The 57,671-nt window shown below is 72.8% G+C and carries 40 protein-coding genes (2 of these 40 cut by a window edge); 22 read left to right on the plus strand and 18 right to left on the minus strand.

All coding sequences use genetic code 11. The features are described 5' to 3' along the window. Together IF19_RS0101690 and IF19_RS0101695 are read right to left on the minus strand one after the other, a co-directional pair. On the minus strand, positions 1–670 hold the 5' portion of the coding sequence (locus IF19_RS0101690; protein ID WP_030114810.1) for an aminoglycoside phosphotransferase family protein. 233 nt of this gene lie to the left of the window's left edge; only the first 670 of its 903 coding nucleotides appear in the window; it begins with the start codon at positions 668–670; the stop codon falls past the left edge of the window. Between the two features lie 73 nt (positions 671–743). Continuing rightward, positions 744–1,187: a VOC family protein gene (locus tag IF19_RS0101695; protein WP_030114809.1), complete on the minus strand. Its 444-nt coding sequence runs from the start codon at positions 1,185–1,187 to the stop codon at positions 744–746. Between the two features lie 238 nt (positions 1,188–1,425). Between IF19_RS0101695 and IF19_RS0101700 the strand changes: the two genes are divergently transcribed. Together IF19_RS0101700 and IF19_RS0101705 are read left to right on the plus strand one after the other, a co-directional pair. Beyond that, positions 1,426–1,845 (plus strand): RidA family protein, encoded by a 420-nt coding sequence (locus tag IF19_RS0101700; protein WP_030114808.1) that lies wholly within the window; start codon positions 1,426–1,428, stop codon positions 1,843–1,845. Positions 1,846–2,041: 196 nt separating this feature from the next. Beyond that, positions 2,042–3,571 carry a helix-turn-helix domain-containing protein gene (locus IF19_RS0101705; RefSeq protein ID WP_030114807.1) on the plus strand — a complete coding sequence of 510 codons (1,530 nt, stop codon included), beginning with the start codon at positions 2,042–2,044 and terminating at the stop codon, positions 3,569–3,571. Between the two features lie 482 nt (positions 3,572–4,053). On the opposite strand, the gene IF19_RS0101710 is transcribed toward IF19_RS0101705, so the two are convergent. Next, positions 4,054–4,635, minus strand: a complete 582-nt coding sequence (locus IF19_RS0101710; protein WP_030114806.1) for an SUKH-4 family immunity protein — start codon at positions 4,633–4,635, stop codon at positions 4,054–4,056. Positions 4,636–5,324: 689 nt separating this feature from the next. Then, on the minus strand, positions 5,325–6,638 hold the full coding sequence (locus IF19_RS0101720; protein ID WP_030276136.1) for a hypothetical protein: 1,314 nt from the start codon (positions 6,636–6,638) through the stop codon (positions 5,325–5,327). Between the two features lie 587 nt (positions 6,639–7,225). On the opposite strand from IF19_RS0101720, the gene IF19_RS0101725 reads away from it, so the two are divergent. The 6 genes from IF19_RS0101725 (at position 7,226) to IF19_RS1000000138635 (ending at position 13,736) form a co-directional block, all read left to right on the plus strand. Further along, a complete protein-coding gene (locus tag IF19_RS0101725; RefSeq protein ID WP_030114803.1) occupies positions 7,226–7,465 on the plus strand; it encodes an acyl carrier protein in 240 nt (79 codons plus the stop codon). 39 nt (positions 7,466–7,504) lie between these two features. Continuing rightward, complete coding sequence (locus IF19_RS0101730) at positions 7,505–8,476, plus strand: chlorinating enzyme (RefSeq protein WP_030187252.1); 972 nt, start codon at positions 7,505–7,507, stop codon at positions 8,474–8,476. 286 nt (positions 8,477–8,762) lie between these two features. Then, positions 8,763–9,488, plus strand: a complete 726-nt coding sequence (locus IF19_RS1000000135320) for a thioesterase II family protein (RefSeq protein ID WP_050490823.1) — start codon at positions 8,763–8,765, stop codon at positions 9,486–9,488. A gap of 19 nt (positions 9,489–9,507) precedes the next feature. Further along, positions 9,508–11,055, plus strand: coding sequence for an amino acid adenylation domain-containing protein (locus tag IF19_RS0101740; protein WP_050493739.1), 1,548 nt, complete (start codon positions 9,508–9,510; stop codon positions 11,053–11,055). A 57-nt stretch (positions 11,056–11,112) separates the two neighbouring features. Continuing rightward, positions 11,113–12,468, plus strand: coding sequence for a cation:proton antiporter (locus IF19_RS0101745; protein WP_030114799.1), 1,356 nt, complete (start codon positions 11,113–11,115; stop codon positions 12,466–12,468). Beyond that, on the plus strand, positions 12,465–13,736 hold the full coding sequence (locus IF19_RS1000000138635) for a helix-turn-helix transcriptional regulator (protein ID WP_030276134.1): 1,272 nt from the start codon (positions 12,465–12,467) through the stop codon (positions 13,734–13,736). The genes IF19_RS0101745 and IF19_RS1000000138635 overlap by 4 nt, the downstream gene beginning before the upstream one ends. Here the strand turns inward: IF19_RS1000000138635 and IF19_RS0101755 are convergent. From IF19_RS0101755 to IF19_RS0101795, 9 genes are all read right to left on the minus strand, one after another. Beyond that, positions 13,671–15,098, minus strand: a complete 1,428-nt coding sequence (locus IF19_RS0101755) for an amidase (protein WP_030276133.1) — start codon at positions 15,096–15,098, stop codon at positions 13,671–13,673. The genes IF19_RS1000000138635 and IF19_RS0101755 overlap by 66 nt on opposite strands. A gap of 32 nt (positions 15,099–15,130) precedes the next feature. After that, positions 15,131–16,477: a phthiocerol/phthiodiolone dimycocerosyl transferase family protein gene (locus IF19_RS0101760; protein WP_030114793.1), complete on the minus strand. Its 1,347-nt coding sequence runs from the start codon at positions 16,475–16,477 to the stop codon at positions 15,131–15,133. 12 nt (positions 16,478–16,489) lie between these two features. Beyond that, a complete protein-coding gene (locus IF19_RS0101765; RefSeq protein ID WP_030114792.1) occupies positions 16,490–16,885 on the minus strand; it encodes a hypothetical protein in 396 nt (131 codons plus the stop codon). 44 nt (positions 16,886–16,929) lie between these two features. After that, positions 16,930–18,138 (minus strand): acyl-CoA dehydrogenase family protein, encoded by a 1,209-nt coding sequence (locus tag IF19_RS0101770; RefSeq protein ID WP_030114791.1) that lies wholly within the window; start codon positions 18,136–18,138, stop codon positions 16,930–16,932. A 13-nt stretch (positions 18,139–18,151) separates the two neighbouring features. Further along, the gene (locus IF19_RS0101775) at positions 18,152–18,676 is read right to left on the minus strand and encodes a flavin reductase family protein (protein WP_030114790.1); all 525 of its coding nucleotides are present in this window, start codon (positions 18,674–18,676) and stop codon (positions 18,152–18,154) included. A 348-nt stretch (positions 18,677–19,024) separates the two neighbouring features. Further along, complete coding sequence (locus IF19_RS0101780) at positions 19,025–19,948, minus strand: SDR family oxidoreductase (RefSeq protein ID WP_030114789.1); 924 nt, start codon at positions 19,946–19,948, stop codon at positions 19,025–19,027. Then, positions 19,945–21,141: an FAD-dependent monooxygenase gene (locus IF19_RS0101785; RefSeq protein ID WP_030114788.1), complete on the minus strand. Its 1,197-nt coding sequence runs from the start codon at positions 21,139–21,141 to the stop codon at positions 19,945–19,947. The genes IF19_RS0101780 and IF19_RS0101785 overlap by 4 nt, the downstream gene beginning before the upstream one ends. Before the next feature lies 1 nt (position 21,142). Next, the gene (locus IF19_RS0101790; RefSeq protein ID WP_267882440.1) at positions 21,143–28,396 is read right to left on the minus strand and encodes a non-ribosomal peptide synthetase; all 7,254 of its coding nucleotides are present in this window, start codon (positions 28,394–28,396) and stop codon (positions 21,143–21,145) included. 316 nt (positions 28,397–28,712) lie between these two features. Next, positions 28,713–31,547, minus strand: coding sequence for an AfsR/SARP family transcriptional regulator (locus IF19_RS0101795; protein WP_030276131.1), 2,835 nt, complete (start codon positions 31,545–31,547; stop codon positions 28,713–28,715). 100 nt (positions 31,548–31,647) lie between these two features. On the opposite strand from IF19_RS0101795, the gene IF19_RS0101800 reads away from it, so the two are divergent. Then, positions 31,648–33,201, plus strand: a complete 1,554-nt coding sequence (locus tag IF19_RS0101800) for an MFS transporter (RefSeq protein ID WP_030289832.1) — start codon at positions 31,648–31,650, stop codon at positions 33,199–33,201. Positions 33,202–33,279: 78 nt separating this feature from the next. Here the strand turns inward: IF19_RS0101800 and IF19_RS0101805 are convergent, their stop codons facing one another. Next, the gene (locus IF19_RS0101805; RefSeq protein WP_030114782.1) at positions 33,280–34,143 is read right to left on the minus strand and encodes a LysR family transcriptional regulator; all 864 of its coding nucleotides are present in this window, start codon (positions 34,141–34,143) and stop codon (positions 33,280–33,282) included. A gap of 1,560 nt (positions 34,144–35,703) precedes the next feature. Here IF19_RS0101805 and IF19_RS0101810 point away from each other — a divergent pair. The 6 genes from IF19_RS0101810 (at position 35,704) to IF19_RS0101835 (ending at position 43,549) form a co-directional block, all read left to right on the plus strand. Continuing rightward, the gene (locus tag IF19_RS0101810) at positions 35,704–38,127 is read left to right on the plus strand and encodes a sensor histidine kinase (RefSeq protein ID WP_030276128.1); all 2,424 of its coding nucleotides are present in this window, start codon (positions 35,704–35,706) and stop codon (positions 38,125–38,127) included. After that, complete coding sequence (locus IF19_RS0101815) at positions 38,124–38,528, plus strand: roadblock/LC7 domain-containing protein (RefSeq protein WP_030114779.1); 405 nt, start codon at positions 38,124–38,126, stop codon at positions 38,526–38,528. The genes IF19_RS0101810 and IF19_RS0101815 overlap by 4 nt, the downstream gene beginning before the upstream one ends. Positions 38,529–38,631: 103 nt before the next feature. Beyond that, complete coding sequence (locus IF19_RS0101820; protein WP_030276126.1) at positions 38,632–39,843, plus strand: ABC transporter substrate-binding protein; 1,212 nt, start codon at positions 38,632–38,634, stop codon at positions 39,841–39,843. A gap of 1 nt (position 39,844) precedes the next feature. Beyond that, positions 39,845–41,938: a branched-chain amino acid ABC transporter permease gene (locus tag IF19_RS0101825; protein ID WP_078580401.1), complete on the plus strand. Its 2,094-nt coding sequence runs from the start codon at positions 39,845–39,847 to the stop codon at positions 41,936–41,938. After that, entirely contained in the window at positions 41,935–42,795 is an 861-nt protein-coding gene (locus IF19_RS01000000134480; protein ID WP_050493740.1) for an ABC transporter ATP-binding protein, read from the plus strand. Before IF19_RS0101825 ends, IF19_RS01000000134480 begins: the two co-directional genes overlap by 4 nt. 10 nt (positions 42,796–42,805) lie before the next feature. Next, a complete protein-coding gene (locus IF19_RS0101835; RefSeq protein ID WP_030114771.1) occupies positions 42,806–43,549 on the plus strand; it encodes an ABC transporter ATP-binding protein in 744 nt (247 codons plus the stop codon). Positions 43,550–43,629: 80 nt separating this feature from the next. Here the strand turns inward: IF19_RS0101835 and IF19_RS0101840 are convergent, their stop codons facing one another. Together IF19_RS0101840 and IF19_RS0101845 are read right to left on the minus strand one after the other, a co-directional pair. Further along, complete coding sequence (locus IF19_RS0101840; protein ID WP_030114770.1) at positions 43,630–44,847, minus strand: FAD-dependent monooxygenase; 1,218 nt, start codon at positions 44,845–44,847, stop codon at positions 43,630–43,632. A gap of 210 nt (positions 44,848–45,057) precedes the next feature. Next, a complete protein-coding gene (locus IF19_RS0101845) occupies positions 45,058–45,378 on the minus strand; it encodes a hypothetical protein (RefSeq protein ID WP_030114769.1) in 321 nt (106 codons plus the stop codon). A 218-nt stretch (positions 45,379–45,596) separates the two neighbouring features. Here IF19_RS0101845 and IF19_RS0101850 point away from each other — a divergent pair, with 218 nt between their 5' ends. Further along, positions 45,597–46,226: an alpha-ketoglutarate-dependent dioxygenase AlkB gene (locus IF19_RS0101850; RefSeq protein WP_030114768.1), complete on the plus strand. Its 630-nt coding sequence runs from the start codon at positions 45,597–45,599 to the stop codon at positions 46,224–46,226. Between the two features lie 40 nt (positions 46,227–46,266). Here the strand turns inward: IF19_RS0101850 and IF19_RS0101855 are convergent, their stop codons facing one another. Beyond that, complete coding sequence (locus IF19_RS0101855) at positions 46,267–47,190, minus strand: NADP-dependent oxidoreductase (RefSeq protein WP_030114767.1); 924 nt, start codon at positions 47,188–47,190, stop codon at positions 46,267–46,269. 242 nt (positions 47,191–47,432) lie between these two features. On the opposite strand from IF19_RS0101855, the gene IF19_RS0101860 reads away from it, so the two are divergent. The 4 genes from IF19_RS0101860 to IF19_RS0101875 all read left to right on the plus strand — a co-directional run bounded on the left by IF19_RS0101860 (position 47,433) and on the right by IF19_RS0101875 (position 54,035). Beyond that, positions 47,433–48,716, plus strand: coding sequence for a helix-turn-helix transcriptional regulator (locus tag IF19_RS0101860; protein WP_030114766.1), 1,284 nt, complete (start codon positions 47,433–47,435; stop codon positions 48,714–48,716). Between the two features lie 455 nt (positions 48,717–49,171). After that, positions 49,172–49,708 (plus strand): hypothetical protein, encoded by a 537-nt coding sequence (locus IF19_RS0101865; protein WP_030187205.1) that lies wholly within the window; start codon positions 49,172–49,174, stop codon positions 49,706–49,708. A gap of 162 nt (positions 49,709–49,870) precedes the next feature. After that, entirely contained in the window at positions 49,871–52,114 is a 2,244-nt protein-coding gene (locus IF19_RS0101870; RefSeq protein ID WP_030114763.1) for a hypothetical protein, read from the plus strand. A 376-nt stretch (positions 52,115–52,490) separates the two neighbouring features. After that, complete coding sequence (locus IF19_RS0101875; protein WP_170757217.1) at positions 52,491–54,035, plus strand: exopolysaccharide biosynthesis polyprenyl glycosylphosphotransferase; 1,545 nt, start codon at positions 52,491–52,493, stop codon at positions 54,033–54,035. A gap of 71 nt (positions 54,036–54,106) precedes the next feature. Here the strand turns inward: IF19_RS0101875 and IF19_RS0101880 are convergent, their stop codons facing one another. After that, positions 54,107–55,090: a GDP-L-fucose synthase family protein gene (locus IF19_RS0101880; protein WP_030276120.1), complete on the minus strand. Its 984-nt coding sequence runs from the start codon at positions 55,088–55,090 to the stop codon at positions 54,107–54,109. A gap of 115 nt (positions 55,091–55,205) precedes the next feature. Between IF19_RS0101880 and gmd the strand changes: the two genes are divergently transcribed. Both gmd and IF19_RS0101895 read left to right on the plus strand, forming a co-directional pair. Next, complete coding sequence (gmd, locus tag IF19_RS0101885) at positions 55,206–56,219, plus strand: GDP-mannose 4,6-dehydratase (RefSeq protein WP_030114760.1); 1,014 nt, start codon at positions 55,206–55,208, stop codon at positions 56,217–56,219. A gap of 358 nt (positions 56,220–56,577) precedes the next feature. Continuing rightward, positions 56,578–57,671, plus strand: partial view of a LamG domain-containing protein gene (locus IF19_RS0101895; RefSeq protein WP_030114758.1) — the start only. The gene runs 1,165 nt beyond the window's last position; the window shows 1,094 of its 2,259 coding nt (coding positions 1–1,094); it begins with the start codon at positions 56,578–56,580; its stop codon lies off the right edge, out of view.

Here is a 57,671-nt window from a genome sequence, read left to right on the forward strand (position 1 = left end):
GGTCCCAGGCCGGATCGCCGGCGGAGAGGTCGCCGAAGTCGATGACGCCCGCCAGCGTCCCGTCCGCGACCACGACGTTCGCCGGGTGGAGGTCGCCGTGCACCCAGACCGGCGGCCCGCCCCACGCGGGGGCCGCGACCGCGTCGTCCCAGACGGCCCGGATCCCGTCCGCGACGTCGGCCGGGGCGACGGCGTCGAAGAAGTGGTCGAAGCCCTCCGTGTACCGGGCGGGGTGACCGCCCCGGTCAACGGCGACCGGCGCCTCGGCGGGCGCCTCCTCGTGCAGGGCCCGCAGGAACGCGGCCAACGTGTCGGCCGCGTGGTCGCCACGGCTGATCGAGGAGCGGTCCAGCGGCTCGCCGGGGACCCAGGTCATCACCGTCCAGCGCTCGGGGAAGCGTGCGGACGGCTCGCCGGTCCGCACCGGGAGCGGCACGGGAAGCGGCAGCCGGGGGGCCAGCACGGGCAGCCACCGGCACTCCTTGCGTTGCAGCTCCGGGGCGCGTTCCGAACGCGGCATCCGTACGGCCAACTCGTCCCCGAGCCGCCACTGCCGGTTGTCCCAGCCTCCCGGGACCTCCCGGACCGTCAGCTCCCCGAACTCCGGATGCTGTTCCCGGATCAGCTCGCGGACGAGGGCCGCCGTGATCCCGGTCGTGGAGTCGTTCATACCCGGGCACAGTACGCGCCGGACCGGGCGGGGCGAAGGGCGGACCACCGCACCGGCACCGGGCGCGGCCGCGTCAGTCGAGGCAGAACTCGTTGCCCTCGATGTCGCGCATCACGATGCAGGACTCGTTCTGCTCGTCGGCGAGCAGAACGCGCTCGCACTCCGCGCCGAGCGGGATCAACCGGTCCCGTTCCGCCTCCAGGGCCGCCAGGCGCTCGGCGCCGACGAGCCCGGTGCCGACCCGGACGCAGAGGTGGACGCGGTTCTTGACGACCTTGCCCTCGGGGACCCGCTGGAAGTACATCCGGGGCCCCACGCCGTTCGGGTCCTGGCAGACGAACCCGGAGTCCCGCTTCTCGGGCGGCCGCGACTGCTCGTACGCGTCCCAGGTGTCGAACCCCTGGGGCGGAGGAGGGACGACGTAACCCAGCACCTCGCACCAGAAGCGCGCGACACGCTGCGGGGAAGCGCAGTCGAAGGTGATCTGTACCTGCCTGATCGAAGCAGTGGAAGCCATCCGGACACCTTAAGGCGGGGCCGCTCGTCGGGCCCGCGATATTTTTCACCGGGCGCTCCCCGGCACCTCGCGCCCTGGGCAAAAGGAGGAGCGGGGCTCGGAACGCGCTGACAGGATGTGGCCCGGGGCAGCGCACGCGCGCCCCGCGCCGGACCGCCGCGGCGTCGGACAGACCGCCTCGCACCCCGGCCCTCCGTCCACCGGCACCCCGCCCCGCACCCAGGAGACGACCCCTATCGTGAGCCGCAAGAGCGCCGTTTCGCTGATCCGCTCCCGCACCCTCTCCGACGTGGCCGAGTACGCCTACGCGGCCACGGCGCCCGCCGGGGCCCGGCTGATCTTCCTGGCCGGCTCGTGCCCGCTCGACGAGCACGGCGAGACCGTCGCCGTCGGGGACTACGCGGGCCAGGCGGCACAGGCCGTGGACAATCTGCGGACCGCGCTGGCCGACGCGGGCGCGTCGGTGGAGGACGTCATCAGCACACGCGTCCTGGTGGCGTCGGCCCGTCAGGAAGACCTCGTGGCCGCCTGGACGGTGGTCCGCGACGCCTTCGGCGCGCACGACGTCCCCAGCACCCTGATGGGCGTGACCGTGCTCGGCTACGCCGACCAGCTCGTCGAGATCGAAGCGGTGGCCGCGGTCGTCGACAATCCCTGAGTCCCGTACGAGACACCGGGCTCGTCCCCCGTACGGATGCGCCGGCCGCGCCCCGCGCGTTCGTACGGGGGACGATCGGAAGACCCGGTGTGCGGCGGACCGGTGAGCCCCTGTCACCGGGGGCGTCGTCCGCCCCGTCACTCGAATGGCACACCCCCACAGCGGGCTCATCTCATATCTGAGATAGCCTGCCGTTATGTCAGACGACTACCTCGCACGCATCGGCAAGCTCATCCGTGACGCCCGTCAGCATCGGGGCTGGACACAGACGCAGCTCGCCGAGGCGCTCGGCACCAGTCAGAGCGCCGTCAACCGCATCGAGCGCGGCAATCAGAACATCAGCCTTGAGATGATCGCCCGCATCGGTGAAGCCCTCGACAGCGAGATCGTGTCGCTCGGTTACGCCGGGCCCATGCATCTGCGGGTCGTCGGCGGCCGCCGGCTTTCCGGGGCCATCGACGTGAAGACGAGCAAGAACGCCTGCGTCGCGCTGCTGTGCGCCTCGCTGCTCAACAAGGGACGCACCGTCCTGCGCCGGGCGGCCCGGATCGAGGAGGTGTTCCGGCTCCTGGAGGTGCTGAACTCCATCGGCGTGCGCACCCGCTGGATCAACGACGGCGTGGACCTGGAGATCGTGCCGCCCGCCCAGCTGGACCTGGCGGCGATCGACGCCGACGCCGCGCGCCGCACCCGCTCGATCATCATGTTCCTGGGCCCGCTGCTGCACCGCACCGAGCAGTTCGCCCTCCCGTACGCGGGCGGCTGCGACCTCGGTACGCGCACGATCGAGCCGCACATGATCGCGCTGCGCCGGTTCGGCCTGGAGATCGCCGCCACGGAGGGGCTGTACCACGCGCAGGTCGACCGCTCCGTCGGGCCGGACCGGCCCATCGTGCTGACCGAGCGCGGCGACACGGTGACCGAGAACGCCCTGCTGGCCGCCGCCCGCCACGACGGAACCACGGTCATCCGCAACGCCTCCTCCAACTACATGGTCCAAGACCTGTGCTTCTTCCTGGAGGCGCTGGGCGTGCGGGTCGACGGGGTCGGCTCGACGACGCTCACCGTGCACGGGGTCCCCCAGATCGACGTGGACGTGGACTACTCGCCCTCCGAGGACCCGGTCGAGGCGATGAGCCTGCTGGCAGCCGCGGTGGTGACCGAGTCCGAACTCACCATCCGCCGGGTGCCGATCGAGTTCCTGGAGATCGAACTCGCGGTGCTGGAGGAGATGGGCCTCGACTGCGACCGCACTCCGGAGTACGCCGCCGACAACGCGCGCACCCGGCTGGTGGACCTGACCGTGCGGCCCTCCAAGCTGGAGGCCCCGATCGACAAGATCCACCCGATGCCGTTCCCCGGCCTCAACATCGACAACGTGCCGTTCTTCGCGGCCATTGCCGCCTCCGCGCACGGCCAGACCCTGATTCACGACTGGGTCTACGACAACCGCGCCATCTACCTGACCGACCTCAACCGCCTCGGCGGCCGCCTCCAACTCCTCGACCCGCACCGGGTCCTGGTGGAGGGCCCGACCCGCTGGCGCGCGGCCGAGATGATGTGCCCGCCCGCCCTGCGACCGGCCGTGGTGGTACTGCTGGCGATGATGGCGGCCGAGGGAACCTCGGTCCTCCGCAACGTCTACGTGATCAACCGGGGTTACGAGGAACTGGCCGAGCGCCTGAACTCGGTGGGCGCGCAGATCGAGATCTTCCGGGACATTTGAGGGGCGAGGCGTCGTGCCCCTCGGCAGCAAGGGGCACGACACCTCAATTTGTCACCTGACCTGCGAATGCCTACCTTCACGACCCTCCGCTGATCATTGTTGTCTTTCAGTTCCTTGTGCAATGCATATGCAAGATGATCTTGAATAGATGACGGCACGCCAGGTTTTCCCGAGTGCCCGTCAGTCTTTACGGAGGGTTGTCGCCGACGCGGCCTCGCAACGTCCAATGTCGTTCGTGTCACGCCGACCACGTCTGGTCGACCATCGGCACCACGTCGACGTCCCGGCAAGCTGCAGCGGGCTCGGTCAGAGGGTCTTTTTTCGAGAGACGCGGGCACCGCCGTCTCACAACATTTCATGGAGAGGGTCGCCTCACCATCGGCAAGCGCGGGACTGTGGAGCAGCGCCCTGGCGGCAGGGCGAGACCTTGAGCCACCATCACGAGTTCAAGTTCAGTAATCGCACGGCAAAAACGAGGGCGGTCAGGTGTAGATCCCGCCTTCGAGGTTGTCGAACGTTTCAACCCATTCGCTGTACTCATGAGCGAACGGCAGCGGGTCCACGAGGCAGATCGCGTCGCGAATGGCGTCGACTTCCCGCTTGCGGCGAGCATATTCCACGTCGTCATCGTCATCGCCGCGGGTGTAGCTTTCGACGTAAGCAACGAACGATCCGACAATCTTGACCAAAGAGGAAATATCAGCATGAACGGGAATCGCTTCCATTGAGGCGTCGGTGTACTGGTAGACGATTCCCGTGGCAGGGTTGATGACTACGGCATTGATGGGAAAGTTCCCGATCTTGACCAGCGCCTCAACCCCCTCGGGGAACTTCCAGCCCTGCGCTTCCTGAGCGGCGCGGCGCCAAATGTATCCATCGTCGAACTCCGCCGGGAGACCGAGGGAGATTTCGTAATCCTCGACAGACGGAATTCCGACCTCAGTAAAAAAATAAAACGTCTCCGCAGTGAAGCCGTAAAGCTCTGCGGTACCGGTTGGCAGACGATTAACGTTGCCCTCACCGACGGCATCCACCAGCACACCGTGGTCGATATCAAACAGCATACTCCAGCCCGCTTCCGTTTCCTCGCGGTTTCCCTTTACGCCCCGTCCGACTCGGCCACGATCGCACCTAGACCGTTTTTACTGTGCCAGTCTTCGTAGTCACCCTAGGAGTATCTGGCCAACTGTGCAGCGTAGGCCAGATCGCTTCTTTGATTATTCGCAGTCCGTTTTGACTGGATAGCTGACGAACGCGAGAAGCAGAGTGAGAACGCCGACCATGCCGAGCGTGGTCAGGCTGAGCCTCATGATCTGCAAGAAGGAGTCGTCCCATCGGAACGCCAGCGCGATGAGCAACCAAGCCGTGGTGTTGGAGCAGCAGGCAGGTCACAACACATCGCCCTATGCGCTCCCGTACCCGCCGGGCCCCCGGAACAGGGGGCCGTTCCATCTCCTGCATCAGCGCCGCTTCACGTATCGCCCGTCGAAGGAGAACAGCGTGGCCTCTCTCGCGTCCGCAGGCTCCAGGGCACTGGCCGTTCCAGCCGCCCGACGCGTGGACCAGCAGGTGACGGTGCGTGTCCGCCCTGGACGACCACCCTCCTGAGCACTCGGATCGAGGCAGCCTTCGATCAATGCTGCGCTTTCAGTGCTCTGCGCGGAAACCCGCGACGGCCCCGGTTCGGCTGCCCGCCGCTGCTGATCGGCGTTTCGGAGCGACAACGGCCTGCGCGTCGAACACACCGATCGGTCTACGCCGGCGAAGCGGGAAACACGACCACCGAGCCGTCCTTGTCGCGGGCGATCTCGATCGCCATGTCTGCCGCACGGCTATTGACGGTGACGCCACGGCCAAGTTGGTGAATCCGATGCGTCGCGCTCATGAGGCGATCGACTTCACCGGGCGTGAAGACGGGCGCCCGCAAGCCGCTCGGACGTGCCAGCTCCAGTATCGAGAGGCGTACCAGGACACCGGCGATACTCGACTCCATCTCATCGAGGCTCTGCTGATCGCGCCTGAGTTCGCGGGTGAAGTTCTCGAACGGGTTGCCGTCATTGCTCTGTGCGTGTTCGACGGCCTGGAGGACAATCACGCGCCGCTTCAGCGCGATGGCCAGAGAAGCGAGTTCGAGGTGGGTGCGGAACGTACCGCCATGTTCATCGACGCCGGGAAACACCTTGGTCAGCCTGCCGAGCTCGACGGCCTCGCCATCGCGGAGTCCGTCGAGCGCGCCCTGCCACCGGGCGCAGCGGCCTCCGGCCTTGCTCAGCGCAGTGTCGATGGCGTGCACGGCTGAGTCGAGTCCCAAGGAGACACCGAGCTTGCCCTGGTCGAGCAGGATGGCTGTTGCTTTGTCGATGGCGCCACGGCAGCCGTCGAGTGTGCTGCGCTCGTCGTCGAGCTTCTCCGCCTGAAGTCGCTCAAGCAGTTCCGTGATGTGTTCGATGGCCTGTTGGCGTCTGCTGTCGGCGTGCGCGCTCACTCCCACCGCCACGGCCATGAGCACGAGCGGAGCGGCCACGGCGAGCGCAGTGCCACCGGCTGCCGCGACACCGGCGGTCGCGCCGGCCCCGCCGACCGTGCCCGCCGCTGCCGCGCCTCCGACCGGTACGAAGCTCGCTTTGGAGACGATCCTGCCCGCCGAATTCACGAACTCACCGTAGAAGCCGCCGTCCGCCGCCTTCGACACCATCGGGCGGACGATGCCCTGGCCGAGTTGGGCGGCGACCTTGGCCGGGACCACCATGCGATACAGATTCTCGCCGGAAGCGGTAGCTCTGGCCGCCGTGAGGGAACTTCGCGTCGATTCCGCGATGAACTGCGACAGGTGCCGCGCCAGGGGACTCGCTGCGTCGAGCGGGATGCCGTGGCCTCGGTCGATCTTGCCGGGCAGCGGATGTGCCTCAAGCGTGACGATCGGCTCGTCGGCCAGAGCGGCCAGCGCTCCGCGCAGTTCAGCCAGGCGTTCCGCTGTCATCGACTCGCCCCCGGCCAGTCGCGGCACGCGGACGTCAGCGGTCGCGAGCGTCCACACCGGGACGGTCGTCCTACGGTCGTCAGTCATCATCTCCCCCTTGTTCCCGGCAGATCCTACGTCCGGCATCGAAGGCGACGGCCCCGGTCCGCGAATCAGCCCGTGCGTGCCCGCGCGGACACGGACGTGGTCGCGTTGCGCCCTCCTCGGGATGGCGGGCGCGTCCGATGTCGGGAGCCGTCACCGTCGCCGGTCGACCACGTCGTTCGCCGCGGCCTCGACGGCGGCGGCGGGGAACCGGGCGGGGCCACCGGCACGGCGGGGACGCCGCGCCGGACCCGCTGCGGGCGGTGAGCCGCCCCCGGACGGTGCGTTTCAGCCGTTGTGGCTCGGCAAACCCGGATGGCGGAAAATTCATGTTCCGGAAACCCGCACCGTGTTCCCGGCCTATTTCCCTGGCGTATGTTCGCGCGGCATACCCCCCAAGTATCCGGCATTACCGTGCTCGCTCCGGCGGCCATAGAGTGTGGCGTGCGGCAAGCCATGCGCATTTGTGTGGCCTGTGCGAATTGTTCGGGGACCCTCCGGCTCGCGGATTCATCCTGCCCGGGCCGGACCCCCGTACGGACCGCTACGAGAGGAGCACGGCGGCAATGCCCGTTTCCATTCCTGAGGGCGTGCACGAGATTCAGAAGATCATCATCGACTGGGTGGGCGAATTCGTCGAGAACCCCGAGGTGTCCCCCGAGGACAACTTCCTGGACCTCGGCGGCCACTCGCTCCTCGCCATGAACCTGAACACGCTCGTCCAGCAGCGCTTCGGACACGAACTGGACGTGAGGGTCCTGTTCGAGGAGTCGCTCGGGAGCGCGATCGCGGAGCTGCAGGACCGCGTGGTCCGACAGCCTGCCAGGTAATTCGTTCATCCAGCATTCGGACCAGAGACTGGAGTAGCCGTGAATGACCGCACCGCTGATTTCCGACTGAGCGCCGAAGAACTCGCCACATTCGAGGAACAGGGCTTCATCGGCCCCATCAAGGTGTATGAGCCCGAGGAGATGGAAAAGCGCTGGAATCAGATACGCCGCGCCATTCCGGACCGCTCGCGGGCGATCTACCCGGAAGACGCGCTGGGCGCGGTGACCAACCTCTCCAACTACGACCGGCACCTCGACATCGATCTGCTCAGCGAGCACATCATGCAGCAGGCGATCGTCGAGCGGGTGTCCTCCATCCTCGGCCCGGACCTGTTGTGCTGGCGCACCGAGTTCTTCCCGAAGTACCAGGGCGACGAGGGCACCGACTGGCACCAGGCGTCGACGTTCGCCCACTCCAGCGGGCGCCCCCAGATCCGGTGGCCCGCGCAGAACAACGCGCCCGCGTTCGGCGGCACGATCACCGCGTGGACGGCGTTCACCCACTCCACCCGCGAGAACGGCTGCCTCCAGCTCATGCCGGGGACGCACCGGGTGATGAACTACGACGAGTCCCTCGGCATGTCCTACAACCCGGACACGATCAACAAGCGGGAGAAGGACAACGTCCGGCGGGGCTTCTTCGGCTACGACTACCGCGAGCTCCAGAAGGACCCCGACTGGCGGCCCGACGAGTCCAAGGCGTTCTCCCTCGTCATGCAGCCCGGTGAGTGCGTGATCTTCTGGTCGACCCTGATGCACGGCTCGCTGCCGCACACCGGCAGCAAGAAGGACTACCGCATGGGGTTCGCGACCCGGTACGTGCCGACCCAGGTCGAGGTCTACCCGGACCTCGGCGACGTCTCCGAGTACGGCGGCACCATCCCGCTGGACAACTACGCCTCGGTGCTCGTGGCCGGCAAGGACGAGTACGGCCACAACACGCTCACCGATCAGAACCGCCGGGGACACAGGTTCAGCCCGTGGGACTTCCGCGAGGCGTACAGCGGCTGACGGCCGGGCCGCGCCGCCGCCGGCGGCCGTCCGGGAGAAGGCGGTCCGCGGGCCGGTCCCGCAGCACGTGACCGGCGGTGTCCGGACGGGGCGGGGGCGGTCCGCCGCCCCCGCCCCGGCACGCACTCCCCGGGCACGCGCTCTCCCACCCACGCACTCCCCCGGCACGCGCTCTCCCACCCGCGCGCTACCCCCGGCCCCGCGCACGCGCGACCGGCCCGGCCCCGCCCTCCCGCCCCTTCCGGTCGCCCTGTTCCACCCCCCACCGTTCAGGAAGGCGCACCCGATGACCGTGCTCGCCCTGTTCCACCACGCCGGAGGCTCGGCGGCCGTGTTCCGCCGGCTGGTCCGGCTGCTGCCCGACCACATCCGGCCCGTACCGGTCGAGTTGCCCGGCCGGGGCCGGCGGTGGCGGGAACCCGCCCCGCACACCGCGGAGGAGGCGGTCCGGGATCTGGCGGACCTCCTCACCGCGGAGGTGGACCCCGACGAGGAGCTGTCCATCCTCGGCCACAGCATGGGCGCCTACCTCGGGCTCGGCGTGGCCGCGGCCCTGGAACGGCGCGGCGGACCGCGCTGCCAGACGCTCTTCGCCTCCGCCAACCTCGCCCCGCAGCTCGGCTCTCCGCTGTTCGCCGACGGCACCTCCGCCGTCTCCGACGAGGAGGTGCTGGCCCGCGCCGCCCAGTTCGACGCGCTGGACGAACGGCTGCTCGGCCACCCGCACATCGCCGCGCGCGCCGTGGCCCTGCTGCGGAGCGACTTCGACGTCTGCGACTCCTTCGTCCGCACCATGTCCCGCACCGTGACCGAGAGCCGCATCGTCGTCTGCCGCGGGGAGCAGGACGCCTTCGGCGACGAGCACACGGACCCGTGGCAGTGGCGGAGCGTCCAGCCGCTCACCACCCTGACCTTCCCCGGCGGCCACCTCTACCTGGAGGAGGCCGGGGCCGAACCGCTCGCGACGGCGATCGCTTCGGTCATGAGCGAACCGGCGCAGTCCCGCACCTGATCCGGCCTGGGAGCCCCCGATGAACGAGGCAGTGAGTTCCGACCGCACCACCCCCCTCCCCCTCGCCCACGAGCTGTTCGAGGCGCAGCGCAGGTCCCACCCCGACCGGCTCGCCGTGCTGTGGGGCGAACGATCTCTCGAATACGAGGAGTTGGGGCGCGAGGCCGACCGGCTCGCCCACGCGCTGCGGCTCGCGGGCGTCGCCGGGGAGCCCGTGGGGGTCTTCTTCGCACGGGGCCTCTCCGTCGCCGTCGCGGTCCTCGGCGTGCTCAAGGCCGGCTGCGCCTACGTGCCGCTCGATCCCGCCTACCCCGACGAACGGCTCGCCGCCATGGTGGGCGACAGCGGCACGCGGCTCCTGCTGACCGAGAAGGCGCTGCTGGACCGCGTACCGCTGCCGGACGGCACGCGCGCCCTCCTCCTGGACGACGCCCTGTCCTCCGTCGAGGACGCGCCGCCATCGCCGGCGCCGCGGATCGGCCCCGACACCCTCGCGTACGTCATCTACACGTCCGGGTCCAGCGGGGTGCCCAAGGGCGTGGCCATGCCCCACGGTCCGCTGGCCAATCTGATCGACTGGCAGTGCGCGCACTCGGCCTGCGGGGGCGGCGACCGGACCCTGCAGTTCTCCGCGCTCAGCTTCGACGTGTCCTTCCAGGAGATGTTCAGCACCTGGGCGTCCGGCGGGACCCTGGTGGTGGCCGACGACACGACCCGCCGGAGCTGGCAGGCCCTGATCGACCTGCTGAACACCGCCTCGGTGCGACGCATGTTCCTGCCGTTCGTCGCGCTCCAGGCGATCGCCGCGCACGCCCGCTCGGTCGACGTCTGGCCGCTGGCCCTCCGCGAGGTCGTGACCGCCGGCGAACAGCTCCAGGTGACCCCCGCGGTACGCGCCCTGTTCCGGCGTCTGGACGGGGCTGTGCTGGTCAACCAGTACGGCCCCTCCGAGACGCACGTGGTCACCTCGCTCGAACTCCGGGGCGACCCCGACGCGTGGCCCGACCAGCCCAGCATCGGCCGGCCCATCACCGGCGCCAAGGCGTACGTCGTCGACGAGCGGCTGCGCCCGCTGCGGCCCGGCACCCCGGGGGAACTGTGCGTCGGCGGCCCGGTGCTCGCCCGGGGCTACCTGGGAATGCCCGAGGCGACCGCCGCCCGGTTCCGGACCGTACCCGGGCTGGGAGGCGGCGGGAGGATCTACCGCACGGGCGACCTGGTCGAACTCCGGCCCGACGGCACGCTGCAGTTCCTCGGGCGGCTGGACGACCAGGTGAAGATCCGGGGCCACCGGGTGGAGACCGGGGAGGTCGAGGCGCACCTGCGGGCGCTGCCGGAGATCGCCGACGCGGCGGTCGTCGTACGGGAGGGGCCCGGCGGCGACAAGCAGCTGGTGGCGTTCTGCGTCCCGGCACGCGGCGCCGAGGTGGTGGCCTCCGGGGTCCGGCGGAGCCTGTCCGTACGGCTGCCCGGCCACATGGTCCCCTCCTCGGTCCGCTCGCTGCCCGCGCTGCCGCTTACCTCCAGCGGAAAGGTCGATCGCAGGACGCTGGCGCGGGGCCTCTGACCGTCATCCGTTCCCCCTCTGTTCGAGAAGGAATTCGAGAAGGAAGAGGACACAAGCATGTCGACGCACGGTCCGGCCCTCAGCGCCGGGGAGAGCGCCGGTGTCACCGGAATCGTCCTGGTGGGCGTCGCCCTGGTGCTGCTCGCCGCTTTCCTGTTCTCCGCCGCGGCGCAACGGGTCCGGCAGCCCGCGGTGATGGGTGAGATCGTCGCCGGGATAGCTCTGGGGCCGAGCCTGCTCGGTCTGCTGCCCGGTGACCTGCCCGGTCTGCTGTTCCCCCCGGCCGCCCGGCCGTATCTGGAGGTGCTCGCCCAACTGGGCCTGGTGCTCTTCATGTTCGGGGTCGGCTACCAGCTGAGCCTGTCGCACGTGAAGGGCGTCGGGCGGCATATCGCCCTGGTCTCGTTCAGTTCGGTGGCGCTGCCGTTCGTCATGGGCGCGGCGCTCGCCGTCCTGCTCTACCCGTGGCTCGACAAGTCCCAGCTGAAGACGGACGGAATGCTCGGCCCGGCGCTGTTCCTCGGCGCCGCGATGTCCATCACGGCCTTCCCCGTGCTCGCCAGGATCATCATCGAACGGGGTCTGCAGAAGCACCGGGTGGGCGCGGTGGCCCTGGTGAGCGCCGCCATCCAGGACGTGATCGCCTGGACCGTGCTGGCCGCCGTCGTCACCGTCGTCAGCGTCAGCGGACTGTGGTCGCTCGGCCGCACCGTCGTCGGGGCCGTGGCCTTCGGCCTCGTGCTGGTCCTCGTGGTGCGGCCCGCCCTGGCCTGGGTGCTGGCCCCGGCGCGGCCCTGGGCCGGCAACGCCCCGACCGTGCACGTCGTGCTCTGCTCGGGGCTCCTGGCCAGCGCGTGGGTCACCGACGAGATCGGTCTGCACGCGGTGTTCGGCGCCTTCCTGTTCGGAGCCGTCGCGCCCCGCCGCCACATCGACGCGACCGCCCCGGAGGTTCCGGAGCGCATCGATCAGACGAGCCTGCTGCTCCTCCCGGTGTTCTTCACCGTCACCGGGCTCTCCGTGGACCTCGCGGGCCTCGGCGCTCAGGGGCTCGTCATGGTCCTCGCGACGGTCGCGGTGGCGTGCGCCGGCAAGTTCCTCGGCGCCCTGGGCGCCGCCCGGCTCTCCGGCTCGGGAGGCCGTGAGTCCACCGTGCTGGGCATTCTGCTCAACGCGCGCGGACTCACCGAACTCGTCGTGCTCAACGTCGGGTTGAGCCTGGGAGCGCTGGACAGCCGGTTGTTCACCGCGATGGTCGTCATGGCCCTGCTCACCACCCTGATGACCGGCCCGCTGCTGAGCCGCTTCCCGTTGCCCGTCGAGCCGGCCCCCGCGCCCCCGCTCTCCGCCGAGCCGGCCCCGGCGCCCGCGCCGCGGCCCGCGAAGCACGCCCGAAAGGACGCTGCCCGATGACCGGAGCCACCGCGGGGCGGCTCGCCTCCCCGCCCGCCGAGCGGGTCGCGCTGCTCGCCCCGGACCCGCCGCACCTGCCGTTGCGCGGACGTGAGGAGGAACTGGCCCGCGCGCGGCGGGCCCTGGAGTTCGGCGCCGAGGGCGGCTGCGTCCTCGTGACGGTCGAGGGGCCGCCCGGCTGCGGCCGGACCCGGTTCCTCGACGAGTGCGCGTCCCTGGCGCGGCGGCTCGGCTACGTCACGGGCTCCCGCGACGGGTTCGGCCCGGCCGACCGCCCCCGGCTGATCGTCCTGGACGACCCGCACCTCTTCGCGCACGAGCCGGGCGAGGTCCCGCTTCTCCGGCGGTACGCCCCGTACGGCGACCGGGCGCTGGTCCAGTTGGTGGCACGCCGCCCGGGCGCGGGCCCCGGGGGCGCCGAGCCGCTGGTGGTCTGCCCCACCGGGCGCACCGAGCGGATCCGCCTCGGTACGCTCCACCCGCCGGCCGCCCTCCAGGTCGCCGCGGACCTGCTGGGGGCCCCGCCCGCCGCGCCGCTCGTCCGCCTGCTGCGGGGTGCGGGCGGGCACCCGAAGCTGCTGGTGGAGCTGGTGGAGGGGCTGCGTGAGGAGCAGCTTCTGCGGGTGGGGGCGCATGAGGCGCAGCTGGTCGAGGACCGCATCCCGCACCGGCTGCGGGTGCTCCTGCAGTCGATGCTGCTGGACCTGCCGGACCAGTGCCGCCACCTGCTGCGGGTGGCGGCCGTCCTCGGCCGGGAGAGCACGGTCGACGATCTGCTCACGATCCTCCAGGTGCCGCCGTCCGCCCTGCTGCTCGTCCTGGACCGGATGGTCAGCACCGGCATGCTGGCGGTCGGCAGCACCCGGGTCCGCTTCCCGAACGAGCTGCTGTGGCGGCTCGTCGTCGACTCGGTGCCGGTCCCCCTGCGGCAGGCGCTCCGCCGCCAGGCGGCTGATGGGCGGGAGGCCCCTCGTCCGGTGGCCCGGCCGGCGCCCCCGGCCGGGCCACCGGACCTCAACGGCCAGGAGAACCGGATCGTGCAGCTGGTCGCCGAGGGGCTGACCAACAAGCAGATGGCCCGGCGGCTGGGGATCTCGCCCCACACCGTCAACTACCACCTCAAGAAGCTGTTCCAGAAGACCGGCGTCAACTCCCGCATCGCCCTGCTGCGGGAGACCGGCTGGAATGACCCGTCCCAGGAGTCACCCGAGCCGGGGCCGCGCGTGGGCCCACGGCCGGGCGCGCTCGAAGGCGGCGGCCAGATGTAGCAGCTGGTCCTCGGCCCCGGGCGCGCCGACGAGCTGGACGCCGACCGGCAGGTCGCCGGCCATCCCGGCGGGCACCGAGAGCGCGGGCTGACCGGTGATGTTGAAGGGGTAGGTGAAGGCCAGCCAGTCGGCGTACTCCCGCCACCGCTCCTCGAAGCCCGTGCCCTCGACGGCCGCCCCGAGCGGCGGCGGGAGCACGGTGAGCGTGGGCGTGAGCAGGACGTCGTACCGGGTCCAGAAGCCGAGCACCTCGGCTGCCCGCCGCTGGGCGGCGGCCAGGGCGGCGCAGTAGTCGGCCGCGCCGAGCCGCTCGCCGCGCAGGGCGATGTCGAGGCTGGTGGACTCCAGTTCGGCCAGCTCCCCCGGGGGTACGCCCCGGACCATGGTGGCGACGTTCGCGGCGATGACGGTGAGCAGCGGGTCCAGGAGCCCGCCGAGGCCGGGAGCGTCCTCGACCAGCTCGACGTCCAGCTCGGCGAAGGCCGAAACCGCCTGCTCGAAGACCTCCCGCACCTCCGGGGCGACCGTGCCGTGCGGCGGTGTGCAGGTGTGGGCCACGCGCAGCCGCCTCGGCGGCCGGGCCCCGGGGGCGAGGAAGGGGGTGGTGCTCGCGGGCAGCCCGTACGGCTCCCCGACGGACGGGCCCGCCATCACGTCGAGCATCAGGGCCGTGTCGGCGACCGTGCGGGCGATCGGGCCGTTGCTGACGTAGCCCGCCCACTGCTCCTGGGAGGCGGGCGCCCACGGAACACGGCCGCGGGTGGGTTTGAGTCCCACGACGCCGCAGGCGGACGCGGGGGCCCGGACGGATCCGGCGCCGTCGGCGGCCAGCGCGAGCGGGCCGAGGCCGGCGGCCACGGCGGCCGCCGCGCCACCGCTGGAACCCGCCGGGCTGTACTCGGTGTTCCACGGGTTGCGGGTGGGCGGGAAGGCCCGGTTGTCCGTCGTGATGCGCAGCCCGAACTCCGGCATGTTGGTGCTGCCGACGAGGATGCCGCCGGCACGCCGGAGCCGGGCGACCACCTCGCTGTCGAACCCGGGCCGGTAGCCGGTGAAGGGGCGTGAGCCGTAGGCGGTCGGCAGCTCGGCCGACTCGTTGGCGTCCTTGACGGTGAACGGGATCCCGTGCAGCGGGCCCCGCTCCTCCGGCGGTACGGAGTCCGCGGCACGGGCTTCGGCGAGAGCGCGCTCCGCCCGCACGGCGATCACGGCGTTCAGCCGGGGGTTCACCTCGTCGAGACGGCTGAGGACCGCTTCGGTGGCCTCCAGGGCGGACAGTTCCTTGGCGCGGATCAGCTCGCGCAGTTCGACGGCGGGCAGGAGGGCCGGGGATCCGGCGGGCGTGCGGGGCGGTGATGCCATCGGAAGGTGCTCCCAAGCGGGTCGTGGCGGTCTCAGCCGGCCGTGCGGACGAGGGCGAGGACGAGCTCCACACAGTGGTCGGCGAGCCGCTCCGCGCGGTCGTCCCGGACGATGCCCTGGGCGTAGGTGAAGTTCCAGGCGAGCTGGTGGTGGGTGGAGTTGACGGTGGCGACGAACGCGCCCACCACCGAGAGCGAGGCGATGAACTGGGCTCCGGAGGCCCGCAGCGGCCCCACGGTGTCCGGGAACGGGGTCCGGCCGATGTTGGAGAGGCAGAAGTTGATCGGTCCCCTCTCGTCCAGGTGCCGTACGAAGGGCAGGCTCTCGGCCAGGTTCTGCGGCCCGGCCGCCCCGATGCCGTTGATCATGGAGAACTGCTCGCCCCGCGCCTTGCGCGCCTTGAGGTCGGCGCTGATCAGGCGGGCCGTCTCCCACAGCGGGAGGTCCGTCCGGTGCTCGACGAGGGTGGGGAGCGTCGCGACGTAGCTGCCCACGTCGTCGGCGGCCACCGCCGGTTCGAGGCCGGCCCGGAAGTCGACCGGGGAGCCGATCGAGTACCAGGCGCCCTCGTCGGCCCCGGCGTCCACGGCGAGCGCCCGCACCATCGCGGCGGCGAGCACGCCGTGGACGGTGGCCCCGTGGGCCCGGCAGGACGCGGCGAGCCGTTCCAGCGCGGGCCCGTCGAGCGAGCGGTGGAGGAAGCGGGTGCGGCGTTCCTCGAAGGGCACGGGCCGGTCCGCGTCCACCCGGCGGGGACGCAGGCGCTCCAGGTCGCCCTCGTCCCGGTCCGCCTTCTCCTTCGCCCGTACCCGGCCCTCGGCGCCGCGGTGTTCGGCCGGGAACAGGTCCTCGGCCGGGGGCAGCACCGTACGCGGTTCCACAGGGGCGCCGACGGCCAGTTGGGCCCACTGCCGCAGCAGCGTGATGAGTGTGGTCCCGTCCGCGACGACGTGCAGCAGGCTGAGGATGAGGTCGTGCACCTCGCCGTCCGGTCCGCTGCCGCTGAGTACGACGGCCGTGGCGAGCGGGCCGGTCCGCGGGTCGATGCGGCCGTTGACGAGTTCCTCGTCGACGACCCGCCGCCAGCCGCTCTCAACGTCCTCCGGCGAGTCGAGGGTGCGGTGGTCGAGCGGGACGGGGCGGTCGTCCGCGCCGACGAAGCGCGGGTGCCGCCCCGTCGGGTCGGCTTCGATCGCCACCCGCAGCAGCGGGTGGCGCGCCTGGAGTCCGTCCAGGGCGGTGCGCAGCGCGGCGCGGGAGACGGGCCCGTGCAGGCGGACCCGTCCGACGACGTTCAGCGGTGAGATCTGGTCGGCTATCCAGTACCAGCGCTCCAGCGGGCTCAGTTCCCGCCGGACCGTCGGGGAGGTCGTGGACACGGGCGTTCCCGCTCAGTCGACCGGCGACGCGGAGAGCGGCCGGAACATGCCCGCGCTCGCCCGGGTCTCCGGGGTGGTCTGCCAGGGCGGGTTGGTGCCGAAGGCGATCAGGACCTCCTCGCCGTCGGCCCGGAAGGCGACGGGCTCGCCCTGCTCCACCCAGACCATCTCGTGCGGGCCGGCGCTCACGGACCCGCCCTCGAAGTCCACGGCGAACCGGCCGGTCAGGACGACGATGAACTCGTCGTAGCTGGGCACCCATTCCATGACGTCCCCGGGGTGCAGGCAGGCGAAGCCCGCGCCCATCGACTTCGGGACGCCGTCGTCGGCGAGGTCGCCGATGTAGATGCGGGTGTCGGCGAACTGCTGCCAGTTCGCCTCTTTCGTTCCGTACGTGCGTGCGGCCATGTCCGGCTCCTTCACGAGGTGTTCGGCTCGACGGGCTCTCCGCGTCAGACCAGCGGAGAGATCTGCTCCTCCACGCCCAGCAGGGCCTTGCCGTACAGCTCCTTGATCATCGAGGGCTGCAGGATGGCGTGCCGGGCGCTCACGGCCGAGTCCCGCCAGATCCGCTGGAGCGGGTTGGCCTCGGCGAACGCGCCCGCGCCGTGCGCGGTCAGCAGGATGTCGATCGCCTCGGTGACGTGGCCGATCGCTCCGCTGAGGTCGGCCCGCGCCCGGATGCGGCCGGGCGTGTCCAGGGCCTCGCCGCGCCGCGCCGCCGCGTCGATGTCGGCGGCGGCGCGCTGGACGTGGAGATAGGCGGTGTCGATCTTCTGCGCCGCCTCGGCGACGCGCAGTTGGAAGGCCGTGGAGTCGCGCTGCTTCTCGAAGTAGGTGAAGGTGATGGCCTTCTCGGCCGATTTCTCCCCGACGAACCGCAGGGCCGCGCGGGCCAGGCCGAGCTGGGGGGCCACCAGGGGCGCGGCGGTGAGGAACTGGACGAAGGCGGAGCGGGGGTGGGGCCCGCCGGACCGCTGCACCGGGTAGTCGCCGGCCATCGCCTTCGGCACCGACACCACCCGGTGGTCCGGTACGAAGACGTCCTGGGCCACCACGCAGTTGCTGCCGGTGGCGCGCATCCCGGCGACGAACCAGGTGTCCTCCACCGTGTAGTCGGCGGCGGGGATGAGGGCGATGCCCTGGTCCACGATCTGCCCGGAGGAGTCCGGGACCGGGAAGCCGATCAAGGACCAGTCGGCGTGCCAGGAGCCGGAGGCGTAGTGCCAGCGGCCGGAGACGCGGTAGCCGCCGTCGACCCGCTCGGCGGTGGCGCTGGGGGTCAGCACGCCGGACAGCCGGGTGTCGGGGCCGGCCCCGAAGAGCTCGTCCTGGGCCTGCTCGGGGAAGAGGCTGGTGACCCACGTCAGCGAGTTGCCGACCGCGACCACCCAGGAGGCGCTGCCGTCCCCCTCGGCGAGGGTCGCGGACACGTCGACCAGCGTACGCAGGGACGCCTCGTGGCCGCCGTACCGCTTCGGCACGGCCAGCCGGAACATGCCGCTCTCGGTGAGAGTCTTGACGGATTCGTCGGTCAGTCTGCGGTCGCGTTCCCCCTGCTCGGCATTGCGGGCGAGAAGCGGTACGAGTTCCCGCGCGGTGCGCAGCAGGTCGGACGGTTCCGAGGAAGGGGGTGTGTTCTCGTTCCGGCTTTCGGTCATGGAATTCTCCGTCTCAGTGGGCGAATGCGGTAATGCGGTCGGCGAGGGAACGGGTAGGCGTCGGCGCCGCCGCGGAATGCGTGCCGAACGTGCGGCGGCCGTAGACGAGCGGGGCGGCGCCGCGGGTGCCGGAGATCCGGGTCACCCGGCCGAGCAGCAGCACGTGGTCGCCGCCGGGGACCTGGCGGTCCAGCTCGCACACGAGCCACCCCGGGGTCTCCCGCAGGCGCGGGAGGCCGTCGTCCGGGTGCCAGGCGGCCCGCTCGAAGCGGTCACCGGCGGAGGAGGCGAACGCCCTGGCCACATCGGCCTGTTCGGCTCCGAGCAGGTTCACGCCGAACCGCTGGGAACGCAGGATCTTCGGCAGCAGCCGGGAGCGTCGCTCCAGTGCCAGCGCCACCATGGGCGGTCGCAGCGACAGGGAGGTGAGCGAGCCGACGGTCGTGCCGTGCGGCAGGCCGTCCTCCGTCGCGGTGACCACCGCCACCGGGGTGCAGACGTCGGCCATGAAATCCTTGAAATCCCGCTCCGTAACCATTTCTTCTCCCCAGCGCGCTCATGGGCCGGCCGTTTTCACGGGGCCGCCGGAACAGCCTCGTCGGCCGTGCGAGGAATTCGTCAGGACTTTCTTTCCGTGACGGGGACGCTGCGTACGCTAGTCAGGGGTGCGGGGCGCGTACAGGCATGTCCCCCGGTACTACGCGAATACGCAGTCGCCGCGGCTGAGGGCGCTCCCGCACTTCCCGGTGGATCAGCGCACGGCGTCGGACGCGGTGCGTCGCACGGCGGAGATGCGCCCGCGTACTGGCTGTGCTCGGGCTCCTCGACGACGTGGCGAGGTGCCGTAGCTGTCGTCCAGCGCCCGCCGGGAAGTGCGGGACGGCCCTTACGGCCGTGCGTCCGTGCCGGCGGGCGCGCCGACCTGGGCGGTGATCGCCCGGAAGGTGCGGTCCAGCAGCGAGTCGGGGAGCAGCCGGGCCGTCCGGGCCATCCGGCGGGCGTCCGCCCCGGCCCAGTAGCGGGCCCGGGGGCGTGCGTCGGTCAGGGCGCGCAGGACCGTGCGGGCGAAGTCCTCGGGGGTGGTCCTGCTCGCCATCGCCTGCTGGGCGTTGCCCTCCAGGAACCCCTGGAGGGCGGACCGGTAGAGATCGGCGACGGCGGGAGGGGCGTCCGCGAGGGCCCGTTCGCCCGCCTGCGACACCTTGGTCCAGATCGGCGTGAGGATGGCGCCCGGCGCCACCACCGAGACCCGTACGCCGGTGGGCGCCAGTTCGCGCCGCAGGGCGTCGCTGAGCGCCTCCTTGGCGAACTGGGCCGCGGAGTAGGCCCCGAGGAACGGGACCGCGGCGCTACCGAGGCCCGAGGTGACGTTGACGATCCGGCCGTGCGACCGGCGCAGCAGCGGCAGATGGGCCCGGATCATCGAGAGGTGCCCGACCACGTTGACGTCGAGCTGCCGGCGGAACTGCTCGCCGTCGATGCACTCCAGTGGGCCCGGCAGGCAGATCCCGGCGTTGTTCACCAGGCCCCGCAGCCCGCCGTAGCGGTGGGCGACGAGTTCGGCCGAGGCCCGTACCGACGTGTCGTCGGTGATGTCGATGACGGCGTAGCGGAGCCGCTCGTGGTGCGACTCGGCGAGCAGCTTCTCCCCGTCCTCCTCCCGGCGGACCCCCGCGAGCACCTGGAAGCCCCGGTGTTCCAGCTCCAGGGCGCACTCGCGGCCCAGCCCCGACGAGGCGCCCGTGACGAGGACCGCGCCGTGCGGCGGTACGCTCCCGCCGCGCGGTCCGCGCGGCCTGCCGCGGCTCATCGGCCGGCCTCCTCACCGGTGCGGGCGGGAAGGCCGGCGCCCGGGAAGGTGAGCGCCGGTTCCAGCTTGCCCACCAGCTTCCGGTGGGGCATCCACCGGAAGTAGCCGTCCCGGACCCGGCGGCGCACCGGACCCTCCGACTGCTCGAACTCGCTGATGGCGCGGGTGGCCTCCACCATGGTCCGGGTGCGTTCGTACCGGGCCGCCTCGTAGCCGCGCAGTCCCCCGGGCACGTCCGGTGCGTGCCGCAGGTGCTGGGCCAGGACCGCGGCGTCCTCCATCGCCATGGCCGAGCCCTGGCCGAGGCTGGTGAGCATGGGGTGGGCGGCGTCCCCGAGCAGGGTCACCGGCCCGGTGCCCCAGGGCTGGAGGAAGGCCCGGTCGCGGGTGTTCAGCGTCAGCAGGTTCTCGGGCGGGGTCACCCGGATCGCCTCCCGGACCTCGTCCGGCCAGCCGGAGTAGGCGTCGAGGACCCCCGCCCTGCCGCCGTCCCAGGTGCTGGACTCCTCGTACGGCATGTTCTTCGTGCCCCACCAGTAGAGCCGGCCCTTGCCGATGTCGACCAGGCCGAACCGCATGCCGTCGCCCCACAGGTGGACCACGGATCCGGGGGCGAACCGGGGGTGGCTGTACTCGGTGATGCCGAGCCACGCGATGTAGCCGCTGTCGTGCACGGGCTCGTCCGGTCCGGTCAGCTGCCGCCGTACGACGGAGTTGAACCCGTCGGCGCCCACCAGGACGTCGGCCTCCGCCACCCGGCCGTCGGTGAAGTGGACCCGGGCGCGGTCGCCCTCCACCTCGAACCGGTCGGCGGCCGCGTTCAACCGGATCGGGACGTCCGCGGCCCGGTCCAGGAGGGCGGCGAGCAGGTCGGAGCGGCTGATGCAGACGCACGGGACGCCGATGCGGCGGGTGATCTCGGGGAACGGGAACTCCCGTATCAGCCTGCCCTTCCAGTCCTTGACGTGGTAGGTCTCCATCACCCGCCCGCGCTTCTCCAGGCCGAGGTCGATGTCGAGGGTGGCGAGCGCGGCCGTGGCGTTGCTCATCACGGAGAGGCCGAATCCGGCTGCCCGGATCTCCGGCGCCCGCTCGAACACCTCCACCTCGAAGCCGACGCTCCGCAGCGCGATGGCGGTGGTCAGTCCGCCGATCCCCGCGCCGACGACGATGGCTGTCCGTGTACCGCCCATGTCAGTTCTCCCCGCTCTCGTCGGTTCGGAGTCCCATTGCCCTGAGCACCGGGCCGACGACGTCGGCCACGAGCGGTTCCTCCATGATCGTGAGGTGGTCGCCCTCGGTGTCGATCACCGTGAGGTGGCCGGAGGTGCGCTCCCGCCATCCGTTGGTCTCGTCCGCGTGCATGCTGTCGATGGCGGTGTGCATGTCCAGCAGCACGCCCGGCAGCGGATCGCGGGCCCGGAGCAGGACGACGTCGTGGTCCACGACCCCGGGCCGGTAGTCGAAGGCGGAGCGCCAGTTCGCCTCGTACACCCGGAACAGCCTCCGCACCACGGCGTCGCCGCTGCCCGCGGGCAGGACGCCCTCGTCGATGGCCAGCCGGGTCATGAACGCGAACTTCTCGTCCAGCGTGTCCAGGCCGGGCGGCAGGAGGTCGCCGGCGGTGGCGCTGCCGTGCTGGAGCCAGAGCAGCTCCCAGAAGAACCAGCCGAGCAGGGCCTCGTCGTCGGTCCAGGGCCGCCGCCCCGGGTTGAGCGCCGTCGTGTCCAGGAGGACCACGGACGCCACGCTCTCCCCGGCGGCGTGCAGTTGGCGGGCCATCTCGAAGGCGACGAACCCGCCGAAGGACCATCCGCCGAGGTGGTACGGGCCGGCCGGCTGGACCCGGCGCATCGCCGCGATGTAGTCGGACGCGAGCTGTTCCAGACCGCGCACCGGCTCCGTGCCGACGTCGGCCCCGGCCGCCTGGAAGGCGTAGAAGGGCTGGTCCGGCGGCAGGTGCTTGGCGAACGGTACGTAGCAGAGCACGTTGCCGCCCATGGGGTGCGCGAAGAACAGCGGTGGCCGCGTCCCCTCGGGCCGGATCGCCACCAGCGGGTCGAAGCCGGCGCTCGTGCCGCCCGCCGAGCGGAGGCGCTCGGCCAGTTCGGCCACGGTCGGCGCGACGATGAAGTCCGACAGCGGGATCGCGGTGCCGAACCGCTCCTCCATGAGGACGACCAGGCGCATCGCCGTGATCGACGTGGCGCCGAGGTCGAACAGGTTGTCGTGCACCCCGAGGTCCGGCAGGTGCAGCAGGTCGGCCAGCATGTGGACCAGCGTGCGCTCGTGGTCGTCCCGGGGGGCCACCTGCCCGGCCGCTCCGGTGCGGACCGGCCGCACCTGCCGGAGCGCGGCCTCGTCGCGTTTGCCGTTCGGGGTGAGCGGGATGGCGGGCAGCCACACGAAGTGCGCGGGCACCATGTAGTCCGGCAGCTTGGCGCGCAGGTGGCGCCGCAGCCCGTCCAGGTCCGCGCCTTCCTCGTCGCCGACCAGGAAGGCGACCAGGGAGGTGTCGCCCGCTTCGTCGCGCCGGGCGATCACGGCGATGTCGGTGATCGCGTCGGGGCCGCCCGCCGCCGCGTCCGCGGCGACCAGTTCGATCTCCCCGGGCTCGACCCGGTAGCCGCGGATCTTGACCTGCCGGTCGGCGCGGCCCAGGCAGACCAGGCCGCCGTCGGGCAGGACCATGCCGACGTCCCCGGTGCGGTACAGGCGCCCGCCACCGTCCGGGGCGGGCAGGAACCGCTCCTCGGTGAGGTCGGGGCGGCCCGCGTACCCGTCGGCCAGACCGGCGCCGCCGACGTAGATCTCGCCCCGGCTGCCGACCGGCACCGGGCGCCTCCTCTCGTCGAGGACCAGCAGCCGTGCCCCGTGGATGGGCCGGCCCACCGGGGGGAGCGCGGGGAAGGCGGCGGGGTCGCCGGTCATCGCGTGGAAGGCGGCGGCGTGCGTCTCGGTGGGGCCGTAGTGGTTGTCGAGCACCACGTCGCCGAGAGCGGCGCAGAAGCGCCGGATCTCGTCCGTCGTCCGGAACTGCTCGCCGGACGAGCACAGGACCCGCAGGCTCCGCGGCACCAGGCCGAGCGTGGCCGACGCCTCCGCCAACTGCTGGAGGGCCACGTACGGCAGGTGCACGCGCTCGACGCGCTCGCGGTCCATCAGCCGCAGCAGACCCGGCATGTCGCGTCGCAGTTCCTCGGTGACGACGACCAGGGTGCCGCCGCCGGCCAGCGTGGCGTACAGCTCCTGGAAGGAGACATCGAAGCTGAGCGGCGCGTACTGGGCGGTGCGGGCGCCCTCAGCCGTGCTGGCGATCCCGTTCTGCCAGGCCACCAGGTTGGACAGGGACCGGTGCGGCGCCGAGACCCCCTTGGGGCGGCCCGTCGAGCCGGAGGTGAAGAGCAGGTACACCTCGTCGTCCTCGGAGATCTCCGGCAGCTCGGCCTCGTGCCCGGTGGTGGCCAGCGCCTCGTACGCGAGGGAGGGCACGGAGGTCTCCAGGGTGTCCAGGAGAGACCGGTGCTCCGCGTCCACGACCACGCGGGCCGGCCGGCCCTGGGCGATCATGGCGCGCAGCCGGTCCACCGGATAGGCGGTGTCCAGCGGCATCGCCGAGCACCCCGCCTTCGCGGTGCCCAGGAGCGCGGCGACCGTGCCGGCCGTACGCCCCATGGCGAGGCCGACGCGGTCGCCCGGGCGCGCTCCCGACGCGAGCAGGCCGGCGGCGAAGCGCGAGGCGACCCCGTCCAGCTCCTCGTACGTCCAGGTCACGTCCTCGGAGACCACGGCCTGCGCCCCGGGCGCGCGGCGTGCCCGTTCCTCGAAGGCGCGGACCACGTTCACCGGCGGTCGTCCGGTCCGCAGGGGCGCCGGGTCCGGGGCGAGGAAGCCGAAGTCCACGGCGCCGTCCGGCTCTTCGGCGAGCCTGCGCAGGATGCGTACGTAGGTGTCGGTGTACAGCCGCGCCTGGGCGGGGGTGAACGACTGCCCCGAGAAGTCGGTGCGGAGCCGGATGCCCTCGTCCACCGGATCGACCATGGCGTTGACGACCAGGGAGAAGTTCGTCTCCTCCCGGACCGCGAAGCCCCGGCTGGCGATGCCGGGGGTGCGGAAGACCTCTCCGAGCTGCCGGAAGTGGATGAAGTTGAACAGCGTGTCGACCAGCGACGTCCGGCCGAGGTCCTCCTGGATGACCGCCAGCGGCACCCGCCGGTGCGGGTGGCTCTCCCGTTCCCGCTCCAGGACGCGGTCCACGACGTCGAACCAGGTGGCCTGCTCCGCGTCCACGCGGAGGGGCAGGGTGTTGAGGAACAGCCCGCAGGTGCGCTCCGTGCCCTCGATGTCCGGCCGGCTGTGCGTCACCAGCCCGGTCGTGACGTCCCGTTCGCCGGAGAAGGCGCGCAGCATCAGCACGTGTGCGGCGAACAGGACGGACTTCACCGGGACCCGGCGGTCCCCGGCGGTGGCGCGCAGGGCGTCGACCAGGTCGGCGGGCAGCCTCAGGTCGCACTCCACCCGTTCGTCCGTCCCCGGCGCCTCGTGCGGACGGAAGCTCTCCAGCTGGAACTGTGCGGCATCGGTCAGCAGGTTCCGCCAGTAGGCGCGGCCCGCCTTCGCCTCGGTGGCCGCGCGTTCCTGGGCGACGTGCAGCGCGGCCGAGGGCGGCGCGGTGTCCGGCACCGGCCCGAGGTCCAGTCCCAGCAGGTGCCCGTAGTCCTGGAGGAGTTCGGAGACGAGGTTGGCGACGCTGCCGCCGTCGAGGATGGCGTGGTGGAAGCTGAAGACCAGCTCCACCGTGTCGGCCAGGGCGAACGCCCGGAAGTGGTACAGCGGCGCGCTGTCGAACCGGTAGTCGTACCGGCGCCGCGCGGCGATGTGCTCGTCGACGGCCGCCTCCGCCTCGGCGGCCGGTGCCGCCCGCAGGTCGGCCACGCTCAGCCCGCCCTCGACGGTGGGCCGCACGATCTGGAGCGGCTCGGCGTGGCCGGCGAGCGCGAACGACGACCGCAGCACCGGATGGCGTGCGACGAGGAGGTCGAAGGCCGCCCGGAACTCCCGCTCCCGCCACGGCATGGCCAGGCTGTAGCGGAAGACGTCCTTGTACGTCGCGGAGTCCTGCTTCTCACGGCTGTGGAACAGCAGGCCGAGCTGGAGGCGGGTGACCGGGTAGGCGTCCTCGTACGCCTCCAGGCGGGCCCGGTCCACCGGGGAGACCAGGGCGAACGGGGCGGGGATCGCGGTGTCGGCCGGGGCGGTGGGCCGGGCCTCCTCGGCGAGGGCGGCCAGCCCCGCCACGGTGGGGTTGCGGACGAAGTCGTCGGTGGTGAACCGGATGCCGGCCTTCTCGGCGAGCGCCCGGACCCGGAGCATGCTGATCGAGTCGCCGCCGGTCACGAAGTAGTCCGTGTGGACGCCGACCCGGTCGACGCCGAGCACCTGTGCCCAGATGCCCGCGAGCACCTTCTCCGCAGGGGTGCGGGGCGCGCTGTCCGCAGCCTCGCCCGCATCGGTGGACGGGGCGGGCAGGGCCCTGCGGTCCACCTTGCCGTTGGGCGTGAGGGGGAGGCTGTCCAGGCGTTCGAAGGACGACGGGATCATGTAGGCGGGCAGCACGGTCCCGAGCGCCGCTCGCAGGCCGTCCGGGTCGAGGTCCCGGTCGGCCGTGCAGTAGGCGACGAGGACCGGGCCCCGGCCGCCGCCGGGCCGGTGGTCGACGACCACGGCGTCGCGGATCGCGTCCAGCGCGACCAGCGCGTTCTGCACCTCGCCCAGCTCGACCCGGTTGCCGCGGATCTTGACCTGGTCGTCGTTGCGGCCGAGGTACTCCAGGTTGCCGTCGTTCAGCAGCCGGGCCAGGTCCCCGGTGCGGTAGAGGCGGCCGCCGGGGACGAAGGGGTCCTCGACGAACCGCTCGGCGGTGAGCTCGGGCCGCCCGAGGTAGCCGCGGGCGACCTGGACCCCGCCGATGTGCAGTTCGCCGGGGACGCCGACCGGCTGCGGGCGGCCCTGCCGGTCGAGCACGTAGAGCGTGGTGTTCTCCACGGGCCGCCCGATGGGCACCCGGGTGACGGGGCCTTCGGACGCGGGCGGGCAGTCGAAGTACGTCACGTCGACCGCGGCTTCGGTGGGGCCGTAGAGGTTGACCAGGCGGGGCGGGTCGTCGCCGTCGAAGATCCGGTTGAACTGCGTGGCGCGCTCCGGGGGCAGGGCCTCCCCGCTGCAGAAGACGTAGCGCAGCGAGCCCGCCCCGGCCGCCCGCTCCGGATGGTCCTCCAGCAGGTCGAGGAACGGGCCGAGCATCGAGGGCACGAAGTGGACCACGCTGATCCGGTGGTCGCGCACCGTGCGCGCGATCCGCTCCGGGTCCTTCTCCGCGCCGGGCGGGAGGAGCACCACTGCGGCCCCCTGGACGGCCCACCAGAGCAGCTCCCAGACGGATACGTCGAAGGAGATGGGCGTCTTCTGCAGCAGCGTGTCGCCCGGACCGACGGGATAGCGGCGCTGCATCCACGTCAGCCGGTTCACCACCGCGTGGTGCTCGACCATCACCCCCTTGGGGCGCCCGGTGGAGCCGGAGGTGTAGATGGTGTACGCGACGTCCCGCGGGCCCGCGGTGCGTCCGAGCGGCCGGCCGTTGCCCCGGTACAGCTCGGAAATCCGGAGCACCGGGGCGCCGGTGGACGGGACCTCCACCTCCCGCGCGCCCCGCAGGACCAGCTTCGCCCCGCAGTCCTCCAGGAGCAGCCGGACGCGGGAGGGCGGATATCCGGGATCGACGGGTACGTAGGCCGCGCCCGCCTTGAGGATGCCGAGCAGACCGGGCAGCAACTCGGGGCCGCGCTCCGCGAGGATCGCCACCCGGTCGCCCGGTCCGGCGCCCCGCTCGCTCAGCGCCCGCGCCACCTGGTCGGCCCGCCGGTCGAGTTCGGCGAAGGTCAGCGTGGCGCCGGACGCGCCGTCGACCACCGCCGTCTGTCCAGGGGTGCGCGCCGCCTGCTCGGCGAACAGCTCGTGCAGCGTCTTCTCGCGCGGGTAGGGGGCGGGGGCGCCCTGGTGGCGGCGGACGACGTCCTCGTACTCGTCGTCGGTCAGCATGCCCAACTCCCCGAGCGGCGTCCCGGGGAAGTCCAGGCCGCGGCGCAGAAGTTCCCCGACGTGTCCGGCGAGGGCCTCGGCCGTCAGGTGACCGTCGAACACGTCGTCGGCGTAGTCGAGGTCGACGCGCAGACCCGGCTCGTCGTCGAACGCCTGCACCATGACGGAGAGCGCGTCGGCGGCGTGGACCGGAGCCATGATCGTGGTGGTCCGGTCCACCCCCGGGGTCGCCGGCGGCCTGGGGAAGCGCAGGTAGGAAGCGGTGACGTCGAACAGCCTCCGGCTGTCGGCGTCCTGTACGGGGGCCTCGCGCAGGATCTCGCCGTACGGCAGCCGCTCGTGTTCCCTGAGCCGGTCGATCTGCCGGCGGACCCGCTCGGCCAGCTCGACCAGGGGCAGCTCCTCCGCCACCGGGACGCGCACCGGCAGGTTGTTGGCGAACTGGCCCACGACAGAGCGCTCGTCCTCGGTGCGCCGGTTGAGGAAGGGCACCCCGAAGACGACCTCGTCGGCCTGGTGGACGCGCCCGAGGCACACCGCGAACGCGGAGAGCAGGTAGGAGAAGGGGGACGCGCCCGCGTCGAGGATGCGCCGCACCAGTTCCTCGCCGACAGGGAAGGAGTGCCGCGCGCGGCCCGGCCGGGCGGCGCCGGAACGCGTGAAGAGAGCCGGCTCCAGACCCGCCAGGTATTCCCGGTAGAACGCGCGGTCGTCTTCGCGTTCGGCGGCGGGGAGGAGGGAGTCGTATTCCCGTATGGAATTCCAGAAGGAGGGGGAATCGGATTGCTCCACCGAATTCGCCGACTCCGCGGGTCGCGCTTTCGCGGCCGACGGTTTCTTTCCGGAGATCCGCGCCCGGTAGTCGGTGAGAATGCGCAGGGTCAGCGCGTTCAGCGCCCAGGCGTCGGTGACGATGTGGTGCGAGGTCAGCACCAGGTGGACGGCCCCGGGCCCCTCGGTGACCACGGTGGCCCGGAACAGCGGCCCGCCCCCGAGGTCCAGCGGCCGGGCCAGCTCCCGCTCGCACCAGATCCGCACGGCCTCGGCGGGGTCCGGCTCACCGGAGAGGTCGACGCGCCCGAAGAGCGGGGCCCCGCCGCCCGCCTGCTCGACCCGCCGCACCCGGGGGACGCCCTCGGCGTCCTCGGCGAAGCGCAGCCGGAAGGCGTCGTGCTCCCGGGCCGCCCGGTCGAGGCAGGCGCCGAGCACCTCCCGGTCCACGTCCCCCACCAGCCGCTCGTGGACCAGCACGTTGAATTGGCAGGTCCCCGGTGTCCTTGCCTCAGCCGCCCAGATGTCACGCTGGTAGCCGGTTGATCCGAGGGCCCCGGATTCAGCTGATATCCCCACGGAAAGCCACTCCTTCGCCTGCCATTCGTACGCTAATAAATAACGGCTCGGTTCAGGCTAGGGTGGAGGGGTCGGTGCGGCTACTGCGTAATCGAGTAGGGCGTATTCGCGTAGGACGCATTCACGTAGGGCGTATTCGCGCGGCGCGTATTCATGAGGGGCGTGGGCCCGGGAGCGCGAACGGTGAGGCGCCCGCTCCGGCGTACGCCTCCGGAGCGGACCGGACCACCGGAGCGGACCGGACCACCGGCGCGGGTCCGGGCCACCGGAGCGGGCCGGACCACCCGCGCGGGTCCGGCGCGGTCGGCGAGGCCCCTCACGCCCGGGTGAGCAGGCCCAGCTCCTCCAGCGCGTCGGCGGCGTGGGTGGCGTGGCCCGAGGACCGGCTCTTGGCGAGGGCGCGGTGCAGGTGGGACGCGGCGGCGTCCCGGTCCCCGCGGAGCCGTGCGGCGTGCCCGAGGCCGATCTCGGCCCGGATCTCACCCCGGTGGTAGGCGCGTTCCGCCGATACGGACAGTGCGCGCTCGTACAGCTCGGTGGCCCGCTCGACGAGGCCGTCCGCCAGCGCGGCCCCGCCGAGGAGGGTCAGCGTCTCGACGACCTCGGTCCACAGGCCGAGCTCCTCGGCCATCAGGAGGCCCTCGCGGTGCAGCCGTTCGGTCCGCACGGGGTCGCCGCGGTGCTCGGCCGCGAGCGCCAGGGACCGGTTGGCCCGGAGCTGGCCCCAGCGGTCGTCGACCTCGCGGAACAGCGCGGCTCCCAGCTCCGCGGCCCCCTCGGGGGCCGGGCCGTGGCCGGCCAGCTCCACCAGTGCGGCGGCCTCGCCCCAGCGGTCCCGGACGGCGCGGGCGCCCGCCAGGGCGGCCTCCACGAGCGCCCGCCCCTCGTCGAGGTGGCCCCGGCCGGTCAGTCCGGTGCCGACGAACCACTGGAGCCGGCCCCTGAGCACCGGGTCCTCGACGCCGGCGGTGGGGTCCTCGTCCACCGGGAGGGGCGCGGCGTCCCCCGGCGAAGCGCGCAGTTCGACCCCCGCCAGCCAGGCGCCCGCGGCCCGGCGCGCGCCGGGCGCGGCGTCGGCGTCGGCCGCCAGCGCGGACCGCAGCGACCTGCGGGCCTCGGGGAACCGTCCGCGCAGGAACCAGTACCAGCCCAGCGCGTTCACCAGCCGCACCGCGTAGCCGGCGGGGCCCTGGGCGACCGCGAGGTCCAGGGCGCGGCGCAGGTTGACGGTCTCCGCGTTGAGGCGGTCCAGGGCGCACCGCTGCTCCGGGCCGCGCAACCGCTCGCTCTCCCGCTCGGCCGACTCGGTGCAGTACCGCACGAAGCGAGCCCGTACGGCGTTCTCCTCGCCCGCCTCCGCGAGCCGCTCGGCGCAGTAGGCGGCCACCGATTCGAGCAGGCGGAACCGGTCGCCCTCGCGGACCACGAGGGAGCGGTCCACCAGACGGGAGAGCAGGTCGGGGACGCGCTCGGCGGGCAGCTTCCCGTCGGCGCAGACCGCCTGGGCCGAGGCCATGACGCAGCCGTCGGCGTGCACGACCAGGCGGCGCAGCACGGTGCGCTCGTCCGGCGTCAGCAGCTGCCAGCTCCAGTCGAGCATGCCCCGGAGCGTCTGCTGGCGGTCCGGGAGCCCTCGTACGCGTACGTCGGGCCGGGCGAAGCGGTCGTCCAGCCGGGCGGCGAGCTCCTGCGGGCTCAGCGTCCGCAGCCGGGACGCGACCAGTTCCAGGGCGAGCGGGATGCCGTCGAGGCGGCGGCAGACGGTGGAGACCGCCGCCGCGTTGTCCGCGTCCAGGGCGAAGCCGGGCACGGCCGCCGCCGCCCGCTGCACGAACAGCTCGACGGCGCTGGACCGGGCGACCGTCTGCGGATCGGTGAGCTCCGGCAGCGCCAGCGGCGGCACCGGGTGCACCACCTCGCCGGGGATGTCGAGGGCTTCCTGACTGGTGAGCAGGAGGTGGGCGGCGGGCACGGCCGACAGCAGGGACTTGGTGAACAGGGCGACCGACTCGACCAGGTGCTCGCAGTTGTCCAGCAGGATCAGCAGCTGCTTGTCGGCGACCGCCCGGCACAGCCAGCCCACCAGGTCGTCCAGGTCGGGTTCGGTCGCGGCCGTGTCGCACAGCCCGAGCGTCGTGATGACGCGTTCGGCGATGTCGTCCGGGTCCGAAGGGGCGCCGAGGCCGGCCAGCTCGACCAGCCACACCCCGTCGGTGTACCGCTCGGCGGCGTCGCCCGCCGCGGCGATCGCCAGCCGTGTCTTGCCCACCCCGCCGAGGCCGGTGAGGGTGACGAGACGGGCCGGCGCTCGGGGGTCCAGCCGGGCCAGCACCTGCGCGGCGGCCTCGCGCCGGCCGATCAGCGGGGTCAGCGGGGCGGGGAGGTTCGTACGGCACGACCGCGACCCGATCGCGGGTGTGGCGAGCTGGGGTTCCTGCCGCAGGATCGCCCGGTGCAGCGCGGCGGCCTCCGGACCGGGCGAGGCCCCCAGCTCCTCGGCCAGTTCCCGGCGCAGCTCCTCGAAGCTCTGCAGCGCGTCGCCCTGCCGCCCGGAGCGGTAGAGGGCGCGCATGTGGGCCATGCGCAGCCGCTCGCGCAACGGGTGCCGTGCCACCAGCGTCCCCAGTTCCGCCGCCAGCGCGGTGTGCTCGCCCAGCGTCAGCCGGACCTCGGCGTGGTCCTCGACGACGGCCAGGCGCAGCTCCTCCAGCCGGGCGATCTCACCGCGGGCGAAGAGGGACTCGGCCACGTCCGCGTAGGCGGGGCCGCGCCAGAGGGCGAGCGCGTCGGCGAACAGGTCCGCCTTCACCGCCGGCTCCCGGTGGGCGCGGGCCCGGACGGCGAGCTCCTGGAACCTCATGGCGTCGACCACGTCGTCCGCGAGCAGCAGCCGGTAGCCGGCGGGCTCCCGGACCACCTGTTCCCTGCCCAGCACCCGGCGCAACTGGGAGACCTTGGTCTGCAGGGTGTTGGTGGACCCGCCCGGCGGGCTGCTCGCCCACAGGTCCTCGATCAGGCGGTCGGCCGGCACCGGCCCGCCACCGTGGACGAGCAGGTTCGCCAGAAGGGCGCGCACCTTCGCTTCGGGGACCCGGACGGGCTGCCCCTCGGCGTCCCAGACGGCCAGCGGGCCGAGCACCCCGTAACGCATGCCCGCAGTCTATCGCCGAACGACCCTCAGGAAACCGTGCGTGGGGGGCGGCACAGTGACGGTCGTATGCCGACGATCCGAGAAAAAGGCAGGGAGTGCCATGAGCACAACGACCGTAGGCAGGGCGGGAGCCCGGGAGTGGGGAGGGCTGGCCGTCCTCTCGTTGCCCACCGTGCTGTTGGGCCTCGACGTCACCGTGCTGTACCTGACCCTCCCCTCACTGGCCGAGGACCTGCGCCCGTCCGGTACCCAGGAACTGTGGATCATGGACGCCTACGGCTTCCTGATCGCCGGGTTCCTGCTCACCATGGGGACGCTGGGTGACCGGATCGGCCGCCGTCGGCTGCTGATGATCGGGGCCGCGGCCTTCGGGATCGTCTCGGTGCTGGCCGCCTACGCCACCAGCGCCGACATGCTGATCGCCGCGCGGGCGGCGCTCGGCGTCGCCGGCGCCACCCTGATGCCGTCCACGCTGGCCCTGATCAGCAACATGTTCGCCGACCAGCGGCAGCGTTCCCTGGCGATCGGCGTGTGGGCCACGAGCTTCGCGCTCGGCATGGCACTCGGCCCGGTGGTCGGCGGGGCCATGCTGAACCACTTCTGGTGGGGTTCGGTGTTCCTCCTGGCGGTACCGGTCGCGCTCGTGCTGCTGGTGGCCGCTCCCCTGCTGATCCCGGAGTACGCGGCGCCGCAGCGCGGCCGGTTCGACCTGATCAGCGTGACGCTGTCGTTGGCGGCGATCCTGCCGGTGGTCTACGCGGTGAAGCGCTTCGCCAAGGACGGACCCGATCTGCCGATGATCGCCGCGGCCCTCATCGGCGTGGTCTTCGCGGTGGTGTTCGTCCGCAGGCAGGGCAAGCTGGAGAGCCCGCTGCTGGACGTGCGCCTCTTCGCCGACCGTACGTTCAGCTCCGCGCTGAGCGTGCTGCTCGTCGGCCTGGTCGGGGTCGGCGGCTCGATGCTGCTGATCACGCAGCAGCTCCAGTTCGTGGAGGGGCTGCCGCCGGTCGAGGCGGGGCTGTGGATGGGCCCGCCCGCTCTGCTGATGTTCCTCGCCGCCATCGGCTCGCCCCTGGTCGCGCGGCGGGTGCCGCCGGGTCTCGTGGTGGCGGCCACGCTGGCGCTGTCCACGGTCGGGTACGTCCTGCTCGCCCTGGTCGGGCCCTCGGGCGGCATCGCGCTGATGGTCGTCGGATTCGGCCTCGTCTATCTCGGGCTCGGGGCGATCGCCGCGCTGGGCACGGATCTGGTGGTCGGGGCGGCTCCGGCGGAGAAGGCGGGTTCGGCCTCGGCGATGTCGGAGACCGTGCAGGAGCTGGGCCTCGCGCTCGGTGTGGCGATCCTGGGCAGCCTGGCGACCGCGGTCTACCGCAGTGAGATCGACGGCAGGATCCCGTCCGGCACTCCGTCGGACGTGGCGGACTCCGCGGGCGACAGCCTCGCCGGCGCCGTCGCCTCGGCGGAGCGGATGCCGGACGGCTGGCTCGACCTCGCCAAGGAGGCCGCCACCTCCGGCATGAACACCGCGATGATCGTGGCCGCGGCCTGCACGGTGGTCCTGTCGGTCCTGTCCGCCGTCGTCCTGCGGCACGTCGGAGCCATCGGCGACGAGCCGGAGGCCGCGCCGGCGGAGCCGGTCACGTCCCGGGTCTGACCGGCCGGTCCGCCGCGCTCACCAGATCGGCGGAGGGGGCCGGTACCGGGGTCGGCCGGCTGGGCCGACCGCGACCGATTACTCGGCCCCTTCCGCCACCACGTCCCGTGCCAGCCGGATGAAGGAGTTCAGCGCCGGATGACGGTTGTTGGATGCCCAGACCAGGTAGACCGGCACCGCCGGCGCGTCCCTCAGCGGGAGGTAGCAGATCTCGGCGTGCGGGTGCATCCAGGCGGTGGAGGCCGGGGTCACACCGATGCCGACACCGGCGGCGATGTAGCTCTGCCAGTCGTCGATCGTGTCCACCTCCACCGCCACGGCGGGCTGCCCGCCCTCCTCCCACAGGTCGAGGTTGGTGGTCCCCGAGAAGGAGTTGATCACCAGGGGGTAGTCGGACAGGTCGCGCAGCAGCACCTCGTCCAGTCCGATCAGAGGGCTGTCCGAGGGGACGGCGACGACTCGGGGCTCCATGACGAGCAGTTCCTCGCGCAGACTGCGCCGTCCGGTGTGGGTGCGCATGATCGCCACGTCCGACTGGCCGGTCGTGAGCCCGCCGGCGGGGTCGTCGACCCGCTTGAGACGTACCAGCACCTCCGGGTTCGCCTCCTTCCACTGACGCAGGATCTCGCTGGTGTACACACCGATCGCGGACCAGGCGTGCCCCACGCGCAGGGCCCGCACCCGGTGCAGGTCCGAGTGCATGGCGTCGTCGAAGGCGGTGACGGCGGCATCCGCCTTGGCGCAGAACGTCTTTCCCGCCACGGTGGGCTGCACCCCCTCCGCCGAGCGTTCCAACAGGGTCTGTTTCACGTGGCGTTCCAACTCCGCGAGTCTGCGGGAGACCGCGGACTGCGCCTCGTGCAGACGGGTCGCCGCCTTCGAGATGCTGCCTTCGTCGACCGCCGTGAGGAACGTCCTCAAGTGGTGGATTCCCACAGCCATGGCGCTGCTTTCCTTTCGGGGAGGGGTACGGGGAGTGCGCGGAGACGCGCCGGTGCGCGTTCGACGAGAACGAGGGTCCGGCGGCCGGAAGGCGCCGGTGCCGTCGTCGGCCGTGTCGCCCGCCCCGGGGATCGGGGCGGGCGACACGGCGGTGAGGAGCACCGGGTCAGAAGGGCGCGCGTGTTCCCGGACATCGGAAGAAGCGTCTCCGGGCACCCGTCGTCCGGCGGTCCGCCGCCGGCGCACGTGTCATCGCCGGCCCCCACGCCGCCGACACCGCACCCCACACCACGAGACCTTTACGGACATGTCGCCTTCTCTCCGCCGCAGCACCGGCTTTCACGCCATCCGCCCCGCGGGCGGCCCCGCCCGTGGCGGATTCGCTTACGGGTCGGGGAGATATCGCCGACACCGGCTCCCGGCAGGGTCCGGCCATGACTTTCGGGTCACGTCATCGCTTTCCAAGGGACGGCAAACAGGTAACACCCCGCACGGCTATGAGGGGGGAAGGACGAATATCGGCACGCAGCGGACCCTGAAGCCGACGAATCAGGCACCGGCCATGCCCGCGGCGGCTTCGATCCTCAGTGTGACCGGTGGCGTTTACGGGTTCAACAGCGCCTCGGCGAAGGACCGATATACACCTGTCACGTGTATCGCGTTCGAGTTGCGCCAAGCATGGGGCCGAAACGTTTCGGTGCAGGTGAGGCACGGAGTGACGCTGCTGGAGCGAGGACCGACCGGCCGGTACGGACCACCACGGCTGGCGGAAACAGGATGCGTCCCGTCCCGAATGGCGGAAAGCCTGCGCATCATTTTCCGGACACCGTTCACACTCCTTGGCCGCCACCCCGACCGGGAACCGACGGACAGCGCCGCGAAACCCGACGACCGGAGGGGGCGCCGACCGGTGAAGGTATAGCGGCGGCAAAGGTGCGAGCCCCCATATGTGGTCCACACATCCATCCGGGTAAGCCCGGAAACGGCCGGAAGACCTGCTTCGCATCCCGTTCTTCATCCAGCGGCAACACGTGGTGGCGAAATTCTCACCAGGCGTTCACACGGGAGTCCGGGGCACCCCCCCTCGGCCGTCGGCCCGGCAGAGGGCGCCGGGGCCGCCGCGGGAGACGCCGCCCCCACGGCCCGGAGATGGGCCCATCCGTCAACTCGGCGCGCCACAGCGGATTTTCCGCACGGCGCGCGGACACATCGACGCCGCGACCCGAGGCGCGAAAGCGCTGGTCGGACACTGGTCGACCGCAGCGGGTGTCCCCTCAGCCGGTCCTCAACATCCGTCTACTTATGGCCACTTGCGACCGGAATCAGACCGCTCGCATGCGATCGATGCACAGATTTTTCGAAGATTCACTCGTCCACAGGTGCACACTTCGGCATAGGATCAAGCCGCGCCACAGGGGTGTCTTCTGCCCCGTGGGCCTCAACTCCCCCACCCATGAAGGCTTTCCGTCCCTCCGTACGGCTCCACACCCCCCACGATCCGTAAACAGGTACCCGCGTGTCACCGATATTCCAGCCCGGCCCCCACGACGGAGCCGCGCGGTGAAGATCAAGCGTCGCCTCGTCCTTCTCGTCGCCGCCCCGCTCGCCGTGGCCGTCGCCTTCTCGATCCTGGCTCTCGTGCCCGCCACGGACCGGGCGATCCAGGCGGGACGGCTGACCTCCATGATCGAAGTCGCCGACGGTGCGGCCGATCTGGCCCACCGGCTCCAACGCGAACGGGCGGCGGCGACCGCCCTCGTCTCCGGACAGGGAAGCGCGGAGGAGTTCCGTTCACGGACGGACGCCACCGACCTGAGCGTCGCCCGCTTCCACGGCAGGGCCAAGGGCCTCACCGCCGTCCCCGGCAGCGCCGCAGGCGCCCTGGAGCGGATCGACCGCTTCGTCGAGGAGATGCCCGGCCTGCGCGCCCAGGTGCGTTCCGGCAGCAGCACCGTCTCCGCCCTCGCCTTCGGCTACCGCATCGTGATCGCCGACCTCACCGCCTACCGTGACGGCATCGCCCAGGCGGACGGGGTGGACGCCGACATCGCGGACCGCGTCCGGGCCGCCGCCGCCCTGTCCGAAGCCGCCGAGCACACCGCCCAGCAGCAGGTCACCGTCGCACGCGCCCAGGCGGCGGGCGGCTTCACCACCGCCTCGCGGCGCACCTTCGACGCCGCCCGGATGGGCTACACCGAGTCGATCGGCGTCCTGTACGACCTCGGTCCCGGCGCGTGGCGGACCTGGCTGGAGCGGACCCTGTCCGGGGCGAAGGCCCTGGAGGCCCGGCGCCTGGAGGACACGATCGGGCGGACGGAGGCCGGCCGGGAGATCACCGTCTCGCCGGAGCAGTGGCGGAAGGCCGCCGACGACCGGCAGGAGCTGCTGCGCTCGGTGGAGAAGCGGGTCGACGCGGCGGTCCTCTCCGAGGTCTCCGACGTCCGCGCCGGCCTCGTCCGGACCGCCGTCGCGGAGGTAGCGCTGGTGGTGCTCACCCTGATCGGCGTCGTCGTCGTGGCGATCCGGCTCGGCCGGGTCATGCTCCGGCGGCTGCGCGATCTGCGCAACGCCGCGCGCGAGGTCGCCCACTCCGGTCTGCCCGCAGTGATGAACGAGCTGTCCCGGCCCGGGGCGCTGCGCGGAGCGACGCCCGAAGAGGTGGCGCGGCGGTCCGGCGACCCGGTCAGGACGACGGGCCAGGACGAGATCGGCGAGGTCGGTGAGGCGTTCAACGCCGTGCACCACGAAGCCGTCCGGCTCGCCGCCCAACAGGCTCAGACGCACGAGCAGTTGGCCGAGACCCTGGTCGGAGTCGCGCGCAGGGGCGCCCGGTTGACCGCCGTCATGGTGTCCGAACTGGACACGGTGCAGCGCGACGAGGCCGACCCGGTGCGTATGAAGACCCTCTTCGCCCTGGACCACCTCGCCGTGCGCATGGAACGCAACACCAACAACCTGCTGGTCCTGGGCGGTTACGGGAACGCCCGGGTGCGCGCCGCGGATGTCGGCTGCTCCACCGTGATCGTGGCGGCGGCGCAGCAGATCGAACGGTTCGATCGCGTCTCGCTCGGGGTGATCGAGTCCGGGATCGGCATCACCGCCCGCGCCGTGCACGACGTGGCGCACATCCTGGCGGAGCTGCTCGACAACGCCACCCGGTACTCGCCGCCGGACAAGCAGGTCGGGGTCGCCGTCTGGCGGCTGTGGGACCGGGCCGTCGTGCAGGTCGTCGACGAGGGCGTGGGCATCACGCCGGAGCGCCGCGCGGTCCACAACGCGGCGCTGCGCGAGCCGCAGGCGGGCATCGGGGACGTCCGCTCCATGGGGCTGCACGTGGTGGCCCGGCTCGCGGCACGCCATGGCATCGTTGTCGAGCTGCGCGACTCCTCGGGTCCCGGCACCATCGCCGAGGTAACGCTGCCCGCGAAGGTGCTCGCCGCGGACTTCACGGAGGCCGAGGCGCCGCCCACGGGCGGGCCCGCCACGGCCTCCGCCCCCGCCTCGTCCCGGCCGCTCGCCGCGCCCGGGCCCCAGGACCGCCGGCAGCCGGTGCGTACGGGCGGACGGCCCGGCCGCGAGGGCACCCCGATCGGCGCGGGCATCGGTACGGGGGCCGGCGCCGGGAGGGAGCACCGGGCCGACCCGCCCGGTCACGCCGGGCCCGGTGACGGCGGTACGCGGGAGGCCGGCGCGGCCGCGCCGCACCCCGTGCACGACGAGCACGCGTCCCGTATCGCCGGGGTCAGCGCCTCGGGGCTGCCCGTACGGCAGCGGCGGGCGCCTCAGCAGTGGCCCGCCGCGGGCCGCAGGGACGAGGCCGAGCAGCGCTCAGGCGGCGGCACCAAGCGACCGTCGTCGCCGCGCCGCCGGGATTCCCGGCAGGTCTCCGACGTACTGGCGGCCTACGCCCAGGGGATCAACCGGAGTACGAACCACCGGGGGCGTTCCGCCCCGGACGACACCACCGAACGGACCGAGAAATGACCACCTCCTCCGACCTGAGCTGGATCCTGAGCGATTTCGCCGGGCGTCTTCCGGAAGTCACCCAGGCGATAGCCGTGTCCGTGGACGGACTCGCGCTGGCGTACGCGGGCGTGGAACGCGACGACGCCGAACGGCTGGCCGCCATCGCGTCCGGCGTCGTCAACCTGCTCTCCGCAGCGGCCCAGTTGACCCGGACCGACCCGGTGGAGCACAGCCTCACCGCCATGGAGGGCGGCTACATGTTCTCGATGGCGGTCTCCAGCGGGGCCTCGCTGCTCGTCACCACCACCCGGGACGCGGACATCGGCGAGGTCAGCTACATGATGTCCGAACTGATCAACCAGGTCGGCGACTCGCTGTCCCCCCAGGTGCGCGACACCGGCGTCCCCTCGCCGCGCTGACCGACGGCCGCACCGTCCGGCGGGCCGACGCCCGCCCCTCCCCCACCGATGCTCCCGGCGCGCCCCCGCGCTCCGGGAGCCCGAACCCCTGATGAGAGCCCTCATGTTCCCCTTCACCGCCCCCCGCCCGCCCCGTCGCAGAGCGCTGTTCCGGCCGGCAGGCGCCGCCGCGCTCGCCCTCGGGCTGGCCGCCGCCACCGGTTGCAGCAGTGGCGGCGGAGCCTCCGACGACACCGTGAAGGTCGGCCTGGTGGCCTCCCTCTCGGGCACCTACGAGCCGGTCGGCACGGAGCTGCGGGACGGCTTCAAGCTGTATCTGGACACGCACGGCGGCAAGTTGGGGGGACGGAAGGTCGAGCTGATCGTGGCGGACGAGGGCGACGGGCCGCCGACCGCCGTGCCGGCGGCCACCAAGCTGGTCAAGAAGGACAAGGTCGACGTGTTGACCGGCCTCGTCGGCGGCGGTTCGGTCAACGCGGTGCTGCCGCTGATCCAGCAGGCCAAGATCCCCCTGCTGGGCTCCAACGCCCGGCCGCCGGTGGAGGACATCGAGTACGTCTGGACGACGAGCTTCCTGTCCGACGAGCCGGGGCGGGCCATCGCCCCGTACATCAAGGAGAAGGTCGACGGGCCGGTCTACGCGATCGGGCCGGACTACCAGGGCGGCCACGACGAACTGCGCGGCTTCACCGACGAGTTCAAGCGGATCAAGGGCAAGCTCGCCAATCCGGGCGGCGAGACCACCTGGACGCCGTTCCCGAAGACCACCAACTTCATGCCGTACTTCGCGGAGATCGCCAAGACGGACGCCAAGGCCGTGTACTGCTTCTACGCGGGCAAGGCGGCGATCGACTTCGCCAAGCAGTACGCCCAGTCGGACATCGCCGATCTTCCGCTGTACACGGCGTTCGTGACCGAGGGGAGCGTGCTCCAGGCGCAGGGACCGGCGGCGAAGGACATCTACTCGGTCCTCAACTACGCGGCGGACCTGGACAACGAGGCGAACCGCACGTTCGCCGCCGACTGGACGGCGAAGCACGACACGCAGCCGACCACGTACGCGATGGCCTCGTACGACGCCGCCGCCGTGCTGGACAAGGCGATCGCGGACGCGGCGAAGGACGGCGACGTGACGCCGCGGACGATCAACAAGGCCATCGCGGGTCTCGGCCAGATCGACAGCCCGCGCGGCGCCTGGGAGTTCGGCGACAAGGCGCACTCGCCGGTCCAGACGTGGTACCTGCGCCAGGTGCGGCCGGACGGGGCCCAGTTGGCGAACGTGATGGTCCAGGACCTGGCCACGCTCGGCAGCTGACATGGACCTCCTCGATGCCCATCTCGTACCGGCGGTGGACGGGGTGGCCTTCGGGCTGCTGCTGTTCGTGGTCGCCGCCGGGCTGAGCCTCGCCTTCGGCACGGCCGGGGTGCTGAACCTGTCGCACGGCACGCTGTACGCGATCGGCGCCTACACGGGCGCCGAGTTGAGCGACGGCACCTGGGGCGGCCTCGCCCTCGGGCTGGCCGCCGGGACCGCCGCGGCGTGCCTCGCCGGGGCGGGCCTGTCCGCGGCGACGGCTCCGCTCGCCCGGCGTGGGCATCTCGCGCAGGCGCTGCTGACGTTCGGGCTCGCCCTGATCGGCGGCGATCTGCTCATCCAGCTCTTCGGGGCGGACGAACTCCCGGTCCGCGTACCGGAGATGCTGGACTCCTCGGTGTCGCTGCTGGGCCACCGCTACCCGGCGTACCGGCTCTGCTTCATCGTGATGGCCGTGGTGCTGGCGGCGTTCGGGACGTGGGTGCTGACCCGGACCCGGATGGGCGCGGCGGTACGGGCCGCCGCCGACGATCCGGAGATGCTCGCGGCGACCGGCCACAACCCCCGGGCGGTGCACACCGGCGTCCTCGCGGCGGCGGGCGCGCTGGCCGGGGCGGCGGGGGTGCTCGGGGCCCCGATCATCGGCCCCGGCCCCGGGACCTCCGAGAACGTGCTGATGCTCTCGCTCGTGGTGGTCGTGCTCGGCGGGCTGCGTTCGCTGTGGGCGACCTTCTTCGCGGCGATCGCGGTGGGCGAGGTGCAGACCCTGGGGGTCGCGGTGGCGCCCGCGCTGGCCCCGTACCTGCTCTTCGCGGCGATGGCGGCCGTGCTGGTGCTCCGCTCCCGTTTCGTGGAACCGGCGACGGCGCACGGCTCGGGACCGTCGTCACCGGGCCCGGTCGCGCGGCTCCGGGAGCGGGTGTCCGGCTGGGCCGCCCCGCTCTCCGCCTGGTCCGGCCGGCTGCCGGGCTCTCCCGCGTGGCGGCGGGCGGCACCGCCGCTCGTGCTGCTCGCGGTCCTCGTCGCGCTGCCGGCGCTGCTGGACGCGTACAGCATCTCGCTGGCCGGTTCCGCGCTGGCGCTCGGGCTGCTCGCGGTCAGCGTCACCGTCCTCACCGGCTACGCGGGGCTGCCGACGCTCGGGCAGACCGCGCCGTTCGCCGTGGGCGCGTACGCCACCGCGAACCTCGCGGAGGCCGAGTGGACCGTCGGCCCGGTGCAGCTCGTCCTCTCCGCGCTCGCCGCCGCCGTGTTCGCCGCGGTGGTGGGGCCGGCGGTGATCCGGGCTCGCGGAACCACCGTCCTGATGATCACGCTCGCGGTCGGGGAGCTGACCGGTGCGGTCGTCAACCAGCTCAAGTCCGTCACCGGCGGGGCCGACGGGCTCGTCGGCTTCCCGGCCACGCGGGCGTGGTGGGGCGGGCCGGAGCTGGCCGAGGAGAGCGAGCTGTACGCCTACGCGCTCGTCGTCGCGGTCGTCGCCGTCGCGCTGACCCTGCTCGTCCTGCGCTCCCCGGCGGGGAAGCTGCTGACCGGCACCCGGGGCGCCGAGGCCCGGATGCGGGCCTCCGGCCATCCGGTGGGGCGCTACCTCCTGGTGGCCCACATCGGGGCGGGCGCGCTGGCCGGGGTGGGCGGTTCGCTGATGGTGACCGTGCAGCAGTACCTCGCCCCCGCCGACGTCGGGTTCGAGATCGCCGCGTTCGCCCTGCTGGCCGTGGTCATCGGCGGTACGACGTCGGTGGTCGGCGCGCTGCTGGGCGCGGGGCTCATCGTGGCGACCCGGGACTGGGTAGCCGGTTCCTGGCCGGGCCACGGGCCGCTGCTGCTCGGCGTGCTCTTCGTCGCGGCCGTGTACCTGCTGCCGCGCGGCCTGGCGGGTCTGCGCGGGGACCGGCCGGGCGGCGGGGGCGGGCGGCCGTCCGCGCCCCCGGTGAGCGAGGGCCCGCCACCGCCCGGGCCTCCCTCGCGCGACGACCAACCCCCGTCCCGGCCTCCCGTGCGCGACGACGGGCCCGCGTCCGGGCCTCCCGTACGGGAGGGCCGACCGCTGTCCGCTCCCGCCCCGAACTCCGCCGGGAAGGTCTCCTCATGACGTCCGCTCCGCCCGCGGCGGCACCTCCGGTCCTCGCCCTCGACGGGCTCACCCGCCGCTACGGCACGCTCACCGCCGTGGACGGGGTGAGCCTGCGCCTCGTGCCGGGCGCCCGGCACGCCGTCATCGGCCCCAACGGCGCGGGCAAGACCACCCTGCTCAACCTGATCGCGGGCACGGACCGGCCCGACCGCGGCGCCATCGCCCTGGACGGCGCCGACATCACCCGCAGGGGAACGGCCGCGCGGAGCCGTCTCGGCATCGCCCGCAGCTTCCAACAGCCGTCAGTGGTGACCGAGTTGTCCGTGCTCGACAATGTCGTCCTGGCCGGCTGGACGCACGGTCCGCGACAACGCGGCGCCTGGCGCAGGCCGTCCCTCCACCGGTCGCGTCAGGAGACGGCGGTACGCCACCTGGAGGCGGTCGGCCTCGCGGACCTCGCCCACCGGCCGGCCGGCGCCCTCTCGCACGGGCAGCGCCGCATGCTCGACCTCGCCGCCGCGCTGGCGGGCGACCCCCGGCTGCTGCTCCTGGACGAGCCGGCGGCGGGGCTCACCGACGCCGACATCGACCGGCTGCTCGGCATCGTCGGCGGTCTGCCGCCGGCCGTCGCGGTGATCCTCGTCGAGCACCATGTCGAGGTGGTCGCCCACCTCGCCACCGACACCACGGTGCTGGCCTCCGGCCAGGTGGTCGCCACCGGCCCGACGCGGGAGGTGCTGGCTCGTCCCGAGGTCCGCGCGGCGTACCACGGTTCCGCGTCAGCGGCGGTTCCGGGGGCTTCCGGGCCCTCCGACGGCTCCGGCGCCGGGCACGTCCCGACCGTCTGCCCGTCCCCCACCGACGCGAGAGGATGACCGGGCCCCGATGCTCGAACTCACCGGCCTGACCGCGGGCTACCACGGCGGCACCGTGCTCCACGGCCTCGACCTGACGGTCGACGCCGGTTCGGTCCACGCCGTCGTCGGCCACAACGGCGCGGGCAAGACCACCCTCGTTCACACCGTCGCCGGGCTGACGCGCCCGAGCGCCGGGACCGTGCGCATCGACGGCCGCGAGGTGACCGGGCAGCCGGCGCACCGGCTCGCGCGCGCCGGGATCGGTCTCGTGCCGCAGGGGCGGCGGGTGTTCGCCGGGCTCACGGTGGAGGAGCACCTGCGGCTGTCCCACCGCCCGCCGCGCCGGGGCGACACCACGCGCCCCGGCGTCTGGACCCCGGCGCGGGTCCTGGAGCTGCTGCCCCGGCTGGGCGAACGGCGGACGAACCGGGGTGCGGACCTCTCCGGCGGCGAGCAGCAGATGCTGGCGCTGGCCCGGGCGTTGCTCGGCTCGCCGCGGGTGCTGCTGCTCGACGAGCCGACGGAGGGCCTGGCGCCGGTCCTCGTACGGCAGGTCCACGAGCTGGTGGTGACGCTGGCGGCCGAGGGGCTCGCCGTCCTGCTGGTCTCCCCCAGCCCCGCCCAGGCCGTCGCGTGCGCCCGTACGCTCACCGTGCTCACCTCGGGGCGGATGACGCTGCGCATGTCCGGGGAGGACGCCCGCGCCGACCCCACGGCGCTGCGCGCGGCGCTGGAGCTGACGGCGGCGGGCACGGCGACGGACAACGGCTGAGCGGCACCCCCGGCCGGATCGGGCCCGGGCGCCGGTGCGGGGGGGCGGGCCTTCTCGTCCCGCCCCCGTTCGTCTCGCGCCTATCCGGCCTTCATGCTGTGGCCGCCGAAGCCGCTGCGCCGGTCGGAGCCGCTGTTCTGCCGCTGCCACCACGCGTCGAACCCGGCCTGGTCCATGGCGGTCCAGTCGGGGGTGTTCTCGACCTGCGCGTCACCCATCCGGCGGGCGAGCGCGACCATCGCGGCCCCCACGGGCCCGCGCCCGGCGTTGTAGCGCTCGAGGACCTCCTTCCAACTGCTCCCGGCCTTCCAGGCGGCTTCCAGTGCCGTGGCGTCCTGGAGCGCCTTCACGCTGCCGCCGCCGATGTGCGGCCGGGCGACGCTGGCGGCGTCTCCGACGAGCACCATCCGGCCGGAGGTGTAGTGCGGCACCTCCAGGTCGTAGATGGGCTGGATGAACGTGGTCTCGGCGGGGGTGCGGAGCACCCGGGAGGCCCAGTACGGGGGGAAGTTGTCGGCGACCAGGGCCCGAAGCCGTTCGGTGAGTTCGGAGTTGAGCCGGCCCGGCGGCAGGGAGGTGGGCGTACGGAGGTCGGGGTGGAGGCCGTCCGCCTCGGGGGGAGCGGTGTAGAGCACCCAGTTCAGACGGTGTCCGCCGCGGCCGTCCGGGATGCGGTAGATCATGCAGTGGCCGCCGGGGAAGACGATGTTGTGCGCGTCCTCACCGTCCGACGGAAGGTCCGCGACGTCCGACGAGGTCCCGCGCCACCCGATGTATCCGGCGTACGCGGCGTCCGCGCCCGGGAACATGGCCTCACGGACGACGGAGCGGTAGCCGTCGGCGCCGATAACGATGTCGAAGCGCTCCTCGTGGCCGTCCGCGAGCCGCAGCGTCACGCCGTCGGCGTCCGGCTCCACCCCGGTGACCACCGCGCCGGACCGGTGGACGACGTCCCCGGGCACCCGGCGGCGCAGTTCGCTCCACAGGGAGCCCCAGCTGTAGGCGCGGAACGGGAACGGCTGTTCGCCGACGACGCGCCCGTGCTCGGCCTCGCCGTCGCGCACGCTCCACAGCCGCCGGGTCAGCGGGGCCCAGGGCATCTCGGGCGCCACGTAGCCCGCCTCCCGCAGCTCGTCGTACCGGTCGCTCTGAAGAGCGATCCCCACCCCTCTGTCACGGAGCCGGTCATCGGCACGTTCCAGAACGGTGATCCGCTCGGCCCCGCCGCGCGAGGCGGCGAGAGCCGCCGCACATCCCGCGATACTGCCGCCGACCACGGCGATACTGCCTCCACGCACGACTGGCACTCCACTCACTCGGTGTCCCGGGCAGTGCTGCCGCCGACCGGAACGCCGGCGCCGCGACAGCGCAGACAGCCGCAAAACACCTCGTACCAGCGGCTGTTGACCCGAAACCTACGGTCAGGATCCGGGCTGGATCCTATCGGGGGCTCGCCTTCGGCCTCCGCCCGCCCGGCCGCACGGACCGCCGACGGGGGAGCCTGTCCGTCAACCGCCCAGGATCCACCTGGCCGCCGCGATCGCGCCCAGGACCAGCGGCGGCGCCAGCCACCAACGGCCCATGGCACGCCGGACAGTCGGCGGGGCGAGCGTGAGGAGGAGTCCGAGCGCGCAGGCCGCCAGGGCGAGGAAGCACATCAGGGCGATCGCGCCGTACGCGTCGGTGTCCCAGCTCCCGGAAGGGCGGGTGATGAGCGCCGCGTGGCAGCAGAGGGCCGCGGCCGCGTAGAGCAGCGTCAGCGGGACCGCCATCACCCGGCGCAGACAGCCGTCGTCACCCCCGGCCGCGGGAGCGCCCTCGAACGGCATGCGCTCCCCCTTCCCGCCATCGCGATCGGGCGCCGCGCGGTCGGGCACGGCCCCGGCGCGTGATCTTAGCGGCCCCCAGCGGCCGGACTCCGGAAGCCGTGGCAGGTCCGTATCAGCGGTGGGACGCCGGGCCGCGCCCACGCGTGGGCGACCGGCCGCCTCGGCGCCCCACATCACACCTATTCGCACACTTGCTCGAATAGAGTTACGCTCCCCCCATGGCCGTACACCTGCAAAGCTCACTTTTCGACCAGGAGGACGAGGTCTCCACCCGCCCCTTGCGCGGCATCCAGCGCACCGATCTCGGGCACGGGGCCTGGATCGACGTACTGCCGCAGTGGCTCCGGGGCGCGGACACCTTGTTCGCGTCGCTGGTGCGCGACGTCGGCTGGCGGGCCGAGCAGCGCGTCATGTACGAGCGCGTCGTGGCGGTCCCCCGGCTCCTGGCCTTCTTCGGCCGGCGCGACCCCCTGCCGCACGCCGCGCTGGAGGCCGCCCGCACCGAGCTGAGCAGGCACTACGCGGGCGAGCTGGGCGAACCGTTCACCACGGCCGGACTCTGCCTCTACCGGGACGGGCGCGACGGAGTGGCCTGGCACGGGGACACCGTCGGCCGGGGCGGCACCGAGAACACCATGGTCGCGATCCTCTCCCTGGGAGCCCCTCGGCACCTGGCGCTCCGGCCGCGCGCGCCCGGCCCCGCCCCCGTCCGCAGGCGGCTCGGCCACGGCGACCTGATCGTCATGGGCGGCAGCTGCCAGCGCACCTGGGAGCACGCGGTCCCGAAGTCCGCACGGGTGACCGGGGCCCGCGTCAGCGTGCAGTTCCGGCCGGACGGGGTGCGCTGACGGCGCGGGGGAAGATCGCGTTCCGCGGGGCCGGCCACGATCAGGGCGTCAGGATGATCTTTCCGTCCAGGTGGCCGGCTTCGGCGATGCGGTGGGCCCGGGCTGCCTGCGACAGGGGCAGCACGCCGTGGATGCGCCGGGTCAGCGTCGCGTTCTCGTGCAGTGCGCCGACGGCCGCGAGGGCCTCGGCGGTGCGGTCGTCGGTTCCGCCCCCGGACGAGAAACGCACGCCATGGGCTCGGGCTGCCACGGGGTCGGCGAGGGTGAGGACGTGGTCGGGGCTGCCGGTGAGGTCGACGGAGTCGCGCAGGACGTCGGCTCCGGAGGTGTCCAGGGCCTTGTCCACTCCGCCGGGCGCGAGGGCGCGTACCCGCTCGGCCAGGCCGGCGCCGTAGATGGTGCCTGCCGCGCCGAGACCGGTGAGGTGGGTGAGGCCGGCGGCGGAGGCGGTGCCGATGACGCGGGCGCCGCGGGCGAGGGCGAACTGGACGGCGAGAGTGCCCACGCCGCCCGCCGCTCCGTGGACGAGCAGCATCTGGCCCGCGCCGAGGTCGAGTTCCTCCAGCGCCCGCCAGGCCGCCTCGGCTGCGACGGGCAGGGCTGCGGCGTGGTGCCGGTCCATGCCCTGCGGGATGGGGGCGAGCCGGCGGGCGTCGGCCAGGGCGAGACCGGCGTAGGTGTGGGAGGCGGCCCCGAAGACCGCCGCGCCGGGTGCGAGACCGCGCACGCCGGGGCCGGTGGCTTCGACGGTGCCGGCGAGTTCCAGGCCGGGGACGTGGGGCAGGTCCAGGGGCATGAAGGCGGCCATCGCTCCGCTGCGGAGCTTGAGGTCGAGGGGGTTGACCGTGGTGGCGTGGACGCGGATACGGACCTGCCCGGGGCCGGGGTCGGGTACGTCGGTGGCGGCGGGCTCCAGGACGTCCGGGGCCCCGTAGGCGGCGAAGGCGATGGCATCGGTGTGCATGATCAGGTGCTTTCTGTGGTGCGCCGACGGTCGGCGAGGGGCGAAGGGGCCACGGCCGGTGCGGACGTGGCGGGCGGAACGCGCCGATCGGGGCATGGCCCGCTCAATCGGGGTGCGGAGCCGACGCGTCCTACGCTCCCCAGCCTCCCGCCGGGACGCCTACGTCCGGCCCCTCCGAACGGGCGGTTCGCCCCCTTCTCGCGAAGGGGGCGGCCGTCGTGGCGCTGTTCTAGCCTGACGCCATGAGCACCATCGACTGGTCGAGTCCCGCCTCGGTCACGTCCGCGCTCGCGGACGTCCAACGGGCGCCTCTCGGCGACGTGCTGCGCCGCCTGTCCGCGCTGGTGGCCCCGCTCGTGCCGCACACCGCCGCCGTTCAGCTCACCGGCTTCTGCGGCCACTCCCCGCTGAAGGCCCACGGAGGCGACGACACCGCCGAGGCCGTCACCGGCGCTGATCTGGACAGCCTGGCCCCGCAGGTCCCGGTCGGTGCTCCCTGGCGTGGCACCGCGCACCTGGGCGGGGCCGACCGCACCGTCACCGCCGTGGCCGCAGCGGCCCCCGACGGCGACGGGTCGCTGCTGGTGCTCATCGGAACCCCCGCGGACCCGCTGCCCTCGGCCGCGGCGGAACTGCTCCAGAGCATCTGGGACCTCATCACCGCGCACCTGCTCCACCGGGCCCTGGATCCCGAACCCGCACAGCTCGCCCGCTCCCGCGCGGCCTCCGGCGAGCGCCGGCGCGTCACCGCGGAGCTCACCGGTTCCCACTCCGTCACCCTCACCGCCCTGCTCGCCACTCTGCGCTCCCGGTCCCTCAGCGACGTGGCGGCCCGGCAGACGGCCGCCGACCTCGCCGCCTCCGCGCTCATCGATCTGCGCCGTGCCGCGCGGGAGGACCCGGCCGACAGCGATGCGCGCAGGGTCTTCGAGGACCTCACCGCCGAACTCGGTCCGATCAGGCGCTACAGCGACGTCCGGCTCAGCCTCCGCCCGCCCGAGACGGACCGGTCCATTCCCTCGGAGACCGTGTACGCCGCCCGGTCCGTCACCCTCACCGCCGTGCTCGACGCGTTCGCACAGGACACGGTGCGACGCGTCCACATCGGATGGGGACTCGGCGACAACGCCCTCACCGTCACCGTCCGCGACGACGGTACGAACACCCGCGCCGACACCGGCACCGCCGCCCGGCGACTCCACCGAATCGCCGCCGCCGCGGGCGGTGAGGCGGCCCGCGACACCGAACCGGAGTGGGGGACCACCGTCACCGCCACCTTTCCCCTGGACCCGGCGGAAGCCGCCGCACCGAGCCCGCTCGACGGCCTCGCCCCCCGCGAACTCGACGTCCTCACCGGCCTCGCCCGGGGACTGAGCAACCGTGCCGTCGCCGAGGAACTGCACATCGGTGAGACCACCGTGAAATTCCACGTGCGCAACATCCTGAAGAAGCTGGACGTCTCCTCCCGCGGGCAGGCCGCAGCCCTCGCCCGGGACGCCGGTCTCACCCCGCCCCGTCAGCCGTGACGCCCTTCGCACCACACCGGTAGGGACGAACGGCCGCGGCAGACAGGGGGCATCGCGTTCACACGGAGTGGCGGCGGCGAGCGGCACGGCCCGGGGCGAGAGGGCATGCCGACCGACATCACCGCGCGCCGGGTTGCGGGGCGGGCCCGGTTCACGGCCGGAAGCCGGGGCCGGATCCCGGTGACGCTGCCGGGGAAGGGGTGGCCCCTCTCGCCGAAGCGTGTCGCCACGGCCCGGTGGCGCCCGCGCGAACTGACGGCCGCCCGCCGCATGTTCACCGTCGCCGGAGCGGTGCCGCACCCGACCGCACCCATGACGTCCGTGGAATCCGAGGCCGGCTGTGGTCACGCGCCACTTTGTTGACAACCCAACAGAGTTCGACTTAGGTGTGCCTTACCTAAGTCGACTGGGTGTTCATGGTTCTGGTCACCGATGCCGAGAAAGGTGCTCATCTCATGAGTGCTGCCCCCTCCACCCGTACCATCGCCCGCGCGGGTCTCGCCGCGTTCGCCGCCGCCGCGCTGGCGGTGGGCCTCGCCTCCCCCGCCGCCGCCGCGACCGGCACCCGTACCGTCTCCGAGGGCGGTACCACCTACAACCTGTCGCTGACGGCCCCCGACACGGCGGCCGCCTCCGGCGCCAACATCACGGTCTCCGGCAGCGGTTACAACACCGGCCAGGGCGTCTACGTGAGCCTGTGCGTGGTGAACGGGGCCCAGGGCGCCAACAAGCCCTCGCCGTGTCTCGGCGGGCAGGACGAGTCCGGCACCACCGGCGCCTCGCACTGGGTGTCCGGCCTCGGCGGCGGCCTCCCCAACACCTCGCCGTACGGCGCGGGCGGCACCTTCAGCGTCCGGATACACGTCAAGGCCGACCTCGGCGGCGGCAACGTCTGCGGCGAGACCGTGGAGTGCGCCGTCGTGACCCGTGCCGACCACACCGACACCAACGACCGCAAGTACGACGTCCACACCCCGATCGACTTCGTGTAGCGGCCGCGGTCCCACCGGACCACTTCAACTCCCCAACTCGCCAGCGCTCGACCACTCGACCGTGCCCTGTGGCGGTCGGTCCGCTGGACGGTTCCACCCCTGCGCCCGGTCCCGGCAGCTCGTGCCGGGGCCGGGCTCCGACGCGTCGCGACGAGGAAAGCCATGACACCCACTCCGGACACCGCCCCCGGCACCGCCCCCGGCGCCCCGCCCGGCCGCCGCAGGCCCGGACGCCGGACGGCGGGCAGCGCCGTCGTCGCCGCCCTGCTCCTCGCCGGGGTCCCGGCGGGCCTCGCGGCCGGCGCCGACGCGGGCGGCCCGAAGACCGCCACCGGCCCCAAGGGCCAGAAGCTGACCGCCTCGGTCACCACCGCACTCGACCCGGCCGGCCAGAAGGTCCGGATGACCGGCGAGGGGTACGGCCTCACGTCCGGCATCTACGTCGCCCTGTGCAAGGACAACGGCGACAACCGGACGCCCTCCCCCTGCCTCGGCGGCGCGGACATGACCGGCGGATCGAAGACCTCGCAGTGGATCGTGCCCCCGGGCGACCCGTACGAGGGGGATCTCGCGCTCGCCTTCGGGCCCGGCGGAAGCTTCGACGTGGAGCTCGACATCACCGCGAAGGGCGACGGCCTCGACTGCGCGGAAGTCGCCTGCGCCCTGGTGACCCGGGCCGACCACCGTGCCGCCGGCGACCGTACGCAGGACGTCCGCATCCCCGTCGCCTTCGCGGCCCGACAGCCCGGCGAACCGGGCGGCGAGGGCGTCGACGTACCCGCCGGAACCGTCGCGTACAAGGCCGCCGCCGACTTCACCTCGGCCGGCAAGCCGCTCGACCTGCTGCTGCACCCCGACTCCAAGAAGCTGTACGTCGGCGCGGACAACCTGCCCGACACGGCCGACGTCGACGAGCGCGGCCTCCACGTACTGAACCCGCAGGACGGCACATCGGAGAGTTGGATCAGCCAGGCCCCCGGCTCCACCGGCGCGCTGCGGGCCTCCGCCGCCGCCCGCATCGCGGGCCCGCTGCCGGGCGACGGCGTCGTCTACACCTACCCGCTGCGAGGCGTCGGCAGCGCCAAGGCCGGCGACAAGGAGGCGGCGGGCGTCTGGCTCCCCGGGTCCACCATCACCGACATCGCGCCCGGTACGGCACCGGAGACGGTGCTGGTCGCCCAGGGCGCGAAGCTCTCCGAGGTCGAGCGCGCCACCGGCGTCGCGACCCGGACCCTCACCCTGCCGGGCGGCACCCGGTTCGCCGTCGATGCCGGGCGGGGCGTGGTCTGGTACGGCGACTTCACGGCCGGGAAGCTGCACCGGGTGGACCTCGCCGCGTTCGCGGTCACCGGGACCTTCGACCTGCCGGGCGGGCCGGGCCTGGCCGGATTCGTCGAGGCCGACCCGGCCACCGGCGCGGTGTGGGTCGGGGTGGACCGGTCCGTGCTGGTCTTCGACGCGGCGGGCAAGCTGGTCAAGACGCTCGTGGGCGGGGATCTGGCGCGCGCGGCCGCCTTCGACCGGGCGACCGGGCGGGCCTTCGTCGTCCGGCAGGACGGTGGGGACCTCTCCGACCCCGCCAATGACAACAACGGCACGCTGACCGTGTACGACACCACGGACTTCTCCGTGGCCGCGCGGGAGCTGTCGCTGCCCGGCAACCACTCCCAGGCGGGGGCCGCCTCGCTCGCCGTCGAACCGGGCGGCGCGACCGTCTTCGTGGCCAGCCCCGCCGAGGGCAAGGTCACCAAGCTGGTCCGCCAGGTGTCGCCCCTGGTGACCCGCGGGCCGGCCGACCTCACCGCGGAGGACGGCGAGGAGGTCACCCTCACGGCACAGGCGGAGGCCGTCCCGGAGCCCGCGGTCCGCTGGCAGGTCAGCGCCGACGGCGGGCAGACGTGGAAGGACGTCGAGGGCGCCACGGGGACGGCCCTGGCGTTCACCGCGCGGGCCGCGCAGGACGGCCACCGCTACCGCGCCGAGTTCCGCAACGACGTCGGCGCCACCCGCACCGCCGCGGCGACCCTCACCGTCACCGCGGCGACCGGCGGCGGAGAGACGGACGGCGGCACCGGAGAGCCGTCAACGGGCGGTAACAGCAAAGGTGGTGACAGCACGTCGGCGACCGGCGGCACATCGGGCTCCGAGGGCGGCACGGAGTCGGCCGGCGGATCCTCCACCGGGGGCTCCGCAGACTCCGGCCCCACCGGCACGACGGGCGGCGCCGGGGCCACGGTCGGCGGCGCGACCGGGGACGGCTCGGGGACCGCCGCCACGTCCGGCGGCGGCAGCCTGGCCGCCACCGGAACCACTGTGATGTCGGCAACTCTCGCAGCACTCGCCCTCGTTGGCGGCGGCATCCTGGTTCACCGGCGCGCCAGGAGGCGCGCGGAGGGCGCACTCTGACGTCACGGCGTCCCGCGCGCGCCCTCCACCATCGGCGCGCACGGACGAACCCCCTGGCCGGGCACACCTCCCGCCAGGGGGTTCGTACGTTCACGCCGGGACTCGGCGGAGCCGGAGCCTCCGCCGATCGCCCGCGGACGTCGGCGGGCACAAGCGCTTGCCGAACCGACGAACCGTCAGCAACCATGCTCACGCGGCGACATCGGACGGTTCCGGCCGATCGGAGAAGTCTGGTTCGAGCCGTCTGAACTTCACGGGAACTCCAGCGAAATGGCACGTGTGTGGATATCGTGCACCGAGCGAGGGCGCATCCGTCAGTCCACGGGATCGGCGGATGCGTCCTGTTTGTGGGGGTGCGACTGTGACTGGGGGGTTCATGGGGCATGTCGAAATACCCGATACCGACCTGTCCGGGCCGGTGGGGCTCCGGGGCGCGCCGCGCCCCCGGGACGCCGCCTCCCGGAACCGTACAACGGCCGCGCTGGAGCGGCAGTTCCGGGCCCCGACGGCCCGGCGCGACGGGACGCTCCGCGCTCCGTTCCGGCGCGGGTTCGCGCCCGGAGCGGCGCTCGTCCCGCTGACCGACATGCTGGGGCTGGCCGCTCCGGCCGGGCTGCTGCTGCGCGCGGGCGACCAACCGCGCCCACTGGCCGCCGCGGCGGTGGCGGGGCTGCTGTGGGCCGGGCTGCGCGCGGCCCGGGGGCGGTACGCGGCAGGGCCGGGAGCCCGGCAGGGTGGCGCGGCCGGAGCGGTCGGGGACTGGCTCGTCCTGCTCGGCCTGCTGGCCCTGCTGCACACGGCGGCGGGCAGCCCGGTCGATCCGGCCACGGCCGTCGTGGCCGTCGCGCCGGGTCTCCTCGTCACCGCCGTGGCGACGGGGGTGCGCACCCGGCCGCGCGCCCCGAGCCGGGTCCGCAGGGTGCTGCTGGTGGGTGAGGCGTCCGGTGCGGAGCGGGCCGCAGAGCTGCTCACCTCCCGGACGGACCACGACTACCGGCTCGTCGCGGCCATACCGGTGGGCCCCGGCCCGTTGGAGCTGGCCGGGGTGCAGATACCCGGGCGGCTGGGGTCCTGCCCGGCCGACGACGACGTGACCACGGTGCTCGGCGGGGTCTACGCCCATGCCGCGGACCTGGTGCTGGTGGCCCCGGGGCCACAGATGACCGGAGACCGGCTGCGCCGGCTGGGGTGGGGGCTGCACGACGGGGGCGTCGCCCTGTCGGTGGTCTCGGAGCTGTCCGGCGTGGCGGCCGAGCGGGTGCGTCCCGTCACCGCGGCGGGGCTGACCCTGTTGCACATCGCACCGCCGCTGCGCCGGGGGCCGCAGGCGGCGGCGAAGGGCGCGCTGGACCGCGCGGGGGCCCTGTTCGGGCTGCTGGCGCTGGCGCCGCTGCTTCTGGCGGTGGCGCTCAGCGTGCGGCTGTCCTCGCGGGGGCCGGTCTTCCACCGGCAGGTCCGGCAGGGGCGGCACAACCGGCCGTTCACCATGTGGAAGTTCCGCACGATGGTGGCGGACGCGGAACAGCTCAAGGCGCGGCTCGTCGCGGCCAACGAGGTCGACGGCCCGCTGTTCAAGATGCGCCGCGACCCCCGGGTGACGCCGGTCGGGCGGATGCTGCGGCGGACGTCGATCGACGAACTCCCGCAGCTCGTCAACGTGTTGCTGGGTCATATGTCGCTGGTGGGGCCGCGTCCTCCGCTGCCCGAGGAGGCGTCGCGCTACGACGAGCGGGAGCACCGCCGGCTCGCCGTCAAGCCGGGTCTCACGGGCCTGTGGCAGGTGAGCGGCCGTTCCGACCTGTCGTGGCAGGAGACCGTGTCGCTGGACCTGTGGTACGTCGACAACTGGTCGGTCGCCGCCGACCTGGGACTCCTCGCCCGCACCGTGCGCGCCGTCGCCGACGGTCGCGGGGCCTACTGAGAGCGGCGGGGGTGCGGATGCGAGGAGCGCCACGGATGTGCCGCCGCGAGGTGCCTCGCGGCGGCGAAAGGTCACTTCCGCGTCGGGAGCCGGTCCAGCCACCAGGCGTAGGTACGGGCGATGCCGTCGCGCAGCGGGATCTCCGGCGTGAAGCCGAGGGAGGTGAGGCGGGTGGTGTCGAGCAGCTTGCGGGGCGTCCCGTCGGGCTTGGAGGCGTCCCACTCGATCCTCCCTTGGTATCCCGTCACTTCCCGTATGGTCTCGGCGAGTTCGCGGATGGTGAGGTCCTCGCCGCAGCCGATGTTGACGGGCTCGTCCCCGTCGTACGCCTCCAGCAGACGTACGCACGCGGCGGCGAGGTCGTCCACGTGCAGGAATTCGCGGCGCGGCGAGCCCGAGCCCCACAGGGTCACCGCGGGCGCTCCGTCCCGGCGGGCCTCGTGGAAGCGGCGGATCAGGGCGGGCAGCACGTGCGAGGTCTCCAGGTCGAAGTTGTCCCCGGGCCCGTAGAGATTGGTGGGCATGGCGCTGATGTAGGAGGCGCCGTACTGCCTTCGGTAGGACTGGACCTGGACGATCCCGGCGATCTTGGCCAGGGCGTACGCCTCGTTGGTGGGCTCCAGCTCCCCGGTGAGCAGGGCGTCCTCACGGATCGGCTGGGGCGCGAGCCGGGGGTAGATGCACGACGAGCCGAGGAAGAGCAGCCGCTCGGTCCCCGCCGCGTGCGCACCGGCGATCACGCTGAGCTGGATGCGCAGGTTGTCCTCCAGGAACTGCACCGGATACGTGCTGTTGGCCATGATCCCGCCCACCTTGGCGGCGGCCAGCACCACGACGTCCGGACGGACTTCCTTGAGATACGCCCCGGTCCGCGCGGCGTCGCGCAGATCGAGGAGGTCGCGGCCGCGGGTGACCACCTCGTGGCCGTCGTCGGCGAGGCGGCGGGCCACCGCCGAGCCGACCAGACCGCGGTGGCCGGCGACGAACACGCGGGAGCCGGGCCGCAGTAGGGGGCGGGCGGATTCCTGGGGCAGGACGGGGAGTTCGGTCGTCATGGCTCGGATTGTGCCAGCAGAAAGGGACCGCGGCGACACTTCGCCGCAGAACGCTCCATTTCCGGAATATCGGTGAAACATCGCCGCCGAGGCGATCAGCAGAGAAGGGGGAATCGTGGCGAAGACCGCGCTCATCACCGGGGTGACCGGCCAGGACGGTTCGTATCTGGCGGAGTTGCTGCTCGACAAGGGCTACACGGTGCACGGGCTCATACGCCGTTCCTCGAGCTTCAACACCGAGCGGATCGACCACATCTACCAGGGCCCCGAGGAGCCGGAGCGCTCCTTCGTCCTGCACCACGCCGACCTGTCCGACGGGGTGGCGCTGGTGAACCTGCTGCGGGACATCCAGCCCGACGAGGTCTACAACCTCGGTGCGCAGTCGCATGTGCGGGTGTCGTTCGACGCCCCGCTGTACACCGGTGACGTCACGGGGCTCGGCACCGTGCGGCTCCTGGAGGCGGTGCGAGCCAGCGGCATCCAGACCCGGATCTACCAGGCGTCGTCCTCCGAGATGTTCGGCGCCAGCCCGCCCCCGCAGAACGAGAAGACGCCGTTCCACCCGCGCAGCCCGTACAGCGTGGCGAAGGTCTACTCCTACTGGGCCACGGTCAACTACCGTGAGGCGTACGACATGTTCGCGGTGAACGGCATCCTCTTCAACCACGAGTCGCCGCGCCGGGGTGAGACCTTCGTGACCCGGAAGATCACCCGGGCCGTCGCCCGGATCAGGGCGGGGCTCCAGGACCGGTTGCACCTGGGCAATCTGGACGCGGTCCGCGACTGGGGGTACGCGCCGGAGTACGTGGACGCCATGTGGCGGATGCTCCAGTGCGACACCCCCGACGACTACGTGGTCGCCACCGGGGAGGGCGTCAGCGTCCGGCAGTTCCTGGAGTTCGCCTTCGAGCACGCCGGACTGGACTGGGCCGAGCACGTGCGGTACGACCCGAAGTACGAACGCCCCAGCGAGGTCGACGCGTTGATCGGTGACGCGTCCAAGGCCGAGGAGCTGCTGGGCTGGAAGCCCGCGGTGAAGTCGCGCGAGCTGGCCCGGATCATGGTCGACGCCGACATCCGCCGGCTGGAGGACCAGCTCTCCGGGGCCGCCGTCCGGGTCGACAGGTGACCGGGCCCGGCCGTCGCGGGCCCGGCGCCCGGGGCGGCCGGTCCACCGGGCTCCGCAACCGGGCCCCGTCGCCCGTACCGCATCCGCAGGAACGTGTGGCCGCCGCCCCGGACGGGTCAGCGGCCACCCATGGCTCCCGGCCGGCGCCTCCCGCGCCCGAGCCCGGGACGATCACCGGCGCGACCGCCGACTCCACCGACCGCTCGGTGGGGCTCTCCGCGCCGGCCGCGGGCGGGGCTCCGGCCCCGTCCACCCACTCGCTCCGGCCCGCACGGGGGCACACCGCCTCCCGCGCCGGCCGGACGGGGCACCATCCGCGGCCTCTCGGCCGCAGCTCGAATCTCACCTTCGGAGCTGAATGATGAACGGAAGTACGGGGCGGAGAAGCGGAGGACGCGGCCGTGTACGGGCCGCCTCCCTCGCTCTCGGCCTGCTGGCCGGAGCCCTGACCGCGACCGCCGCCGGGGGCTCCCCGGCGGCGGCGCTGACACCACCGGTCGCCATCACCGCGGACGACCTCACCACCTGGCAGACCAACGGCATCGTCTGGTCGATGGCGTCCGGCGACGGCGTCGTCTACGCGGGCGGCACCTTCTCCACCCTGCGGCCCCCCACCGCTGCGGCGGGCACCGACGAACAACCGGCGCTGAACTTCGCCGCTTTCGACGCGACGACCGGAGCGCCCACCGGATGCTCGCTCTCCTTCACGATCTCCTCGGGGACCGCCACCGTTCGCGCTCTGGCGCTCTCCCCGGACGGTGAAACCCTCTACGCGGGCGGCCAGTTCGGAGCCGTCAACGGCATCGGCGTGAGCAACATCGCGGCGATCGACACCGATACCTGCACCGTCCGCAACTCCTTCAAGATCGGGGTCTCCGCGACCGTCCGGGGGCTCGCCGTCACCGACGACACGGTCTATCTGGCGGGCGACTTCACCACGGTCGGCGGGCAGACCAGAAGCCACTTCGCCGCCGTCACGACCGGAGCCTCGCTGCTGCCCTTCACGGCCAACGCCGACGAGGTCGCACGGGCCGTCGAGGTGACTCCGGACGGGCAGAACGTGCTGCTCGGCGGGGACTTCTTCCGGATCAACGGCACGAACACCCACGCTCTGGCCGTCGTCAACGCCACCACCGGTCAACTCACCAAGTCCTACCCGGGGTTCATCCACAACAACTCCACCGTCCAGGACATCACCACGGACGCGACCGGCTTCTACACCGGCAACGAGGGCACCGGCGGCGGGGTGTTCGACGGACGCATCGCGCTGAACCTGAGCGACTTCGAGCAGCGCTGGCGGGACACCTGCCTCGGCGCGACCCAGGCCGTCGCGGTCCACTCCGGGGTGCTGTACAGCGGCAGCCACGCCCACGACTGCGTCAGCATGGGGGCCTTCCCCGACCAGCCGCGCAAGCACCTGCTGGCCCAGTCGGTGAACGACCCCAAGCTGCT

Origin of the sequence: Streptomyces californicus (genome assembly GCF_000717645.1) — a bacterium.
In the GTDB taxonomy this organism is placed as follows: Bacteria; Actinomycetota; Actinomycetes; order Streptomycetales; family Streptomycetaceae; genus Streptomyces; species Streptomyces californicus.

Excerpts from the sequence above, each read along its gene's own strand:
- IF19_RS0101695 (WP_030114809.1), bottom strand. The coding sequence starts at position 1,187 with ATGGCTTCCACTGCTTCGATCAGGCAGGTACAGATCACCTTCGACTGC.
- IF19_RS0101705 (WP_030114807.1), top strand. The coding sequence starts at position 2,042 with ATGTCAGACGACTACCTCGCACGCATCGGCAAGCTCATCCGTGACGCC.
- IF19_RS0101710 (WP_030114806.1), bottom strand. The coding sequence starts at position 4,635 with ATGCTGTTTGATATCGACCACGGTGTGCTGGTGGATGCCGTCGGTGAG.
- IF19_RS0101720 (WP_030276136.1), bottom strand. The coding sequence starts at position 6,638 with ATGACTGACGACCGTAGGACGACCGTCCCGGTGTGGACGCTCGCGACC.
- IF19_RS1000000135320 (WP_050490823.1), top strand. The coding sequence starts at position 8,763 with ATGACCGTGCTCGCCCTGTTCCACCACGCCGGAGGCTCGGCGGCCGTG.
- IF19_RS0101740 (WP_050493739.1), top strand. The coding sequence starts at position 9,508 with ATGAACGAGGCAGTGAGTTCCGACCGCACCACCCCCCTCCCCCTCGCC.
- IF19_RS0101745 (WP_030114799.1), top strand. The coding sequence starts at position 11,113 with ATGTCGACGCACGGTCCGGCCCTCAGCGCCGGGGAGAGCGCCGGTGTC.
- IF19_RS1000000138635 (WP_030276134.1), top strand. The coding sequence starts at position 12,465 with ATGACCGGAGCCACCGCGGGGCGGCTCGCCTCCCCGCCCGCCGAGCGG.
- IF19_RS0101755 (WP_030276133.1), bottom strand. The coding sequence starts at position 15,098 with ATGGCATCACCGCCCCGCACGCCCGCCGGATCCCCGGCCCTCCTGCCC.
- IF19_RS0101765 (WP_030114792.1), bottom strand. The coding sequence starts at position 16,885 with ATGGCCGCACGCACGTACGGAACGAAAGAGGCGAACTGGCAGCAGTTC.
- IF19_RS0101770 (WP_030114791.1), bottom strand. The coding sequence starts at position 18,138 with ATGACCGAAAGCCGGAACGAGAACACACCCCCTTCCTCGGAACCGTCC.
- IF19_RS0101775 (WP_030114790.1), bottom strand. The coding sequence starts at position 18,676 with ATGGTTACGGAGCGGGATTTCAAGGATTTCATGGCCGACGTCTGCACC.
- IF19_RS0101780 (WP_030114789.1), bottom strand. The coding sequence starts at position 19,948 with ATGAGCCGCGGCAGGCCGCGCGGACCGCGCGGCGGGAGCGTACCGCCG.
- IF19_RS0101785 (WP_030114788.1), bottom strand. The coding sequence starts at position 21,141 with ATGGGCGGTACACGGACAGCCATCGTCGTCGGCGCGGGGATCGGCGGA.
- IF19_RS0101795 (WP_030276131.1), bottom strand. The coding sequence starts at position 31,547 with ATGCGTTACGGGGTGCTCGGCCCGCTGGCCGTCTGGGACGCCGAGGGG.
- IF19_RS0101800 (WP_030289832.1), top strand. The coding sequence starts at position 31,648 with ATGAGCACAACGACCGTAGGCAGGGCGGGAGCCCGGGAGTGGGGAGGG.
- IF19_RS0101805 (WP_030114782.1), bottom strand. The coding sequence starts at position 34,143 with ATGGCTGTGGGAATCCACCACTTGAGGACGTTCCTCACGGCGGTCGAC.
- IF19_RS0101815 (WP_030114779.1), top strand. The coding sequence starts at position 38,124 with ATGACCACCTCCTCCGACCTGAGCTGGATCCTGAGCGATTTCGCCGGG.
- IF19_RS0101820 (WP_030276126.1), top strand. The coding sequence starts at position 38,632 with ATGTTCCCCTTCACCGCCCCCCGCCCGCCCCGTCGCAGAGCGCTGTTC.
- IF19_RS0101825 (WP_078580401.1), top strand. The coding sequence starts at position 39,845 with ATGGACCTCCTCGATGCCCATCTCGTACCGGCGGTGGACGGGGTGGCC.
- IF19_RS01000000134480 (WP_050493740.1), top strand. The coding sequence starts at position 41,935 with ATGACGTCCGCTCCGCCCGCGGCGGCACCTCCGGTCCTCGCCCTCGAC.
- IF19_RS0101835 (WP_030114771.1), top strand. The coding sequence starts at position 42,806 with ATGCTCGAACTCACCGGCCTGACCGCGGGCTACCACGGCGGCACCGTG.
- IF19_RS0101845 (WP_030114769.1), bottom strand. The coding sequence starts at position 45,378 with ATGCCGTTCGAGGGCGCTCCCGCGGCCGGGGGTGACGACGGCTGTCTG.
- IF19_RS0101850 (WP_030114768.1), top strand. The coding sequence starts at position 45,597 with ATGGCCGTACACCTGCAAAGCTCACTTTTCGACCAGGAGGACGAGGTC.
- IF19_RS0101855 (WP_030114767.1), bottom strand. The coding sequence starts at position 47,190 with ATGCACACCGATGCCATCGCCTTCGCCGCCTACGGGGCCCCGGACGTC.
- IF19_RS0101860 (WP_030114766.1), top strand. The coding sequence starts at position 47,433 with ATGAGCACCATCGACTGGTCGAGTCCCGCCTCGGTCACGTCCGCGCTC.
- IF19_RS0101865 (WP_030187205.1), top strand. The coding sequence starts at position 49,172 with ATGAGTGCTGCCCCCTCCACCCGTACCATCGCCCGCGCGGGTCTCGCC.
- IF19_RS0101870 (WP_030114763.1), top strand. The coding sequence starts at position 49,871 with ATGACACCCACTCCGGACACCGCCCCCGGCACCGCCCCCGGCGCCCCG.
- IF19_RS0101875 (WP_170757217.1), top strand. The coding sequence starts at position 52,491 with ATGGGGCATGTCGAAATACCCGATACCGACCTGTCCGGGCCGGTGGGG.
- IF19_RS0101880 (WP_030276120.1), bottom strand. The coding sequence starts at position 55,090 with ATGACGACCGAACTCCCCGTCCTGCCCCAGGAATCCGCCCGCCCCCTA.